The organism is Pseudomonas sp. S30 (assembly GCF_016518545.1).
Lineage (GTDB): Bacteria > Pseudomonadota > Gammaproteobacteria > Pseudomonadales > Pseudomonadaceae > Aquipseudomonas.
In genome coordinates this window covers 563,364-609,298 of the sequence record NZ_JACVTO010000001.1, presented here as the reverse complement: position 1 = coordinate 609,298, position 45,935 = coordinate 563,364, and the positions used below count along the sequence as shown (strand labels likewise).

39 protein-coding genes, 2 rRNA genes and 1 pseudogene (1 of these 42 only partly in view) are annotated in these 45,935 nt (G+C 62.5%); 16 read left to right on the top strand and 26 right to left on the bottom strand.

The window, feature by feature from the left end:
* Positions 1 to 213 precede the first annotated feature (213 nt).
* Together IAE34_RS02825 and rrf are read left to right on the top strand one after the other, a co-directional pair.
* Positions 214 to 3,105 (top strand): 23S ribosomal RNA (locus tag IAE34_RS02825).
* 147 nt (positions 3,106 to 3,252) lie between these two features.
* Positions 3,253 to 3,368 (top strand): 5S ribosomal RNA (gene rrf, locus IAE34_RS02820).
* 96 nt (positions 3,369 to 3,464) lie between these two features.
* Here rrf and IAE34_RS02815 read toward each other — a convergent pair.
* Positions 3,465 to 4,328, bottom strand: coding sequence for a universal stress protein (locus IAE34_RS02815; RefSeq protein WP_200137317.1), 864 nt, complete (start codon positions 4,326 to 4,328; stop codon positions 3,465 to 3,467).
* Between the two features lie 151 nt (positions 4,329 to 4,479).
* Here IAE34_RS02815 and IAE34_RS02810 point away from each other — a divergent pair, with 151 nt between their 5' ends.
* A complete protein-coding gene (locus IAE34_RS02810) occupies positions 4,480 to 5,097 on the top strand; it encodes a tRNA-(ms[2]io[6]A)-hydroxylase (RefSeq protein WP_200137316.1) in 618 nt (205 codons plus the stop codon).
* A gap of 32 nt (positions 5,098 to 5,129) precedes the next feature.
* On the opposite strand, the gene IAE34_RS02805 is transcribed toward IAE34_RS02810, so the two are convergent.
* Complete coding sequence (locus IAE34_RS02805) at positions 5,130 to 5,450, bottom strand: DUF883 family protein (protein ID WP_200137315.1); 321 nt, start codon at positions 5,448 to 5,450, stop codon at positions 5,130 to 5,132.
* Positions 5,451 to 5,577: 127 nt separating this feature from the next.
* Here IAE34_RS02805 and IAE34_RS02800 point away from each other — a divergent pair, with 127 nt between their 5' ends.
* Positions 5,578 to 5,841, top strand: a complete 264-nt coding sequence (locus IAE34_RS02800) for a hypothetical protein (RefSeq protein ID WP_200137314.1) — start codon at positions 5,578 to 5,580, stop codon at positions 5,839 to 5,841.
* 2 nt (positions 5,842 to 5,843) lie between these two features.
* On the opposite strand, the gene IAE34_RS02795 is transcribed toward IAE34_RS02800, so the two are convergent.
* Complete coding sequence (locus IAE34_RS02795) at positions 5,844 to 6,332, bottom strand: LEA type 2 family protein (RefSeq protein ID WP_200137313.1); 489 nt, start codon at positions 6,330 to 6,332, stop codon at positions 5,844 to 5,846.
* Between the two features lie 399 nt (positions 6,333 to 6,731).
* On the opposite strand from IAE34_RS02795, the gene IAE34_RS24280 reads away from it, so the two are divergent.
* Genes IAE34_RS24280 through zapE form a run of 3 tightly spaced genes read left to right on the top strand, consistent with a single transcriptional unit; the run spans position 6,732 to position 9,382 of the window.
* Entirely contained in the window at positions 6,732 to 7,052 is a 321-nt protein-coding gene (locus IAE34_RS24280; RefSeq protein ID WP_200604664.1) for a hypothetical protein, read from the top strand.
* Between the two features lie 21 nt (positions 7,053 to 7,073).
* Positions 7,074 to 8,222, top strand: coding sequence for a PQQ-dependent sugar dehydrogenase (locus IAE34_RS02790; protein WP_200137312.1), 1,149 nt, complete (start codon positions 7,074 to 7,076; stop codon positions 8,220 to 8,222).
* A 59-nt stretch (positions 8,223 to 8,281) separates the two neighbouring features.
* A complete protein-coding gene (zapE, locus tag IAE34_RS02785) occupies positions 8,282 to 9,382 on the top strand; it encodes a cell division protein ZapE (protein ID WP_200137311.1) in 1,101 nt (366 codons plus the stop codon).
* A 6-nt stretch (positions 9,383 to 9,388) separates the two neighbouring features.
* On the opposite strand, the gene IAE34_RS02780 is transcribed toward zapE, so the two are convergent.
* The 4 genes from IAE34_RS02780 to trhP form a co-directional block, all read right to left on the bottom strand.
* On the bottom strand, positions 9,389 to 10,384 hold the full coding sequence (locus IAE34_RS02780; protein WP_200137310.1) for an alpha/beta fold hydrolase: 996 nt from the start codon (positions 10,382 to 10,384) through the stop codon (positions 9,389 to 9,391).
* A gap of 81 nt (positions 10,385 to 10,465) precedes the next feature.
* Positions 10,466 to 10,903 carry a YqaA family protein gene (locus IAE34_RS02775; RefSeq protein ID WP_200137309.1) on the bottom strand — a complete coding sequence of 146 codons (438 nt, stop codon included), beginning with the start codon at positions 10,901 to 10,903 and terminating at the stop codon, positions 10,466 to 10,468.
* Positions 10,903 to 11,331: a DUF411 domain-containing protein gene (locus IAE34_RS02770; RefSeq protein ID WP_200137308.1), complete on the bottom strand. Its 429-nt coding sequence runs from the start codon at positions 11,329 to 11,331 to the stop codon at positions 10,903 to 10,905. The genes IAE34_RS02775 and IAE34_RS02770 overlap by 1 nt, the downstream gene beginning before the upstream one ends.
* Before the next feature lie 111 nt (positions 11,332 to 11,442).
* Positions 11,443 to 12,777, bottom strand: coding sequence for a prephenate-dependent tRNA uridine(34) hydroxylase TrhP (gene trhP, locus IAE34_RS02765; protein ID WP_200137307.1), 1,335 nt, complete (start codon positions 12,775 to 12,777; stop codon positions 11,443 to 11,445).
* Positions 12,778 to 12,909: 132 nt separating this feature from the next.
* Here trhP and IAE34_RS02760 point away from each other — a divergent pair, with 132 nt between their 5' ends.
* Positions 12,910 to 13,971, top strand: coding sequence for an AI-2E family transporter (locus IAE34_RS02760; RefSeq protein WP_200137306.1), 1,062 nt, complete (start codon positions 12,910 to 12,912; stop codon positions 13,969 to 13,971).
* A 6-nt stretch (positions 13,972 to 13,977) separates the two neighbouring features.
* Here IAE34_RS02760 and IAE34_RS02755 read toward each other — a convergent pair whose 3' ends face one another.
* The 4 genes from IAE34_RS02755 to IAE34_RS02740 form a co-directional block, all read right to left on the bottom strand.
* Complete coding sequence (locus IAE34_RS02755) at positions 13,978 to 14,919, bottom strand: class I SAM-dependent methyltransferase (RefSeq protein ID WP_200137305.1); 942 nt, start codon at positions 14,917 to 14,919, stop codon at positions 13,978 to 13,980.
* The gene (locus tag IAE34_RS02750; RefSeq protein ID WP_200137304.1) at positions 14,916 to 16,139 is read right to left on the bottom strand and encodes a YcaO-like family protein; all 1,224 of its coding nucleotides are present in this window, start codon (positions 16,137 to 16,139) and stop codon (positions 14,916 to 14,918) included. Before IAE34_RS02750 ends, IAE34_RS02755 begins: the two co-directional genes overlap by 4 nt.
* A gap of 47 nt (positions 16,140 to 16,186) precedes the next feature.
* Positions 16,187 to 16,330 (bottom strand): hypothetical protein, encoded by a 144-nt coding sequence (locus tag IAE34_RS02745; protein ID WP_200137303.1) that lies wholly within the window; start codon positions 16,328 to 16,330, stop codon positions 16,187 to 16,189.
* 367 nt (positions 16,331 to 16,697) lie between these two features.
* Positions 16,698 to 18,737, bottom strand: coding sequence for a TonB-dependent receptor family protein (locus IAE34_RS02740; protein WP_200137302.1), 2,040 nt, complete (start codon positions 18,735 to 18,737; stop codon positions 16,698 to 16,700).
* Positions 18,738 to 18,871: 134 nt separating this feature from the next.
* On the opposite strand from IAE34_RS02740, the gene IAE34_RS02735 reads away from it, so the two are divergent.
* Positions 18,872 to 19,492 carry a TetR/AcrR family transcriptional regulator gene (locus IAE34_RS02735; RefSeq protein WP_200137301.1) on the top strand — a complete coding sequence of 207 codons (621 nt, stop codon included), beginning with the start codon at positions 18,872 to 18,874 and terminating at the stop codon, positions 19,490 to 19,492.
* Between the two features lie 39 nt (positions 19,493 to 19,531).
* Here the strand turns inward: IAE34_RS02735 and preA are convergent, their stop codons facing one another.
* From preA to hydA, 3 genes are all read right to left on the bottom strand, one after another.
* Complete coding sequence (preA, locus tag IAE34_RS02730; protein WP_200137338.1) at positions 19,532 to 20,809, bottom strand: NAD-dependent dihydropyrimidine dehydrogenase subunit PreA; 1,278 nt, start codon at positions 20,807 to 20,809, stop codon at positions 19,532 to 19,534.
* Positions 20,806 to 22,173: an NAD(P)-dependent oxidoreductase gene (locus IAE34_RS02725; protein WP_200137300.1), complete on the bottom strand. Its 1,368-nt coding sequence runs from the start codon at positions 22,171 to 22,173 to the stop codon at positions 20,806 to 20,808. The genes preA and IAE34_RS02725 overlap by 4 nt, the downstream gene beginning before the upstream one ends.
* A 122-nt stretch (positions 22,174 to 22,295) precedes the next feature.
* The gene (hydA, locus tag IAE34_RS02720; RefSeq protein ID WP_200137299.1) at positions 22,296 to 23,735 is read right to left on the bottom strand and encodes a dihydropyrimidinase; all 1,440 of its coding nucleotides are present in this window, start codon (positions 23,733 to 23,735) and stop codon (positions 22,296 to 22,298) included.
* Positions 23,736 to 24,353: 618 nt separating this feature from the next.
* Here hydA and IAE34_RS02715 point away from each other — a divergent pair.
* A complete protein-coding gene (locus IAE34_RS02715) occupies positions 24,354 to 25,844 on the top strand; it encodes an NCS1 family nucleobase:cation symporter-1 (RefSeq protein WP_200137298.1) in 1,491 nt (496 codons plus the stop codon).
* Positions 25,845 to 25,881: 37 nt separating this feature from the next.
* The gene (locus tag IAE34_RS02710; RefSeq protein WP_200137297.1) at positions 25,882 to 27,165 is read left to right on the top strand and encodes a Zn-dependent hydrolase; all 1,284 of its coding nucleotides are present in this window, start codon (positions 25,882 to 25,884) and stop codon (positions 27,163 to 27,165) included.
* Positions 27,166 to 27,351: 186 nt separating this feature from the next.
* Here IAE34_RS02710 and sodC read toward each other — a convergent pair whose 3' ends face one another.
* The 5 genes and pseudogenes from sodC to IAE34_RS02685 form a co-directional block, all read right to left on the bottom strand.
* Positions 27,352 to 27,870, bottom strand: coding sequence for a superoxide dismutase family protein (gene sodC, locus IAE34_RS02705; protein WP_200137296.1), 519 nt, complete (start codon positions 27,868 to 27,870; stop codon positions 27,352 to 27,354).
* 240 nt (positions 27,871 to 28,110) lie between these two features.
* Positions 28,111 to 29,451: a glycerol-3-phosphate transporter gene (glpT, locus tag IAE34_RS02700; RefSeq protein WP_200137295.1), complete on the bottom strand. Its 1,341-nt coding sequence runs from the start codon at positions 29,449 to 29,451 to the stop codon at positions 28,111 to 28,113.
* Between the two features lie 168 nt (positions 29,452 to 29,619).
* Complete coding sequence (locus IAE34_RS02695) at positions 29,620 to 30,912, bottom strand: PQQ-dependent sugar dehydrogenase (RefSeq protein ID WP_200137294.1); 1,293 nt, start codon at positions 30,910 to 30,912, stop codon at positions 29,620 to 29,622.
* On the bottom strand, positions 30,909 to 31,337 hold the full coding sequence (locus IAE34_RS02690; RefSeq protein WP_200137293.1) for a DUF2231 domain-containing protein: 429 nt from the start codon (positions 31,335 to 31,337) through the stop codon (positions 30,909 to 30,911). Before IAE34_RS02690 ends, IAE34_RS02695 begins: the two co-directional genes overlap by 4 nt.
* Before the next feature lie 103 nt (positions 31,338 to 31,440).
* Positions 31,441 to 32,407: pseudogene (locus tag IAE34_RS02685) on the bottom strand (MBL fold metallo-hydrolase).
* Positions 32,408 to 32,553: 146 nt separating this feature from the next.
* On the opposite strand from IAE34_RS02685, the gene IAE34_RS02680 reads away from it, so the two are divergent.
* Positions 32,554 to 33,366 carry a crotonase/enoyl-CoA hydratase family protein gene (locus tag IAE34_RS02680; protein WP_200137292.1) on the top strand — a complete coding sequence of 271 codons (813 nt, stop codon included), beginning with the start codon at positions 32,554 to 32,556 and terminating at the stop codon, positions 33,364 to 33,366.
* 34 nt (positions 33,367 to 33,400) lie between these two features.
* Positions 33,401 to 34,231, top strand: coding sequence for an NAD(+) diphosphatase (gene nudC / locus IAE34_RS02675; RefSeq protein ID WP_200137291.1), 831 nt, complete (start codon positions 33,401 to 33,403; stop codon positions 34,229 to 34,231).
* Between the two features lie 9 nt (positions 34,232 to 34,240).
* Here the strand turns inward: nudC and IAE34_RS02670 are convergent, their stop codons facing one another.
* The 4 genes from IAE34_RS02670 to IAE34_RS02655 all read right to left on the bottom strand — a co-directional run bounded on the left by IAE34_RS02670 (position 34,241) and on the right by IAE34_RS02655 (position 38,825).
* A complete protein-coding gene (locus tag IAE34_RS02670; protein WP_200137290.1) occupies positions 34,241 to 35,020 on the bottom strand; it encodes a TSUP family transporter in 780 nt (259 codons plus the stop codon).
* 100 nt (positions 35,021 to 35,120) lie between these two features.
* Complete coding sequence (locus IAE34_RS02665; RefSeq protein ID WP_200137289.1) at positions 35,121 to 35,744, bottom strand: glutathione S-transferase family protein; 624 nt, start codon at positions 35,742 to 35,744, stop codon at positions 35,121 to 35,123.
* Positions 35,745 to 35,780: 36 nt separating this feature from the next.
* A complete protein-coding gene (gene glsB / locus IAE34_RS02660) occupies positions 35,781 to 36,716 on the bottom strand; it encodes a glutaminase B (protein ID WP_200137288.1) in 936 nt (311 codons plus the stop codon).
* 108 nt (positions 36,717 to 36,824) lie between these two features.
* A complete protein-coding gene (locus IAE34_RS02655) occupies positions 36,825 to 38,825 on the bottom strand; it encodes a DNA topoisomerase III (RefSeq protein ID WP_200137287.1) in 2,001 nt (666 codons plus the stop codon).
* Between the two features lie 245 nt (positions 38,826 to 39,070).
* Here IAE34_RS02655 and IAE34_RS02650 point away from each other — a divergent pair, with 245 nt between their 5' ends.
* Complete coding sequence (locus tag IAE34_RS02650) at positions 39,071 to 40,921, top strand: polyurethane esterase (protein ID WP_200137286.1); 1,851 nt, start codon at positions 39,071 to 39,073, stop codon at positions 40,919 to 40,921.
* Between the two features lie 39 nt (positions 40,922 to 40,960).
* On the opposite strand, the gene IAE34_RS02645 is transcribed toward IAE34_RS02650, so the two are convergent.
* The 3 genes from IAE34_RS02645 to IAE34_RS02635 all read right to left on the bottom strand — a co-directional run bounded on the left by IAE34_RS02645 (position 40,961) and on the right by IAE34_RS02635 (position 43,521).
* Positions 40,961 to 41,932: an endonuclease gene (locus IAE34_RS02645; RefSeq protein ID WP_200137285.1), complete on the bottom strand. Its 972-nt coding sequence runs from the start codon at positions 41,930 to 41,932 to the stop codon at positions 40,961 to 40,963.
* 50 nt (positions 41,933 to 41,982) lie between these two features.
* A complete protein-coding gene (locus IAE34_RS02640; RefSeq protein ID WP_200137284.1) occupies positions 41,983 to 42,222 on the bottom strand; it encodes a DUF1654 domain-containing protein in 240 nt (79 codons plus the stop codon).
* Between the two features lie 207 nt (positions 42,223 to 42,429).
* On the bottom strand, positions 42,430 to 43,521 hold the full coding sequence (locus IAE34_RS02635; RefSeq protein ID WP_200137283.1) for an asparaginase: 1,092 nt from the start codon (positions 43,519 to 43,521) through the stop codon (positions 42,430 to 42,432).
* Positions 43,522 to 43,841: 320 nt separating this feature from the next.
* Between IAE34_RS02635 and IAE34_RS02630 the strand changes: the two genes are divergently transcribed.
* Positions 43,842 to 44,795, top strand: a complete 954-nt coding sequence (locus IAE34_RS02630; protein ID WP_200137282.1) for a sugar ABC transporter substrate-binding protein — start codon at positions 43,842 to 43,844, stop codon at positions 44,793 to 44,795.
* 49 nt (positions 44,796 to 44,844) lie between these two features.
* A protein-coding gene (locus IAE34_RS02625) for a sugar ABC transporter ATP-binding protein (RefSeq protein WP_200137281.1) crosses the window boundary here: on the top strand, positions 44,845 to 45,935 show its 5' portion. It continues 463 nt past the right edge of the window; 1,091 of the gene's 1,554 nt are visible here — the first part of the coding sequence; it begins with the start codon at positions 44,845 to 44,847; its stop codon lies off the right edge, out of view.

Genomic DNA, 45,935 nt, shown 5'->3' with positions numbered 1-45,935 from the left:
CACGCCGCCTGGCGTCGTGTCGGAATGTTGATTTCTGGCTTTTGCCAGATCGTTCTTTAAAAATTCGGATATGTGATAGATACAGACTGATGGCCAGTTTCACTGCTGGGCATCAGGCTGAGGTAAAATTTGTGAGTTCTGCCCGCAAGGGCGACGTGCGAATTTTCGGCGAATGTCGTCTTCACAGTATAACCAGATTGCTTGGGGTTATATGGTCAAGTGAAGAAGCGCATACGGTGGATGCCTTGGCAGTCAGAGGCGATGAAAGACGTGGTAGCCTGCGATAAGCTTTGGGGAGTCGGCAAACAGACTGTGATCCAGAGATCTCTGAATGGGGGAACCCACCTAGGATAACCTAGGTATCTTGTACTGAATCCATAGGTGCAAGAGGCGAACCAGGGGAACTGAAACATCTAAGTACCCTGAGGAATAGAAATCAACCGAGATTCCCTTAGTAGTGGCGAGCGAACGGGGACCAGCCCTTAAGCGGGTTTGAGATTAGTGGAACGCTCTGGAAAGTGCGGCCATAGTGGGTGATAGCCCCGTACACGAAAATCTCTTGCACGTGAAATCGAGTAGGACGGAGCACGAGAAACTTTGTCTGAACATGGGGGGACCATCCTCCAAGGCTAAATACTACTGACTGACCGATAGTGAACCAGTACCGTGAGGGAAAGGCGAAAAGAACCCCGGAGAGGGGAGTGAAATAGAACCTGAAACCGTATGCGTACAAGCAGTGGGAGCCTACTTTGTTAGGTGACTGCGTACCTTTTGTATAATGGGTCAGCGACTTATATTCAGTGGCGAGCTTAACCGAATAGGGGAGGCGTAGCGAAAGCGAGTCTTAATAGGGCGTTTAGTCGCTGGGTATAGACCCGAAACCGGGCGATCTATCCATGGGCAGGTTGAAGGTTAGGTAACACTGACTGGAGGACCGAACCGACTACCGTTGAAAAGTTAGCGGATGACCTGTGGATCGGAGTGAAAGGCTAATCAAGCTCGGAGATAGCTGGTTCTCCTCGAAAGCTATTTAGGTAGCGCCTCATGTATCACTGCTGGGGGTAGAGCACTGTTTCGGCTAGGGGGTCATCCCGACTTACCAAACCGATGCAAACTCCGAATACCAGCAAGTGCCGAGCATGGGAGACACACGGCGGGTGCTAACGTCCGTCGTGAAAAGGGAAACAACCCAGACCGTCAGCTAAGGTCCCAAAGTCATGGTTAAGTGGGAAACGATGTGGGAAGGCTTAGACAGCTAGGAGGTTGGCTTAGAAGCAGCCACCCTTTAAAGAAAGCGTAATAGCTCACTAGTCGAGTCGGCCTGCGCGGAAGATGTAACGGGGCTCAAACCATGCACCGAAGCTACGGGTATCACCTTTGGTGATGCGGTAGAGGAGCGTTCTGTAAGCCTGTGAAGGTGAGTTGAGAAGCTTGCTGGAGGTATCAGAAGTGCGAATGCTGACATGAGTAACGACAATGCGAGTGAAAAACTCGCACGCCGAAAGACCAAGGTTTCCTGCGCAACGTTAATCGACGCAGGGTTAGTCGGTCCCTAAGGCGAGGCTGAAAAGCGTAGTCGATGGAAAACAGGTTAATATTCCTGTACTTGCAGTTATTGCGATGGAGGGACGGAGAAGGTTAGGCCAGCCTGGCGTTGGTTGTCCAGGTTTAAGGTGGTAGGCTGGAATCTTAGGCAAATCCGGGATTTCAAGGCCGAGAGCTGATGACGAGTTGCCTTCAGGCGACGAAGTGGTTGATACCATGCTTCCAAGAAAAGCTCCTAAGCTTCAGATAACTGGGAACCGTACCCCAAACCGACACAGGTGGTTAGGTAGAGAATACCAAGGCGCTTGAGAGAACTCGGGTGAAGGAACTAGGCAAAATGGCACCGTAACTTCGGGAGAAGGTGCGCCGGCGAGGGTGAAGCATTTACTGCGTAAGCTCATGCCGGTCGAAGATACCAGGCCGCTGCGACTGTTTATTAAAAACACAGCACTCTGCAAACACGAAAGTGGACGTATAGGGTGTGACGCCTGCCCGGTGCCGGAAGGTTAATTGATGGGGTTAGCGCAAGCGAAGCTCTTGATCGAAGCCCCGGTAAACGGCGGCCGTAACTATAACGGTCCTAAGGTAGCGAAATTCCTTGTCGGGTAAGTTCCGACCTGCACGAATGGCGTAACGATGGCGGCGCTGTCTCCACCCGAGACTCAGTGAAATTGAAATCGCTGTGAAGATGCAGTGTATCCGCGGCTAGACGGAAAGACCCCGTGAACCTTTACTATAGCTTTGCACTGGACTTTGAGCTTGCTTGTGTAGGATAGGTGGGAGGCTTTGAAGTGGGGACGCCAGTTCTCATGGAGCCATCCTTGAAATACCACCCTGGCAACCTTGAGGTTCTAACTCAGGTCCGTGATCCGGATCGAGGACAGTGTATGGTGGGTAGTTTGACTGGGGCGGTCTCCTCCCAAAGAGTAACGGAGGAGTACGAAGGTGCGCTCAGACCGGTCGGAAATCGGTCGTAGAGTATAAAGGCAAAAGCGCGCTTGACTGCGAGACAGACACGTCGAGCAGGTACGAAAGTAGGTCTTAGTGATCCGGTGGTTCTGTATGGAAGGGCCATCGCTCAACGGATAAAAGGTACTCCGGGGATAACAGGCTGATACCGCCCAAGAGTTCATATCGACGGCGGTGTTTGGCACCTCGATGTCGGCTCATCACATCCTGGGGCTGAAGCCGGTCCCAAGGGTATGGCTGTTCGCCATTTAAAGTGGTACGCGAGCTGGGTTTAGAACGTCGTGAGACAGTTCGGTCCCTATCTGCCGTGGACGTTTGAGATTTGAGAGGGGCTGCTCCTAGTACGAGAGGACCGGAGTGGACGAACCTCTGGTGTTCCGGTTGTCACGCCAGTGGCATTGCCGGGTAGCTATGTTCGGAAGAGATAACCGCTGAAAGCATCTAAGCGGGAAACTTGCCTCAAGATGAGATCTCACTGGGATCTTGAATCCCCTGAAGGGCCGTCGAAGACTACGACGTTGATAGGTGGGGTGTGTAAGCGCTGTGAGGCGTTGAGCTAACCCATACTAATTGCCCGTGAGGCTTGACCATATAACACCCAAGCAATCTGAGCGGCTCGTGCAGCGGCACAGATTGAGGTGGTGAAGACGACACGAACCGAAAGTTCGCGACGAACCACAGACATCACATATCCGAATAGGCCGAAGGCGCTGCAAGGCGACTCTGGCAACCAGATTTCTTGACGACCATAGAGCATTGGAACCACCTGATCCCATCCCGAACTCAGCAGTGAAACGATGCATCGCCGATGGTAGTGTGGGGTTTCCCCATGTGAGAGTAGGTCATCGTCAAGATTCATCCCGCAAAACCCCTATCTGCTCGCGCAGGTAGGGGTTTTGTCTTTTTGGCGATTGACGGCCGTCGCATCTTTGAACGTCTTAGCGCATGAGTCAGTCCGTTGGCGATGGCTCCAGGTGCGCGATGCAGGCGTCGCTCTTGAGCACCAGCACGTCCCCTTCCAGCGAATCGAGCACCACCTCGGCGGTATTGCCAATCAAGGCACCCGAGAGATCGGTACGCGCCACGGTTCCGATGATGGTCACCACGGCATCGATCTGTTTCTCGACATGGGGAATCAAGACATCGGCAGGGCCTTCGGCAATATGCATGCGCCGTTCGTCGATCCCGAATTCCGTCTGGAAAGCCGAGCATGCTTCACGATAGTGGCGCTCGATGCTCTCACTTAGCTGGTAAACCGGGTCGGACGCGGCCAGCATGGGTGAAGGATAGGCATTGACCACGTGGAATTCGCCTTTGACCAGATTGGCGATGGTATAGCCATGATCGATGATGCTGGCATGCAGACGCTGATGATCCTGGTCCTTGTTGCCCACATCCACTGCCGCCAGTATCGATCCACCGCTCCAGGGCCGCTCGCTCTTCACCATCAGCACCGCGCAGGGACAATGACGCAGCAGTTTCCAGTCGTTGGGTGTCAGAAGGGCCTTGCGCAATGGGTTGTCCGGGCGGTGTTCCTTGATGACCAGTTCACACCCTTCGGCTTGCTGAACGGTGATGATCGACTCGTGCAAGGTGTCGTGCCAGGCTTGCTCGTGGCTCACCTGATCGTAACCGTCATCGTGCAACTGGCTGACCAGAAGGCTCAGCAGAGCGTCGTGGTCACGCCTGCGATCGCACATCAGCAAATGCAGACGTGCACCGGTCACGCCTGCTATCAGCTTGGCACGTGCCAGCGCGCGGCTATGGGCGTGCTCGGGGTCGAGAACGACAAGAATGCTACGCACCGCTTGCATGGCTCATACTCCTGTGGTGGAAGAGAGTGCATGCTTGACTATAGTTGCCGTGCTGGAGGGTGGCGCCTGACGTGCATCAATCACAAAGGCTGGAGATCAGCATAAGCGCCGGTATAATCCGCGCTCCCGCGTTGCTGACCATCACGAGCTTATGTCCTTGATCCCTGAAATCGATGCCTTCCTGGGGTGCCCGACACCCGACGCCTGGATCACAGCTGCATTGGCCGATGAGCACACTCTGCTGATCGACCACAAGAACTGCGAGTTCAAAGCGGCCAGTACTGCGCTCAGCCTGATCGCCAAATACAACACTCATCTCGACCTGATCAACATGATGTCGCGCCTGGCACGCGAGGAACTGGTGCACCATGAGCAAGTGCTGCGTTTGATGAAGCGCCGCGGCGTGCCGTTGCGGCCCGTGTCGGCAGGGCGCTATGCCTCGGGCCTGCGCCGCGTGGTACGGGCCCACGAGCCGGTCAAGTTGGTCGACACCCTTGTAGTGGGCGCATTCATCGAAGCCCGCAGTTGTGAGCGCTTCGCAGCCCTGGTGCCGCATCTGGACGATGAGCTGGGCACCTTCTACTACGGACTGCTAAAAAGTGAGGCCAGGCATTATCAGGGCTATCTGAAGCTGGCACACCAGTATGGTGAAGGAGCCGACATCGCTCGAGTCGTGGAGAGGGTGCGGGAAGTGGAAGCGGAGCTGATCAGCTCCGCAGACGTAGAGATGCGCTTCCATAGCGGCATTCCGATGGCCCGGCCCGCCTGAGACGATTCCGGACCTTGAAGCGAGGGTGGGTACTACTGGCGACGGCCCAGGAGCAGGCCAACGACCAGTCCGATCCCCGCAGAGATTGCGACGGTCTGCCAGGGATGGATGCCGATCAGCTCTTCGGTGGCCTCCACCACCGGCTGAGCCTTCTGGCCCAGACGGCTGGTCGCCTGGCGCGCCTGATTCAACTTCTGACCCAGCTGGGCGCGTAGGGTGTCAGCCTCTTCGCCGACCAGGGAAGCGCTATTGTCCAGAAGCTTTTCCGATTCTTCGATCAGCGACTGCAGTTCGCTGAAGACCTGGTCCTTGATCTGCTCCACGTCGGTATTGGCGTTGGATTTCCTGGCCATAAGTGCCTCCTTGGGATGGGTTGATGTTAATAATGGAAAGCGCCGCGCCGCGAAAGTTGCACGGGTTTGGCGGGGCAGTCTCCTGAGGGTGTAAGATACCGCGCAATTTCAAGCGGCAGGAAAGACCATGAGTTTCAATCTCGCCAACAGAGACTTCACCGAGCGTGCGCAGATCGAGGCTGAAAAGGCTCGGCTGTTCGAACTGTGGCAGAATAACCTCGGCAAGGCCAAAGCCGAGGCGGGCAGGCTGATTGCCGAGAAGTCGCGACGCAAGGGCAAATGGGCCGAGTGGGTTCGCGCCGAACTGGGCGGCATGTCGCCACCGGAGTTCGCCAACATGGTGCGCAGCGAGGTCAACAAGATGATGGCCGCTGCCAGCACCAGCCGTTGACCTTACCAACCGGTGCTGCCTGGCTGAGGCAGGTCGAGCTTGCCTTTGTCGACGAAGCGCACCGTGCCCAGCGGGCCACCGGCCAGCTTGCCCCGGAGCACGTAGGGCAGGCCCTGCAGCGATTGGGTGCGGCCTAGCCCGTACGCCTGGCGCAGGACCGAGAATGCGCTGATGCTCACCGGCACGACGATCACCGTTTCCTCGTACCGACCGATATGTCCCCGCTGGTCGCTGACGCCGGCAGCCAAGGGCTGGTCGTTCACTTCCAGATTGAGCGCGATGCCATCGAAGTCCACAGGCGTTTCGTTCGGATTCTGCACTCGGATCTTGACCGCCATGCGCAGCTCCAGGTCCTGGCCAGGGAGCGGGTCGATACCGATGACGTTGACGTTCAGCGGATCGCGTTGCTGGAGCAGCGCGCAGGATACGAACGACAGCGCCAGTGTAGCGGCCAGGCACAGGCGAAGGGTGGAGCGAAGTAGGGCAGTCATCGAGGCGCACCTTGGCAGTGGAACGAGCACCAGTTTGGCAAAAGCACCGCAGCGTTTAAAGCATGGGCGCCCTTGGCGCTGTCATCCAGACCGTTTTGCAAGGCCGCACGGCACACCATGGCCTGCGATACCCGGCCTTCTACTCGCCGACCCAGGGAAGGGTGTGCCTCCACGACTCTCAGAGCAGTGGTGGCAGGTCTGTGACCTGAACTGCAGCCTTGAGTCTCGAATGGTTACCGACACCCAAGCGGAGCAGGCGGAGACCACGCCGCTTGTCTCGGTGACCGGTCCCCGAAACATCACGAATCAACTCATCCCGGCCTCACGCTTTTGTGGCGAACCTGTCGGGGCTTAGGCTATCCAATGCTTAGTCCCGACATTTCGTACTGAAGGTGACTCATGAAACCTACACAGTTGCTCATGGTTATCAGCCTGCTCCTGGGGATGCCGGTCTACGCTGCCGATGGACAGGTCCCGAGGTTGGCGGCCATTGACCCTGCCAATCCCTACAATAGCCCGATCAAGCGAGCCAATCCCAACAGTCGACAAGGCACTATTCCGGCCACGCCTCCAGTGCGCGGACCTTCCACGGCGCCTGTCGAGCGTCCTGCTACGCTCGACAACAGAGGGGTCGGCAACGGAGACAACCTGCGTCGCGCCCCCGAGCGTCCGAATCTGGAGCCCACTCGTCCACCGCGCGATTCGCTGCGCACACCTTGACCCCCAATGGAAGGACCCTTTATGACACCACGTACCTGGATGGCAACATTGGCAGCCGCTGCGCTGTTCCCACTATTGGCGTCTGCTGCGCAAGAGCGACAGTTGCCCAGTGAGGAGGGCCAGTTGACCGTCAGCACCGTGGCCGATGGCCTCGATCACCCCTGGGCGCTAGCCTTCCTGCCAGGCGGCAAGGACATGCTGGTCACCGAAAAGCCCGGCAATCTTCGCATCGTCAATGCCGAAGGCAAGGTAGGGGCGCCTTTGTCCGGCGTGCCCGTTGTCTGGGCGCAAGGGCAGGGCGGCTTGCTCGACGTGGCGCTTTCACCAGATTTCGCCAAGGACCGCACCGTTTACCTCTCCTTTGCCGAGGAAGGCAAGGACGGCAAGGCGGGTACGGCAGTCGGTCGTGGACAGCTGTCAGAGGACCGCACGCGGCTGGAGAATTTCAACGTGATCTTCCGCCAGCAGCCCAAGCTGTCGGTTGGCAACCATTTTGGATCGAGACTGGTATTCGACCGCGAGGGTCACCTGTTCATTGCCCTGGGCGAGAACAACCAGCGCTCTACCGCTCAGGATCTCGACAAGTTGCAGGGCAAACTGGTGCGTATCCTGCCGGATGGTGAAGTGCCCAAGGACAACCCTTTCGTGGGTCAAGCCAATGTCCGGCCGGAAATCTGGTCATTCGGGCATCGCAATCAGCAGGGCGCAGCACTCAACCCATGGACTGGCAAGCTCTGGACCCATGAGCACGGACCGCGTGGCGGCGATGAAATCAACATTCCAAAAGCGGGCAGGAACTATGGCTGGCCGATCGCCACTCACGGCATCGACTACTCGATGCAGCCCATTCCCGAGGCCAAGGGCAAGCACGTCGATGGCATGGAAGATCCGCACCATGTCTGGGAGAAATCGCCAGGTATCAGCGGCATGGCGTTCTACGACAGCCCGACTTTCAAAGCCTGGGATCACAACCTGTTCATCGGAGCGCTAGCCACCGAAGAACTGATCCGCCTGCAGCTCGATGGCGACAAGATCGTTCATGAGGAGCGTCTGCTGGGCGAGCTCAAGGCGCGTATCCGCGACGTGCGCGTCGGCCCGGATGGCTACCTGTACCTGCTGACCGATGCCAAGGACGGCGCGCTATTGAAGGTCGGCCTGGACAAGCGCTGACGCATCACCCCTGAGGGGCCGACTGGTCTATCATGGCGGCTTTGTCCAGGCTCGCCGCCATGACGCCGCACGACCTCTATCAGCAAGCCCTGCAACGCCAGGACTTCGTACCAGACCCCGCCCAGGCCACGGCCGTATCGGCGTTGCAGAGCTGCTTCGATGCGGTGCAGCGTGGGCATCGCACTGGTGGTGTCTATTTGTGGGGGCCGGTCGGTCGTGGCAAGACCTGGCTGATGGACCTGTTCCATCGTTGCCTGCAGGTGCCTTCACGTCGACTGCATTTCCACCACTTCATGGCCTGGGTACATCGCCGCCTGTTCCAGCTCAGTGGAACGGCCGATCCTCTCCAGGCGCTGGCTCAGGCACTGGCTGGCGAAATCCGTGTACTGTGTTTCGACGAGCTGTTCGTCAACGACATCGGCGATGCGATCATTCTCGGTCGTCTGTTCAGTGCGCTCTTCGACCTGGGCGTAGTGGTCGTGGCCACCTCGAATCAGCCCGCGGATCAACTCTATCAGGATGGCTTCAACCGCGAGCGCTTCCTTCCGGCCATCGCGGCCATCGAACAGCATATGCAACAGGTGGCCGTCGCAGGAAGACAGGATCACCGGTTGCATCCAGGCACCCCCAAGCAACGCTACTGGGTAGCGCAGGCGAATGAGGCATGTGCGCTGGAGGCTGTCTTCCGGCAGCTGGCCTGCGAGCCGCACGCGAGTCAGCAGCCCTTGCAGATCGGTTCGCGCCAGCTCCAGGTCATCCGGCGCAGCGATCGGGTGCTGTGGTGCGACTATGCCCACCTTTGTGAGCGACCGCTTGCCGCGCTCGACTTCATGGCGCTGTGCGACCGTTACGACGCTATTCTTGTAAGCGGCGTACCGGCACTGGGCGGCGAGCAGCGCCCCGGTCGTATCGCGCGTGGCACCGAGGATGGCGCCCGTCGAGTGGTTGCAGGTGACCGCGAGCTGCCGGCGCTGTCGCCCAGAGACGACAGCGTTCGGCGTTTCATCGCGCTGGTGGACGAGTGCTACGACCGCCGCGTCGTGCTCTACCTCGAAGCGCAGGTGCCCCTGGAACAGCTCTATGCCCAAGGGTATCTGTCCTTCGCCTTTCGCCGGACCTACAGCCGGTTGCAGGAAATGCAGCTGCAGCGTTTCGCCTGACGCTCGTCACTTCAGCCAACCGAGCAGGGCCTGGTGGAACTGTTCCGGCTGCTCGATCTGCGGCGCATGGCCCAGGCCCTGGAAAGTGATCAGCGTGCCTTGGGGGATGCGCCTGGCGACCTCGGGCCCCAGGGCCGCGTAGTTGCCCAGCTTCGCCTTGACCTCGGCCGGCGCGATGTCGCTGCCGATCGCGGTGGTGTCCTTGTCGCCGATCAACAACAGGGTGGGCATTTTCAGGTTCTGGAATTCGTGGACCACCGGCTGGGTGAAGATCATGTCGTAGATCAGAGCGGAATTCCACGCCACCGCCTCGTGTCCCGGACCCTGGTTCAAGCCCGCCAGCATCTGCACCCAACGCTCGTATTCGGGCTTCCAGCGCCCTACGTAATAGGTATTGCGCTCGTAGGTGCGTACGCTGTCGGAGGTGAGTCGAAGCTCGCGGGCGTACCACTGGTCGATCCTACGATAGGGCACTCCGAGCGCCTTCCAGTCTTCCAGGCCGATGGGGTTGACGAGGGCCAGACGCTCCACCTGCTGCGGGTACATAAGCGCGTAGCGGGTGGCGAGCATGCCACCGGTGGAGTGACCCAGGACGCTGACCTTGTCGACGCCCAGCCGCTGGAGCAGCGCATGGGTATTGTCGGCCAGTTGCTGGAAGCTGTACTGGTAATGGTCGGGTTTACTGGATGTGCAGAAGCCGACCTGGTCCGGCACGATCACGCGATACCCCGCCTTGCTCAATGCCCCGATGGTGGTCTCCCAGGTCGCCCCGCAGAAGTTCTTGCCATGCATCAGCACCACACTGCGGCCATTGGCGGTGCCCTGGGCGGGCACATCCATATAGCCCATCTGCAAGGATTGACGCTGGGACTGGAACTCGAAATGCTGCAGAGGGTGAGGGTAGGCGAAACCTTCGAGTTGTCTGCCGTACGAAGGGGACGGCTCGGCAATGGCCGGGGCGGTGGCCCAGCAGGCCAGCGCCACTACGGTTGCTCGCAACATGGGAGGGACTCCGTTCTGTTCGAATTCAGGTAGGAAAGGGCGACTCTAGCAGGGCGCGGGCCTGCATCGTGCGAGAAGGTGTCAGTTGGCCTGGAGTCCGCCGAGTGTGATCAGTACCAGCACCAGATAGCGTCCGGCCTTGGCCAGGGTGACCAGCAGCAGGAAACGCCACAACGGCTCGCGCATGATGCCGGCGACCAGGGTCAGAGGATCGCCTATCACCGGTAACCAGCTCAGCAGCAGGGACCACTGTCCCCAGCGCTGGTAGCGTCGCTGCGCGCGTTGCAGCAGACCCGGGCTGAAGGGGAACCAGCGTCGGTCGCGCAGACGCTCTACCGCGCGCCCCAACAGCCAGTTGATCAGGGAACCGAGCACGTTGCCCAAGGTCGCCACCAGCAGCAGGATGAGCCAGTCGCCGGGCTCGCGAAGCAGCAGGCCGACCAGTACGGCCTCCGACTGCAATGGCAAGAGCGTCGCGGCACCAAGGGCACTGAGAAAGAGTACCAGCAGGCTGAGCATCAGTATTGGGCGACTACGCTGTCCTGCCCATCACGGCTCACGCCTATCACCTGGTAGCGGTCCTTGCGCCCGCCCATTTCCATGCCAGGCGAGCCCAGGGGCATGCCCGGCACCGCGATACCGGCCAGGTCGTCGCGTTGGGCGAGTTGCCGAACCTGTTCGACCGGTACGTGTCCCTCGACGAACTTGCCATCGATGACTCCGGTATGACAGGACGCCAATCGCGGCGCTACGCCAAGACGCTGCTTCACTGCACTCATGTTCGACTCGACATGGTCGTTGATGCTGAAGCCCTGATCGCGCAGGTGGCTGATCCACTGCTTGCAGCAGCCGCAATTGGGGTCGCGGTAGACGTCGATCGTCTGGCTGGCGTGAGCCAGGCCACCGAAGGCCAGCAGGGCATAGGTCAAGAGGGTGTAACGGGGCATGAACGGACTCCTCGATCAATAGGCCGCACGGCGGCCTCGGCGGCAGGATAGCAAACACCTAGCCTGCACCACTCAGGCTGACAGCTAGCTGAAGCGAAGGTGACAGTGTCGTCAGTCGGCGTCCTTCACGGGTGCCAGTTCGCGCATCAACAGGCCATACGCCAGCGCAACCTGCTCAGGCACTGGCAGGTACACCACATGCCCATCGCCCGGAGCGACCTCGATGGCGCGGCCGCGGTCATCGCCCAGGCGGTCGAGGGTAAAGACGTAGTTGCCCTGCGGCGTCATCAGTTCGAGCGTATCGCCGACCGCGAACCGATTCTTGACCCTGACCTCGGCCAGGCCGTCGATGCGCTGTCCGGTCAGCTCGCCGACGAATTGATGACGCTGCGAAACCGAGTGGCCGCGCTGGTAGTTCTGGTATTCATCATGCACGTGGCGACGCAGGAAGCCTTCGGTGTAGCCACGCTGGGCAAGCGATTCGAGGTCGTCCATCAAGCCACGATCGAACGGTCGTCCGGCTACTGCGTCATCGATGGCGCGACGGTACGCCTGTACGGCTCGGGCGCAGTAGAAATGCGACTTGGTGCGGCCTTCGATCTTCAGCGAATGCACGCCCATGTGCGTCAGGCGCTCCACGTGCTGCACGGCACGCAGGTCCTTGGCATTCATGATGTAGGTGCCGTGCTCGTCCTCGAAAGCGGGCATCTGCTCGTCGGGGCGGTTCTGTTCCTGGAGCAGGAACACCTGCTCGGTTGGCTCACCTAGGCCCAGGGTTGGCTCGAACTCGCGCACGATGTCACCTGCGGCATCCTCGCGCGCCGGGCTGGCCTGGTACTTCCAGCGACAGGCATTGGTACAGCTACCTTGATTGGCATCGCGCCGGTTCAGGTAGCCCGACAGCAGACAGCGGCCGGAGTAGGCCATGCACAGCGCACCGTGCACGAACACTTCGAGTTCCATTTCGGGCACCTCCCGGCGGATTTCCTCGATTTCCTCCAACGATAGCTCCCGCGACAGAATCACCCGACTCAGCCCCAACTGCTGCCAGAACTTCACGCTGGCCCAGTTCACGCTGTTGGCCTGCACCGAGAGATGCACCGGCATGTTCGGGAAGTGCTGACGCACCAGCATGATCAAGCCAGGATCGGACATGATCAGCGCATCCGGTGCCATCTGGATCACTGGCTCAAGGTCCTTGAGGAAGGTCTTGAGCTTGGCGTTGTGGGGCGCGATGTTCACCACCACGTAGAAGCGTTTTCCCAGCAGGTGAGCTTCCTGGATCCCCAGCGCAAGCTTGGCATGGTCGAATTCGTTGTTGCGCACCCTCAGGCTGTAGCGCGGCTGGCCGGCGTAGACGGCATCGGCGCCATAGGCGAAGGCGTAGCGCAGGGTCTTCAGCGAGCCGGCAGGGGCCAGCAATTCGGGCATGGCGAGGGACTTCATGGATGCACCTGGGCAAAAGGCGCGCATGCTACGGCGAGCCCGTAGGGACGGCATTGACCTGGGTCAAACGTCGTTGATGGCACTTTTGTCTGGAGCCTGCGCACTAAGGTCCAGGACAACCGAGGAATCTCCATGAACCAAACCGCTTTACAGAACCGGGCACTGGCCGTACTGCTGGCACTGGTGACCATCGCCTTCGTGTGGATTCTGCTGCCTTACTATGGCGCGATCTTCTGGGGCGTGATCCTGGGCATCCTGTTCGCGCCACTTCAGCGCAACCTGCTGATGCGCTTCAACCGTCGACGCAACCTGGCGGCCTGCGCTACCCTGGCCATCTGCCTGCTGATCGCGGTGCTGCCGGTGATCGTCATCAGTGCCCTGCTGGTGCAGGAGGGCGCTACGCTGTATCAGCGCATCGAGAGCGGGCAGCTGGACATCGCCGGCTACATAGAGCGCGGACGGGACATGCTGCCGCACTTCGCGCAGAATGCGCTGGATCGGCTGGGCGTCGGCAACCTGGACGGTTTGCGCGAGAAGATCACCGTGTGGGCGACCCAAGGCAGTCGCTTCCTCGCCAGTCAGGCGTTCAGCTTCGGCCAGGGCACCTTCGATTTCCTGGTCAGCTTCGGCATCATGCTCTACCTGCTGTTCTTCTTCCTGCGCGAGGGGCCCGAGCTGGCGCGCAAGGTGCGCCAGGCGGTGCCCCTGCCGGAGCAGCAGAAGCGGCGCCTGCAACTGAAGTTCAACCGGGTGGTGCGCGCAACGGTCAAGGGCAACCTGCTGGTGGCGATCACCCAGGGTGCCCTGGGTGGATTCATCTTCTGGGTGCTGGGTATCCCCAGTGCGCTGGTCTGGGCGGTGCTGATGGCCTTCCTTTCGCTGTTGCCAGCGGTGGGGGCGGGTATCGTTTGGGGGCCGGTCGCCGTGTACTTCCTGCTGACCGGCGCCATCTGGCAAGGTGTCGTACTCGCCGCCTTCGGTACCTTGGTGATCGGATTGGTGGACAATGTGCTGCGCCCGATCCTGGTCGGCAAGGACACGCGCATGCCCGACTACCTGATCCTCGTCTCGACCCTGGGCGGGCTGGCGGTGTTCGGGCTCAACGGTTTCGTCATCGGCCCGCTGATCGCCGCGCTGTTCATCGCCAGTTGGACGATCTTCACCGAAACCACGCCCCAGGTGCAGTTGCCCTGAGGTGGCTCAGGCGCGTTCCAGTATGAAAAACTGGAACAAGGCCTGAGTTTCTGGACACTGGGCCAAGCATCCGACCACACTCAAGCCGAGGCGCTGCGCTTCCAGCTCCACGGGAAAAAGCACCGGTGTGTGCCCGAACAGAATCAGTAGCCCGCCACGACGCACCAGCCTCGCCAAATGGTGGAACAGATCGATCGCTTGCTGGCGGGGCATGACTTCGGCGTTGAGGAATCGAAGAATCAAGACGTCGCAACCTGTTGCTGCCAGACACGACGAGGCAGCGTCCATAGCTGCGAAGTGCAGATTATCGAGGGGGTGGCGGTTGCGTGCGTGCTCGATCATCGCCGGGCAGATATCGCTTCCAATGCAGTGCATCGCTGGCATGCCTCTGGCCAGGTGGGCGATGAACGTACCGGTGGAGCATGCTGGATCATAGATGACATCACCTGGTTTCAGGCGATGTTTCAGCAGAGCCAGGCTATGCTGACGAAAATGCTGCTCCTGATGATCCAGGGCCTCTGCCAAGCGCTCGGTATCCTGCCAAAATGGCAGAGGCGCGATCTGCTCGGATCCGGTGGAGTCCATGACCGGAAATGGAAAATGTATCGTCGCACCTGACGCACTCGTCGCCTGAAAGAACAACTCTGATTTTTCGGACGGAGCGAGCGTGCCGTGCTGCAGGCGAATCACGCCCTCAGAGAAGCGCGTCTTATGCAGCGGGCCGAGTAGCGTAGCGGGGGAGAGGCGGCTCCACAGCGAGTTCGATTCGTCTGCCAGCTTGCGGCCAAGATACGCCTGCCGGTGCATGCTCAATACGTAAAGCTCATTCAGGCAAGGGCCTATGGGCAGCCGCAACTCCTGGATGTCATCTTTGAGACCTGCATGAGAACCCTGTAGCAACATCGGACTGTTCTCAGGCGAGATGCGTAGTGGTGGGTAGGTGTTCATGGCTGGCGAGGTCCCATGGCTCGTCCCCTGGGGCCAGGGCAGACGACGTTGCCGGTGCAAACCAGATGGAAGCGCTCCAGGCCTGGGACCACGACGTTAACCAGGCTGATGCCCTCCATACCACGAAAGACCTCGCAGATGCCCGGTTGCAGCCCATGTCGGCGCAGGTCTGCCCAAAGCCTATCCACTTGCTCGGCAACCGAAGCTCGGGCCACAGGTGGCGGCAGTCCGACATCGCGAGCAGGCACCTGCTTCAATGTCTCTATGTCCAGCTGCAGGCAGGCATGCAACCTTGGATAGGGTCGCAGGAGGGAGTCAGCCAGATTCAGATCGTCCATGGCACCTGGTGCTCGAGCATTAAACTGCACTTGAACCAATTCGGTGACGGCGCGGCGCACACCATGCCAGGGATCAAGGGAACTGCCTGCGCCAAACAAAGCGCCGTGCAGCGTGGAGTCGGGCGACACGCGTAGTGCCAGGTAAGAGCGACTGATGAACTCACTACTGATGTCCAGTACCTTGACCTCCCCTTCAAGGCACTCCTCGGCTGTGCGCCATATTCGTCCCAATTCGGTCTGTGAGTCTGGCTTGCAGACCCATGAAAGATTAGGCTGCTGCTGATAGTAATAAGTACGCAGGAAGAACAATGACAGCGCATCGCGCTCGATGCTCTGGTTCAGGGCATGCAGCACGGCTTCATGGAATGTTGCACCGATAGCGGAGCTGTCGTTGCTGCTATAGCGCCGCAAGCCGCGATAGTCGAATGTTTCGTCAGTGAAGGGCTGATCGGCATGCCCGGGTTTACTCAGCGCCAGTGGATAGTCGAACAGCCAATCTCCGTTCAGGCCGAGATAGCTTTGACAGGCAAGCGTCTTGTCAGGTTGCGCCTCCAGCCAGGGCTGCAGAAAGTCATCTCGCAACGCCGGTAAATCCGCCAGACGGCTGGCCAGACTGAAGTGCACCCGGCGGGGATGAAAATGGTCCAAATGATGTTCGAGAGCTTCGTAGTGCGCGCCTACCCGCGCTTCGTGTTCCAAGCCTTTGCCCCAACCCTGGCTAACCGCGGCGACGGCGTCGCTCAGGGTGACCTCAGCCGAGCCGACCGCAGTGCCGACCCAGCGCTCAGTGACGCTCAGCGATAGATCGCTCAGTTGTTTGTCTATGCGTTGGCGGGCGTGCCCCAAGGTCAATTCACGTTCTGCAACGGGTGTCGTGTGCATGGCAAGTCCTCGGACAGGGCGACCAGAAGGTCGCCCCGCAGGCTGGATCAGTCTTGGAGCAGTTCTGCCTGCTCGTATTCGGCCAATTGCAGCGCGTCTTGCTGCGTGCTGGCCTGATCGGCGGGTTGCTCGATGACGGTCTCGTTATCCAACTCGTTCAGCTTGCTGCTATAGACACGGAGGTAACCCATGTTGAACTCCTTTTGACTCGAAGGTTTGAGCGGGATCAGATGGCCCGCGTCATCAGTCTTGTGCAGGCACGGTGAACACACAAATGACCTTGTTCACCGACGCCAAAGAGTGAAACCCGCGCTTATGATTTCCCGGCTTGACAGCGAGTCTTATGCCTCAGGCGCCGGTGGGCGCGGGAGATGGGAGTCGAGCTAGGTGAATGTGTTGGGCTAGAGCGGAAAGTGCAGGTAGGTAATGGGGCGGCGGATGCGTAGGGAGCTTCTGGTGGATGAGGTGAAATTGGGTTATCTCCAATTATTCATGCAGCTTTTGAAGCCGATTCCCTGGCCTCTAAGGCTCCAAGCAACAAGATCGAGGCCACATGTATTATTTCAAGGTGTAAGAGATCCCCACATAGGCCGCCCTGCCTTCACCCGGGGTCGAGCGCGCCGCATCGCTACCCTGGTCGTCATAGCCGGGTGTCACCGTCGCGGCGTAGCGCCGTCCCGTGAGGTTGCGCAGCTCCAGCCAGGTCTGCCAGTCCCGCTTGGGCGAATCCCAGCCAAGACGTGCGCCCAGTAGCGCATAGGCGTCGGCGTGGTAGCTATTGGCATAGTCCACCTGCACTTTCGAGGCGAGCTGGGTGTTGACTCCCAGGTTGAATCCATTGGGCCAGTCGTGGCGCAGCTCAGCCTGGTAGTAGTGCATGGGGATGCCCGGCAGGCGGCTGTCGCCGAAGCGAGGGTCGTTGCGGTAGTGGAAATCGCTGAAGGTATAGGCCTGGCGCAGGGACAGCCTGCCGCCATCTGGAGATTGCCACAGCAGGCTGTCCAAGCCGGCTTCGACACCCTGATGCACCGTGGGGCTGGCGTTGAATTCCTTGAAGGGCTGGCCGGGCACCAGCTCTACCGCCAGCAGTTCGTGGCGCACCTGCGAGTAGTACCAGGCCAGGTCCCAGCGTCCGAGCGCATTCTCGCCTCGGGCACCAAGCTCCAGGGTGGTCGCGGTCTGGTTCTGCATCTCGATGGGCTGCGTAGCCACCGTCGAACTCCAGATCAGCGACCAAGGGTGGGGCGGTTCCACGGAGCGGCTGAGGTTTCCGTAGACCTGGGTGCGCGCATCGAGGTCGTAGCGCAGGCCGAGGCGCGGTGCGTAGTCCCAGTCGTGCTGGCTGACCTTGCCGCCGTCGGCCGGGTAGCTCACGGCGCTTTCACGGCGCGTGTAGATCATCGCCAGGCCGGTGGTCAGCCACAGATCCGGCAGCAACTGCAGATCGTTGCCCACGTGCAGCACAGTGTCCGAGCCCTGATAGCTGAAGTCGCGTGTGCGCGGGCCGAACACGTCGCCGCTGCGCACGAACTGTGACGCGCCGCTGTTGGGCAGATGCTGGGTGGTTCGCCAGCCGACAGTGGTCTTGCTCTCGTGGCCGAACCATTCGTCACGGCGCTTGTAGTCCAGGGTGGCGCTGACGTCGGTGTAGGCGACCTTCAGGCGCATGGGGCCTTCGCGCAGATCCATCGGGTAATCGTGGTAGACCAGGCCGGTTTCGAGGCGCGAGTCGTCGTCGAGGAAGAAGGTGGTCTTGTTGCCGAGCCAGGTACTGCCCGGTTGCGGGCGGCTGTCGTCGCGTGACAGGTAACCAGGATTGGCCGCGCGTGGATGGTGCTCGATCTGCGCCTTGGTCAGGCGCCCGGCCAATTCGTTGTCGGTTTCCCGGTAGCGCAGGTAGAAGCGGGTCTGCAGGTTGGGGCTGAAGCGATAGCCCAGGTTGGCGGCGATTCCTTTTGCGCTGCCGCTGGCATGGCGCTGATAGCCGTCGTAGTGGGCGTCGGTCAGCGCCACATAGTAGTCCAGGTCGCCCAGCACCTGGCCAGAGCTGATGTGTCGGCGTTCATAGCCGCGGCTGCCAGTCTCGTAACGGACCTGCAAGGGCGCGGCGTCGTGTCCGGTATGGGTGACGTAGTCGATGGCTCCGCCCAGGGCCAACGCACCTCGGTCGAAGCCGTTGGCGCCGCGCAGCACCTCGGCGCGGCTCAGCCACAGCGGCTCGAACAGTTCGTAGGGTGTGCCGCCCGGGCCGGTCAGCGGCAGACCGTCGAACATCGTGTAGACGCCGGAGCCGTGCGCCCCCGGCGCGCGATTGATTCCCGAACCGCGGATCGACAGCTTGATGCCGTCATTGCCGGCCGATTGGGCGAACACCCCGGGCTGGTAGGCCAGCACATCCTGATTGCTGGCCACCCGGCCCTGGTCGACGCGGCTCATGTCCACCAAATTGCTGGCGCCGGGCGTCTCGTGCAGCCGGTCGGCGGCGTCTTCCAGGTCAGAGCGTTGCTGTTCCTGGATCTGCACGGGGTCGAGCTCGACCGCGTGCGCGGCGGCGCTGACCCACAGGGCCAGCAAGGAAAAGGGAAGGGCGTGACGCATGGGCGAGGGGTTTCCAGAGCGAAGGCGAAGGTGTGACGCTGCAACTGGAGAACGAAGCACAGTGCTCGATCTGCAGCACGCATCGCGCGAACCCGCGTGGTAGCCTTGTCCGGATATTCCGCTGCGGACGCCCCATGGCCAACCACAAGATCCAGATACGCCGGCGCAACATCGAGAAGATTCTTCAGGCCGCCGAACAGGTGTTCGCCGAGCAGGGCTATGGCGTGACCTCCATGGCCGACATCGCCGAGCGCGCCCAGTTGCCGCGCTCGAACCTGCACTACTACTTCAGTACCAAGGACGAACTGTATCGTGCGGTATTGCAGGACCTGCTAGAGGTGTGGAAGCAGGATGCGTTGTGCTTCGAGCGCTTCGACGATCCGCGGGTGGTCCTGACCAGCTACATCCGCGCCAAGATGGGTCATTCGCGCTCGCGCCCGCTGGGCTCGAAGGTGTGGGCCGAGGAAATCCTCCATGGTGCGCCGTTGCTCGGCGACAGTCTGCGAGACTCGTTGGTGCCCTGGGCTCAGCTCAAGCAAGCCAAGATCCGCCGTTGGGTGGAGCAGGGACGCATCCTGCCAGTGGAGCCCTCGGCGCTGCTGTACATGATCTGGGCAGCGACCCAGCACTACGCCGACTTCGACTACCAGGTCGCCCTGCTCAATGACGGTGATGCGCTGTCGGACCTGGCCTTCGAACGGGCGTTGCAGACGGTGACCGAGGTGATATTGCGTGGGATCGGGCTGGAGCCGTAGGACCCCAGAGGCTGTCTGCCCCCGGGGCCGGCGACTCGTTCAACTCGCTTCGCGGTAGGGGTTGCGTGGGTCCTGGGTCCAGTTCAGGTAAGGCTTGCCCGTGTCCTGAGTCACCATTTCGATGCAGTTCTCCACGGGGCAGGTGATCTGGCACAGGTTGCAGCCCACGCATTCCTCCTCGATGACGCTGTAGGCATGGGTACCGTCAGCCAGGACGCTACTGGCGATGGCCTGGTGCGAAGTGTCTTCGCAGGCGATGTGGCAGCGTCCGCAACCGATGCAGGCCGCCGGGTCGATGTGGGCTACCGACTTGTAGTTGATGTCCAGGTACTTCCAGTCGGTGGTATGTGCCACGGCCTGGCCGCGGAAGGCGTCGAGGCTGCGATGGCCCTGCTGGTCCATCCACCTGGACAGGCCATCGCACATGTCTTCGACGATGCGAAACCCATGCAGCATCGCGGCCGTGCACACCTGTACGGCACCGCTGCCCAGGGCGATGAACTCCGCTGCGTCGCGCCAGTTGCCGATGCCGCCGATGCCGCAGATCGGCAGGCCATGGGTCGCTGGATCGCGAGCGATCTCGGCGACCATGTTCAGGGCGATCGGCTTGACCGCCGAGCCGCAGTAGCCGCCGTGGGTGCTCTGGTCGCCGACGATCGGGTGAGCGACCATGCGCTCCAGGTCGACGCTGGTGATCGAGTTGATGGTGTTGATCAGCGACACGGCATCCGCGCCACCGCGATGGGCAGCGCGGGCCGATTGGCGGATGTCGGTGATGTTCGGGGTAAGTTTGACGATCACCGGCAGGGCGCTGTAGGTCTTGCACCAACGCGTGACCATTTCCACGTATTCCGGGACCTGGCCGACCGCAGCGCCCATGCCGCGCTCAGGCATGCCGTGGGGGCAGCCGAAATTGAGTTCGATGCCGTCGGCGCCTGTGGCCTCGACCAGCGGCAGAATGAACTTCCAGCTCTCTTCCTCGCACGGCACCATCAGCGAGACGATCAGCGCGCGATCCGGCCAGTCCTTTTTCACCTGGGTGATTTCACGCAGGTTGATCTCCAGCGAGCGGTCGGTGATCAACTCGATGTTGTTGATGCCCTGTACCAGGCGGTTGGCGCCGAAATGGGCGGAGTAGCGCGAAGAGACGTTGACCGCGGCAGGGTCTTCGCCAAGGGTTTTCCACACTACGCCACCCCAGCCGGCCTCGTAGGCGCGCACGACATTGTAGGCCTTGTCGGTAGGCGGTGCGGAGGCCAGCCAGAAAGGATTGGGCGCCTTGATGCCGGCGAATTCGATGGACAAGTCGGCCATTATGCAGCCTCCACGTTGAGCATGAGTTGGGCATGGATGGCTTCGGCCGCCAGCTTGCCATGTTGCACGGCCTGGACGGTGAGATCCTGGCCCAGCGTCGTGCAATCGCCCCCGGCGTACACGCCCGGCAAGCTGGTGCGCAGCTGTGCATCGACGCGGATACGCTCGCCATCACGGGCCAGTTGGGCGGCCGTGGGGTCGCCGAGGCTGGCAGCGTCGAAACCCTGGCCGATGGCCTTGAAGATGGCGTCGGCGGCCAGCTCGAAGCTTTCGCCGGTATCCACCAGCCGACCTTCGCGCAGGGTGGTGCGGGCCAGGCGCATGCCTCGCACCTGGCCACGTTCGTCGAGCAGGACGGTCTCGGGGCGCGCCCACGTGTGCAGGCGCACCTGGTCGGCCTTGGCGATGGCCTGCTCGTGGTCGGTGGCACCCATGTCGGCGGCGCCGCGTCGGTATACCAGGTTGACGTCATGGGCGCCCAGGCGGCTCATCTGCACCGCCATGTCGATGGCCGTGTTGCCGGCACCGATCACCAGGCAACGGGGCGCCAGCGGCAACTGGCTCAGATCGTCGCTCTGGCGCAGCTCACGGATGTAATCGGTGGCCGCCAGCAGGCCTGGAGCGTGCTCGTCGGCCAGACCAAGCTGGCGCACGGCATTCAGGCCCAGGCCGAGGAATACGGCGTCGAATTGCTCGCGCAGCTCGCCAAGGGCCAGGTTCGCGCCCAGGCGCTGGCCGTGACGGATTTCGATGCCGCCCACGCTCAGCAGGAACTGCACTTCACGTTGGGCATAGTCATCGGCCAGCTTGTAGCGGGCGATGCCGTACTCATTCAGACCGCCAGCCTTGTCCTGCGCTTCGAAGATGACCACCTCATGCCCGTGCAGGGCCAGTCGGTGAGCGCAGGATAGCCCTGCAGGGCCGGCGCCGACCACGGCGATGCGTTTACCCGTGCCAGGGGAGCGCGTGAAGGGGTGTTCGGTGAAACCTGCGTTGTCCAGCGCATAGCGCTGCAATTGGCCGATCAGCACCGGTGCGCATTCCTGCGCGTTGTTTCGCACGCACGCCTGCTGGCAGAGGATCTCGGTCGGGCAGACTCGGGCGCAGCTGCCGCCCAGGATGTTGGCCGAGAGAATGCGTTCGGCGGCGCCCTGCAGGTTTTCGTCGCTGATGCGGTGAATGAAGGAAGGGATGTCGATTTCGCTCGGACAGGCGTTGATGCACGGCGCGTCGTAGCAGTACAGGCAGCGGGCACTTTCCACGGCAGCCTGGCGCGCCGTGAGCGCAGGGGCCAAGTCGCTAAAAGCTTCGGCAAGCTGGTCGGTGCTGGCGCTAGGGCGCGGCAAATGGTTCAGAGTCTCGATCACGGTTCTAGCCTCTCTCTCTTTTATAGGGACAGGCGGCGGTCAGTCGCCCGTCCATTCTGGGGATGGCAGTCAACGATGGAAGATGTCTGGGGATGCGGGCACCCCTGGCCTCTGCGGGCCTCTCAGCGACTGACGGGGGTCGGTCGACTGTGCTCGGCGCGCCGCTTCAGCACTTCATATACCGAAGGGTAGGCGGGCCGGTGCACGTAACGCCCGGCGCCAGGTTCGGCGCGCAGGTCGCCATCGGCCCAGAGCACTCGGCCCTGGCTGATGGTGTGGCTGGGGATGCCGCGTACTGTGCGGCCTTCGAAGATGTTGAAGTCGACCTTCTGGTGGTGGGTACTGGCCGAGATCGTGCGAGTGCCCTGGGGATCCCACAGGACAAGGTCGGCGTCGGCGCCGACGCGGATCGCCCCCTTGCGCGGGAACAGATTGAAGATCTTGGCGGTGTTGGTGGAGGTCAGCGCCACGAACTCCTGCATCGACAGGCGCCCGCTGTTGACCCCGGCATCCCAGAGCACCGCCATACGGTCCTCTATGCCGGCCGTGCCGTTGGGGATGCGACTGAAATCGTCCCGCCCCATCGCTTTCTGGTCGGCACAGAAGCAGCAGTGGTCGGTGGCGGTGGTGTGCAGGTTGCCCGATTGCAGCCCGCGCCACAGAGCTTCCTGGTGCGCCCGAGGGCGGAACGGCGGGCTCATCACGTAGCCAGCTGCCGTGTGCCAGTCCGGGTTGCGGTAGACGCTGTCGTCGATCAGCAGATGACCCGGCAGCACCTCGCCGTAGACGGGCTGGCCCTTGGCGCGGGCGTAGGCGATCTCGTCAAGCGCTTCCTGGCTGGAAATGTGTACCAGGTACAGTGGCGTACCCAAGGTCTCGGCGATGCGGATGGCGCGACTGGCGGCCTCGCCTTCGACCTGGGACGGCCGCGACAGGGGATGAGCCTCGGGGCCGGTGATGCCCTGGGCCAGCAGTTTGTTCTGCAAGTGGAACACCAGCTCGCCGTTTTCCGCATGCACGGTGGGTACGGCGCCCAGTTGCAGGCAGCGTTCGAAGCTGGCCACCAGGGTGTCGTCGGCGGCCATGATCGCGTTCTTGTAGGCCATGAAGTGCTTGAAGCTGTTTACCCCGTGATGGGCGACCAGTTCACCCATTTCCTCGGCGACCTGCTCGCTCCACCAGGTGACGGCGACATGGAACCCATAGTCGCTGGCCGACTTCTGCGCCCAGCCGCGCCAAGTGTGGAAAGCCTCGAGCAACGATTGCTGTGGACTGGGAATGACGAAGTCGATGATCGAGGTGGTTCCGCCGGCAAGGCCCGCAGCGGTGCCGGTGAAAAAGTCCTCGCTGGCCACGGTGCCCATGAACGGTAGTTGCATGTGAGTGTGCGGATCGATGCCGCCTGGCATCAGGTACTGCCCGTCACCGTCGAGTACCTGGCAACCCGCAGGGGCCTCCAGGTCCTGTCCGATGGCACGGATCAGACCGTCTGCGCACAGGACATCGGCGCGATAGCGTTCTTCATGGGTAATCACGGTGGCGCCACGGATCAACAGGGACATGGCCGTTTTTCCTCGCAGGCTGACCGGTCGTTTAGCCGGTTCTTGAAATTGTGTGTGTCTGGGTGGCGAGGGTGCGGCTGCAATCCTGTCACACATGACAAGATTGGAATCTAGTTGTTGATTGGCGATTGATCAAGAAAATATTTTCGAAGATTTATAATTTATAAATTATTGAAATTAAAAGAAAAAATATCAATTTCACCATTCTGGAGCATCCGCTCACCATTTTGACGCACTTGACAAGATGAGGATTTGGTCAAGATTTTCCATGGGAAATCAGTCGTTTGAAACCTGGCTTGGCGGCATTGACCCTGCCGCAAGAAAACCAGGCTGCACCAGCGTGATCCGGTGCAGGGGCCAGGGCCGGCCCATGGCGCCGCTCGAGCAACCCGGCAAGCCGTCTTCGGGCCGCTCGGCGACGTCGATCAATGCCTTGCAGATCAGCGTATTACCTCCAGTCGGCGGTAGCCGGCCGGTGTGGCCCACGCCAACCCGGCACGCATTTTGACTGCGGCCTACCCGCCAGGCCGGACCGGAGGTGCAGTGCTGGTGATGTATGTACTCCGGCCATCGATTCAGCCGATGAGCGAATAACTAGAACAATTCTGGAGAGGCCCCATGCAACCGAGCAGATCACAGGTGATCGAGCACAACGGGCTGTACGAACTGGCAGCCGGCAGCGACGTACTCGACAGCCCCCGCTACAACCCTGACATCGCACCCACCCAGGTGCATCAACGAACCTGGAACACGTGGCACATCACCGCCTTGTGGGTCGGCATGTCCATCTGCGTACCCACCTACACCCTTGGCGGAGTACTCACCGCCTATTTCGGCCTGAGCGTCGGTGAGGCATTGCTGGCGATCCTGCTGGCCAACCTCATCGTGCTGATTCCGCTGACCCTCAATGCCTTCCCCGGCACCAAGTACGGCATTCCTTTTCCGGTGCTGCTGCGCGCCTCGTTCGGCATCCTGGGGTCGAACGTCCCGTGCCTGATTCGCGCGGTGGTGGCCTGCGGCTGGTTCGGTATCCAGACCCTGTTCGGCGGGCTGGCCATCCACTTGCTACTCGGCTCGCTGTTCGACGGCTGGAAAAGCCTGGGCGGTACCGGCGAGGTGATCGGCTTCATGCTGTTCTGGTCGCTGAACCTGTGGGTGGTGCTGCGGGGGGCCGAATCGATCAAGCTGCTCGAGACCCTGGCTGCGCCGCTGCTGGTGGCGGTGGGGCTGGGGCTGCTGGTGTGGGCCTTGCCGCACATGTCGATCAGTGAGTTGCTGGCCCAGCCGCCCAAGCGACCCGAGGGGGCCAGCGTGGTGGGCTACTTCTGCGCAGGACTCACTGCCATGGTCGGCTTCTGGGCCACGCTGTCGCTGAATATCCCGGATTTCAGCCGCTACGCACGCAGCCAGAAGGACCAAGTGCTGGGGCAGATCTTCGGTCTGCCGCTGACGATGTTCCTGTTCGCCGCCCTGGGCGTGATCATGACAGCCGCTTCGGCCTCGCTGGTGGGTGAAACGGTGTCCGATCCGGTGACGCTGATCGGCAAGATCCAGAGTCCTGGCTGGGTGGCGGTGGCCATGACACTGATCGTCGTGGCCACACTGGCCACCAATACGGCTGCGAACGTGGTGTCGCCCACCAACGATTTCCAGAACATCGCGCCGCGGCTGATCGGCCGCACCCGCGCGGTATGGCTGACGGGGCTTATCGGCCTGGCGCTGATGGCCCATGAGCTGTTCAAGAAGCTGGGCTGGATCGTCTCGGACGTCAGCCTGGAGACGGTCTACTCGAACTGGCTACTGGGTTATTCCAGCCTGTTGGGGCCTATCGCCGGAATCATGGTGGTGGACTACTTCCTGGTCCGCCGCCAGCGCCTGGACCTGGCCGGGCTGTATCGCGACGACGTATACCCGGCCTGGAACCGAGCGGGTTTCCTGGCCTTCGCGGTGCCCGTCGCGCTGACCTTGATGTCGATCGGCAACAGCCGGTTCAGCTGGTTCTACGACTATGGCTGGTTCACCGGCTCATTGCTCGGTGCCGGCCTGTACTACGCCCTGGGCCGTGTCGCGGTGCGCGGCCCTGCGCCACTGGCCAAGCCGCTGCCATGACCATCGAAAACAAGAAGAACGCCTGAGGAGATCGCTGATGAAACAGATCGAGCATGTATTGCAGTCCACGGACCATCACGTCGACAGCGGCCGGCTGTGGCAGTCGTTGATGGACCTTGCGCGCCTGGGCGCCACTGCCAAGGGTGGGGTGTGCCGGTTGGCGCTCACCGACCTGGATCGCCAGGCCCGCGACCTGTTCGTGCAGTGGTGCGAGGCCGCAGGGTGCAGTGTCAGCGTCGATGCGGTGGGCAATATCTTCGCCCGGCGTGCCGGGCGCAATCCCGACCTGCCCCCGGTGATGACCGGCAGTCATATCGACACCCAGCCTACCGGTGGCAAGTTCGACGGGTGCTTCGGGGTGATGGCGGGCCTGGAGGTCATCCGTACCTTGAACGATCTGGGCGTGGAAACCGAGGCGCCGCTGGAGGTGGTGGTCTGGACCAATGAAGAGGGATCACGATTTGCCCCCTGCATGATGGGGTCGGGGGTGTTCGCCGGCAAGTTCACCCTCGAAGAGACCCTGGCCAAGCGCGATGCCGAGGGCGTCAGCGTGGGCGAGGCCCTGGAGGCCATCGGCTATGCCGGTGCGCGAGGCGTGCTGGGGCATCCGGTGGGCGCCTATTTCGAGGCGCACATCGAGCAGGGACCGATCCTGGAGGATGAGCACAAGACCCTCGGAGTGGTACTGGGCGCGCTCGGACAGAAGTGGTTCGACCTGAGCTTGCGGGGTGTCGAGGCCCATGCCGGACCGACTCCGATGCACCTGCGCAAGGATGCGCTGGTCGGCGCTGCGGCGGTGGTCGAGGCGGTCAATCGTACGGCCCTGGCGCACCAGCCCCACGCCTGCGGTACGGTGGGTTGCCTGCAAGCGTATCCGGGATCGCGTAACGTCATTCCAGGTGAGGTGCGCATGACCCTGGACTTCCGTCATCTGGAGCGCGACCACCTCGACGCGATGATCGCCGAGGTGCGCGAGGTGATCGAGCGAACGTGTGAAAAGCACGGCCTGAGCTACGAACTGACACCGACTGCAGACTTCCCGGCGCTTTACTTCGAGCGCGGCTGTGTCGATGCGGTGCGTGAGTCGGCCAAGGCGTTGGGCCTCACGCACATGGACATCGTCAGCGGGGCAGGGCATGACGCGATCTTCCTGGCCGAATTGGGGCCTGCCGGGATGATCTTCGTGCCGTGCGAGAACGGTATCAGCCACAACGAGATCGAAAATGCCACGCCGCAAGACCTCGCCGCTGGCTGCGCAGTGCTGCTGCGGGCAATGCTGGCAGCGTCACAGGCCGTCGCTCTGGGGCGTAAGGCAGCGTGACACTGCGCAGTTCACCAACCAGGCCCGGGGCGCACTGCTTCCCTGGCCAACTCGGTGAACACTGCCTGAGGATCTTGGAGTCGTCAGCAGAGGGCCATGCCGATTCATCGCCGAGGCGGGGCATGCGCAGTGGCGTGCCGCCGCCTGGGCATTGGGTGTGATCGTCGATGATCACACCTCCTGGTATCAGATCACCCCACAGGCCATGCGATCACCGCCACCGCCCAGGGGCATGGGCATGTCGGCATGGTTATCGCCACCGGCATGGACCATCAGCGCCTTGCCCTTGATCTCGGAGAGCTTCTTCAGACGTGGCGCCAGCACCGGGTAGGTGGCATTGCCGTCGGCGGTCACGTACAGCGCCGGCAGATCACCCAGGTGGCCATCGGCATAAGGCCCCAGGTGCTTGCCGGTCTTGGCTGGGTCGAAATGGCCACCGGCGGCCAGGGCGGCGACTTTCTTGCCGTCCTTGGTGCCTGCATCGCAGCTGCCGTTCTCGTGCACGTGGAAACCATGGATGCCCGCCGGCAGCTTGCTCAACTGCGGCGTGAAAATCAGGCCATAGGGTGATTCGCTGATGGTCACCTGGCCGATCGCCTGGGGCGCACCGTCGGCGCTGACCAGATTGATCGGCACCTCCACCGAAGCGGCATGGGCACCGAGCGAGAGGCTGGCGAGAAGACCGAGGAGCAACTTGCGTTTCATGGCGTATGTCTCTTTTGGCACGTTGAGAAGAAATCACTCAGACTAGGACCGTATTCACGGTCCAGTCGTTTCAGGCGTGAGTCCAATGTGGACGAACTCGATGCCCGAGGCTTCACCCTAGATCAATCACGCACTGGCAGGTGAAAGATGTCCAGATGAACTGTGACCGCCTGTTGCAACGGGCCTGTGCCTGCACTCGATGGGCCGACTCGGCCGGTCGTTGCCATCCGAATGGGTTCTTCAACGGCTGCTGCTCGCCACCCGGGTATGGCGCAAGGTCGGCAGCAGGAAGGCGATGGCCAGGAGGCAGGCGCCCACCAGCAACACGAAACCGCCGTCCCAGCCAAAGTGGTCCACCGTGTAGCCCATGGCCGCGCTGGCTGCCACCGATCCGCCCAGGTAGCCGAACAACCCGGTGAAACCCGCGGCGGTGCCGGCGGCCTTCTTCGGCGCAAGCTCCAGCGCCTGCAGACCGATCAGCATCACCGGGCCGTAGATCAGGAAGCCGATGGAGATCAGCGCGAGCATGTCGACCGTGGGATTGCCTGGCGGGTTGAGCCAGTACACCAGGGTGGCCACGGTGACCAGGGCCATGAAGACGATCCCGGTCAGGCCGCGATTGCCTCGGAAGATCTTGTCCGACATCCAGCCGCACAGCAGCGTGCCGGGAATGCCGGCCCATTCGTAGAAGAAGTACGCCCAGGAGGTCTTGTCCACGGTGAAGTGCTTGGCTTCCTTGAGGTAGGTGGGTGCCCAGTCGAGCACGCCGTAGCGCAGCAGGTAGACGAATACGTTGGCCAGTGCGATGTACCAGAGCATCTTGTTGCGCAGCACGTACTTGACGAAGATTTCCTTGGCGCTGAATTCCTGCTCGTGGCTGGCATCGTAGCCCTCGGGGAAGTCGTTCTTGTACGCCTCGATGGGCGGCAGGCCAACCGACTGCGGGGTGTCGCGCATGGTCACGAAGGCGAACACCGCCACCAGCACGGCGACGGCAGCGGGCACGTAGAATGCGGCGTGCCAGTCATTGGTCCAGCCCAGGCCGAGGATGAACAAGGGGCCGATCAGACCGCCGCCCACGTTGTGCGCCACGTTCCACACCGACACCACGCCGCCGCGCTCCTTCTGCGACCACCAATGCACCATGGTGCGTCCACTGGGCGGCCAGCCCATGCCCTGGGCCCAGCCGTTGATGAACAGCAGCACGAACATGATGGCCACGCTGGAGGTGGCCCAATGCGCGAAACCGAACACGAACATCACGCCAGCCGACACCAGAAGACCAAACGGCAGGAAATAGCGGGGGTTGGAGCGGTCGGACACCAGGCCCATGAGGAATTTGGAAAGGCCATAGGCGATGGCGATGGCCGAGATGGCCAGCCCCAGTTGACCGCGTGTATAGCCCTGCTCTTCGATCAGGTAGGGCATGGCCAGAGAGAAATTCTTGCGCAGCAGGTAGTAGCCCGCGTAGCCGATGAAGATGCCGGCGAAGATCTGCCAGCGCAGGCGGCGGTAGGTACGGTCGACTTGATCGGCGGGCAGGGGTGCCCGATGTGCGGCAGGGCGAAAGAAGGCAAGCATGACGAAGCTCCGGCATTGTTGTTTTATCTGCGAAAACGAATATTACATTTTCATTACAGAAAACAATACCGTGAGGATCGGGTCGGGGTGCATGGGAGGTCGGGCTTCAGATCCAGATACGGCAATGGGGCGGTCAAGGCCGCCCCATTGCCGTATCGCTTCCCATGATCAAGGGGTGCGGGTTACACGCCACACGGTGTTGGCCAGGTCGTCGGCGATGATCAGCGCACCTTTCGGGTCGACGGTCACGCCAACCGGCCGGCCGCGGGTCTTGCCGTCCTCGCCGCGGAATCCGGTGGCGAAGTCGATCGGCTCGCCGGCCGGCTTGCCGTCGCTGAAGGGCACGAAGATCACCTTGTAGCCCACAGGGTTGGGCCGGTTCCAGCTGCCGTGCTCGCCAACGAATACGCCATTGGCGAACTTGTCACCCATCGCAGGCAGCGAGAAACTGACGCCCAGGGCAGCCACGTGGGAACCCAGGCTGTAATCGGGCTTGATCGCGGCGGCGACCTTCTTCGGGTTCTGCGGCTGCGCCCGGGTGTCCACGTTCTGGCCCCAGTAGCTCCAAGGCCAACCATAGAAGGCCCCCTCGCGCACCGACGTCAGGTAATCCGGCACCAGGTCCGGGCCCAGTTCGTCACGCTCGTTGACCACCGCCCAGAGCTGTCCCGAGCCTGGCTGGATCGCCAGGGCGGTCGGGTTGCGCAGGCCGGTGGCATAGGGCTTGTGAGCGCCAGTCTGGGCGTCGATCTGCCAGACCATCGCGCGGTCCACTTCCACTTCCATGCCGCGCTCGGTGATGTTGCTGTTCGAGCCGATGCCCACATACAGGTAGCGCCCATCAGGGCTGATGGTCAGCGACTTGGTCCAGTGGTGGTTGATCGCCGAGGGCAGCTCGGTGAGGGTGGTGGGTGCGCCAGTGGCCTTGGTCTGGCCATCCTGGTAATCGAAGCTCACCAGCGCGTCCTGGTTGGCCACATAGAGTTTGTTGTTGGCATAGGCCAGGCCATAGGGTGCGTTGAGGTTCTCGGCGAACACCGTCTGCACTTCGTAGCGGCCGTCGCCGTCAGCGTCGCGCAGCAGGGTCAGTCGGTTACCGCCCTTGACCTGCGTGTTGCCCTTGGCCTTGATCTGGCTGGCGATCACATCCTTGGGCTTGAGCTTGGCCGCGTTGCCGCCGCGACCTTCGGCCACCAGGATGTCGCCGTTGGGCAGCACCAGGGTCTGGCGCGGAATCTTCAGATCGCTGGCGATCGCAGTGATGCTGTAGCCCTGGGGAACCGTGGGTTTTTGCTCGCCCCACTGGGTGGGCTCGGCGATTTTCATGCTCGGCAGCAAGCCGCGCTCGGGCGCAGGCAGCTTGGGGTCGGGGCCGCGTGCCTGAGTCGCGTCGCCGTCGCCGCCACAGGCGCTCAACAGCAGGCTGACGCTCAATGCAGAGAGGATCAGGGGCGTCTTCATGCGGCACCTCCCGAACGCAGGTTGGTCAGGCCGACCCAGGTCGCGATGCAGGCCAGTACACTGACGATCACCGACAGCACCAGGCCCGACGGCATGACCGCCCAGGCATCCTTGGCGTGCTCGAAGGCATTGATCAGGCCCAGCACCCAGGTCACCAGCAACAGCAGGGCATACAGCACCGGTCTACCGGACTTGCGTTCGGCACGTACCAGGTTGGCCAGGGCGAACAGGAATGCGAGGCCGCAGAACAGCAGGCCGCCAGCGATCAGCCAGGCGGCGAAGTTGCTCCATTGGATCTGCATGCTCTGGTAGTAGGCGATGTCGCTGATCAATGCGCCAAGAAACAGAGGCACTGTGCCAGCGAGCAGGGTCGCATGCAGCGGTCCCGGTCGGCAGCGGTAGGGGTCGTGGACGATCGTGGTCATGGCGGCTCCTTGTCATGTCGGCGAGGCAGGCCAGCGCGTTTGCGCTGGCTGCGCTCAATCAAGGATCGCGCCGCAGGGGCGTTAGTTCAGCGCAATCGTGCGCTCAGGCACTGGCCAGAGGCATCAGCCGGCCTTCACGGTCCAGGTGGTAGCGTCGCAGGTCCTGCGCCAGGATCAGCCGACCGTCGTAGTGCGAGCGGGCCTCCAGGTGGATGTCGTCGATGCTGGGGGCTGCGTCGTGGATCGTTCTGATAGCGGGCACTGAAGTGGGTCAGCACCAGGTTGCGCACCCCAGCGGCCTGGGCGAATGCCGCGACCTTCTCGGCACTGCTGTGGCCGAAACTGGCGCCTGTGCGCTCGATCAAGGGCTGGGTGAACGTCGCTTCGTGGACCAGGACGTCAGCATTCCTGGCGACCTCCGCGAGCAGCGCTGGCTGGTCGTTGTCACCGCAGACGATCACTCGTCGTGTGGCTCGTGAGGCGCACAGATAGGGCTGTGGGTCGATGAGCCGGCCATCATGCTCGACCGCCACGCCGCGTGCCAACTGACCCCAGAGAGGCCCGCGAGGTACGCCGTCGGCGTCCAGTCGTGCAGTGTCCAGCCGCGGCTCTGGCTTGACTTCGCTGAACACATAGCCTCGGCTGGGCACCCGGTGCGACAGTTGCACGGCCTCGACCTGGATATCCGCGGTGCTCCAGCGTTGAAAGTCCTCCACAGCCATCAGACGCAGCTCGAAGGGCAGGTGGCTCTCGCTGACTGCCAGGCCCAGGCGTACCCACTCATGCAGCGCTGCGGGCAGGATCACATCGAGCGGTGCGCGACGCCCGCTCATGCCAGCGCTGGCCAGCAGGCCAGGCAGGCCGAAGCAGTGATCGCCGTGCACATGGGTGATGAAGATCGCGCGCAAGTCGCGTACCGAGAGCGAGGTGTGCAGCAACTGGTGTTGGGTGGCCTCGCCGCAGTCGACCAGATACCAGCCACTGCCCTGGCCATCGAGAACAGCGGTGGCGCTGACGTTGCGCGCCTTGGTGGGAGTGCCGGCGCTGGTGCCGAGAAACAGCAGGTCCATTACGGTCTTTCCTGACGATGTGCGGCCATTCTAGAACGCGGACCGGGCGCTGCACAGACGCCCGGCAGTCCTGCCTTTGGCACATGCACCGCTGTGGCGCTGCGCTATAGTCCGGCACCAGACCCTTATTCACAGGAGTGCCGCGCGTGACTCATTACACTGCGTTCAACGTCGAACTGACCGACAGCATCGCCCATGTGCAGATCAACCGGCCTGAAAAGGTCAATGCGATGAATGCGGCTTTCTGGGACGAGCTGCCGGCGATCTTCCAGTGGATCGACGACACCGAAGCGGCACGCGTCGTGGTCATCAGCGGCGCGGGCCAGCACTTTTCCTCGGGTATCGACCTGACGCTGCTGGCCTCACTGGCCAACCAGATGGGGCAGGACGTGGGCCGCAACGCGCGCCTGCTGCGCCGCACCATCCTGCGTCTGCAGGCCGCGTTCAATGCCGTCGACCGCTGCCGCAAGCCAGTGCTGGCCGCGATTCAAGGGTATTGCATCGGCGGCGCCATCGATCTGGTGTCGGCCTGCGACATGCGCTACTGCAGCGCCGATGCGCAGTTCTCGATCAAGGAAGTGGACATGGGCATGGCGGCCGACGTCGGCACACTGCAACGTTTGCCGCGCATCATCGGTGACGGCATGATGCGTGAACTGGCGTACACCGCACGCCTGTTCGACGCCGCCGAAGCACTGCGCATCGGCCTGGTGAATCGCGTGCACGATGAGGCTTCTTCGCTGCTCGAGGCGGTCTTCGCCATCGCTCGGGACATCGCCGGCAAGTCGCCCCTGGCGGTGGCCGGGACCAAGGAAATGATCAGCTACATGCGCGACCACAGCATCGACGATGGTCTGCAGTACATCGCCACCTGGAATGCCGCCATGTTGCAATCGCAGGACCTGCGGGTCGCCGTCGCGGCCCACATGAACAAACAGAAACCGTCGTTCGCCGACTGAGCCGGTCGGCGTGCGCGCCTGAAGGAAGGTGATCATGTCAGCACGCTGGACTACCGCAGTACTCGACCCGCAGATCGCTGGAGGCTGGGCTGTCGCCCGCAGTCCGGCGGGGTTTCTGGTGGATGACAATGGCGCCCTGTTTCCCCGCCAGTGGCTCAAGGACCAGCCTCTGGATGTGCTTGGCGAGCATGGCATCGGCCATTTCGATGGCCAGCCGGTGTTCCTGATCGAATTGCGAGCGGCCTGTGAGTTGCCTGGCCTGCACTGGCGCGGCTTGCGCCAGTTCATGCTCGAGGGCGATTTCGACACCTACAAGATGCTGGGCTACGCGGCGCAGATCGGCACCTGGGCCCGCGAGCACCGGTTCTGCGGCAGTTGCGGTCAGGCGATGACGCAGATTCGCTGGGAGCGGGCGATGCACTGCCAGGCCTGCGACCTGCGCAGCTATCCGCGCATTTCACCGAGCATGATCGTGCTGGTCACCCGTGGCGACGAGATCCTGCTGGCGCGCTCACCGCGTTTCGTCAGTGGGGTCTACAGCACCTTGGCCGGGTTCGCCGAACCGGGCGAATCGGCCGAAGACTGCCTGGTGCGTGAAGTGCGCGAGGAAGTGTCGGTCGAGGTGCGCAACATCCAGTATGTGGGCAGCCAATGCTGGCCGTTCCCTCACTCGATGATGCTGGGGTTCCATGCCGAGTACGCAGGCGGCGACATCGTCATGCAGCCGGACGAAATCGAAGATGCCCGCTGGTTCGACGTCCACGACCTGCCGCCGCTGCCGGCCGGCCGCTCCATCGCCCGTCATCTGATCGACCTGTACGTGGCGCGCCGGCTCGGGCTGCCGGAGCCGGTCTTGCCGAGTTGAGCCGTACCTTCAGGCCTGGCCGAACCAGTGCTGCCAGGCCAGGCGTACGGTCAAGGCCAGGACCACGGTGATGAACACCGGGCGGATGAACTTGCTGCCGCCGCTGATCGCCGTGCGTGCGCCGAAGAAGGCGCCCCCCATCACCGACAGGCCCATGGTCAGGCCGACGATATAGTCCACCTGGCCGGAAACCACGAACACCGTGAGCGCTGCGATGTTGCTGACGAAATTCATGCTGCGCGCCACGCCGCTGGCGCGCACCAGGTCGATGGGGTAGAGCAGCAATGTGCTCACGGTCCAGAAAGCACCGGTGCCTGGCCCGGCCACGCCATCGTAGAAGCCCAGGCCAAGCCCTTGGGGCAACTGCCATTTGCGCTTGATCGGCGCCTCGGCGTCCAGTGGCGCCTTGGGCGTGCCGCCGAACAGCAAGTACAGGCCGCAGGCGAAGACGATCACCGGCAGCATTCTGTTGAGCCACTCGGCAGGCATGTAGTGCGCCGCCACCGCGCCCAGCAGCGCCCCGACCAAGGTGCCCAGGGCCGCTCGTCGCCATTGCCGGGGATGGAACAGCTTGCGTCGATAGTAGGCGAAACTGGCAGTGGCCGAACCGAAGGTCGAGCTCAGTTTATTGGTGCCCAGGACCAGGTGCGGTGGCATGCCGGCTGTGAGCAATGCGGGAGTGGTGAGCAGCCCACCCCCGCCGGCGATGGCGTCGATGAAACCGGCGACGAAGGCGACTGCGGCGAGAATCAGCAGGGTGAGCGGTTCTACGGTGAGTTCGAAGGGCATGGGGCAGCTTTCAGACAGCGGGGCGGGGCGCGACAAATCGACGCGCACGAGCGGCCATGTTAATCGCCCACGAGCGACCTGGCCAGGTCCGGCGCAGCTTTCAGGGCAGCCCGTCGTCGCCGTACAGGCAAAAGCCTTCATGCGTCGTCAGGCGTGCGAAATAGTCGGCCACGGCGGGCAGGTCCGGACGCTCGAAGGGGGTGCGTAGCCACCGATTCACCGACAGACCGATGGGGATGTCCGCCAATGTGAAGACCTTTCCAGCGGCGTAAGCCCCCGTGGCCGCCAGTTGCCGATCGAGTATCTGCATGTAGCGTGACCACTCGGTGATGCTGGCGCCAAGGGCCTGTGGATCCTGGTGCGCGCTCGATTGTCGGACGCGTGCCATGAAGGTATAGCTCCAGGCGCGGTTGAGATCAGACGCTTGCCAGTCGATCCACTGATCGACACGTGCCCGCTCCACCGCGTCCCGTGGATACAACGACGCAGATGCGTAGCGGTTGGCCAGGTAACGGATGATGGTGTTCGACTCCCATAGCGTGAGGTCGCCGTCCTGAATCACCGGAACCATCGCGTTGGGGTTCAGCGCAACGAACGCGGGGGTCTGCGTGGACTGAAAGCCCGACCCCCAGTCTTCACGACAGAACGGCAAGCCGATCTCGGCGCAGGTCCACAGCACCTTGCGTACATTGATGGAGCTGGCCTTGCCCAGGATTCGCAACATGTGATCGTCCTTGATATGTAAGTGACAGTGACGCCGTCAGCGAGAGGGCTCCTGGGCGACGGCGGAGAATACCGAGCCGGTCATGCGCTCGCTGAGCAACTCCAGCACTCGCATGCCGGCCAGCGAGTTGCCCGAGGCATTGAGTGCCGGCGACCATACACAGATGCTGTAACGCCCCGGCATCACGGCGACGATGCCACCACCCACGCCACTTTTACCCGGCAGCCCCACGCGGTAGGCGAAATTGCCCGCTTCGTCGTAGAGCCCGCTGGTCGCCATGATCGCGTTGACCTGTTGCGCCTGGCGAGGGCTGAGCACCTGCTTTCGGCTATGGGGACAATACCCGCTGTTGGCCAGAAAGGCGAAGCCGCGGGCCACATCCACGCAGCTCATCGACAGTGCACAGTGGTGGAAATAACTGCGCAGTACCGCATCGACATCGTTATGGAAATTGCCGAACGCCTGCATCAGGTAGGCCATGGCGGCATTGCGGGCGCGGTGCTGGTACTCCGACTCAGCCACCACGGCGTCGCTGACCACGCGTGGGTTGGCTGAGAGACGCCTGACGAAATCGCGCATCGACAAATTCGGCGTGGCATAGCGTGACTGGTTGATGTCGCAGATCACCAGGGCGCCGGCGTTGATGAACGGGTTGCGCGGCCGGCCCTTTTCCACCTCCAGCTGAACCAGCGAATTGAAGGCTTGCCCAGACGGCTCGTAGCCCAGACGGGTCCACAGGCTTTCCCCGCTGTGGCTGATCGCCTGGACCAGGCTGAACACTTTGGAGATGCTCTGGATCGAAAAGGGCGTGCGCGCGTCACCTGCGCAGTGCAACTGACCGTCCAGGCTCTGCACGGCGATACCGAGCTGGTGCGGGTCGACCTGGGCCAGGGCGGGAATGTATTGGGCAACCTGGCCCTGATCCAACAGCGGGCGGACGTGATCGAGGATCTCTTGCAGGAGTGCTTGCATGGTGGCCTGACAGGATGGAGAAATGCTATGGGTCTGCTGTACGAGACGTACGCCGCCCACGTGGGGACACAGCCTCACGGGCGCTGGCAGAGGTGTAGCCATCCCTGCTCAGCGCGGCTTGACGGTGCGTGACGATGCCGTCTTGCGAGGTTTGCTGCCTTTTGCGGCGGCTGCGGTCTTGCGTTGCTTGCCGCTGCGGCGTTTCTGCTTCCATGGCGTGCCGTTGCCGGCTGCGGGCGGGCCGCTGATGCTCAGGCGCAAACCCGTGCAGCGCTGCACGAGCTTGCCCATCCAGGTCGACTGACGCGTGAGAAATTCCTCGAGGGTCATTTCTCCACTCTGCACCATGTCCAGCGCCTGCTCCCAGATGGCGGTAGTGCCAGGGTCGGCGATGGCTCGGGGGACAGCGTCGATCAGGCTGAAGGCTGCCGCGGTGGCCGCCAGGGCCTTGCCCGACTTGGTCAGGTAGCCCCGATCGATCAGACCCTGGATGATGCTGGCGCGAGTCGCTTCGGTGCCGATGCCGGTGGTCTCCTTGAGCTTCTGCTTGAGCTTGGGATCGTCCACCCATTTGGCGACGTTTTTCATCGCCTTGATCAGATCGCCTTCGGTGAATGGCTTGGGTGGCTGGGTCCACAGGTCCTTGAGGTGGACTTCGCGGACCTGGCAGTCGTCACCCTCCTGCAAGGCCGGAAGCACCTGAGCTGGCGGCGCCTCGCGCGTTCTGGTGGAGGAGGTGTTCGATGCACCGGCTTGGGCGGATGCGGTGAGCGCTTCGGGCAGTGCCCGGCGCCAGCCAGGCTCGACGATCCGTTTGCCGACCGCGCGCAACGCCTGCTCTGCGCATGCCAGGTCGGCCTGGGTGCGGTCGAATTCGTGGTTGGGCAGGAACTGCGCGAGGTACCGGGCACGGATGAGCGTATAGACCGCCTTGTGTTTGGCGGGCAGGCGCGCAGGGTCGCTGGCCGCGACGGTCGGAATGATTCCATGGTGGGCAGTGACCTTGCCATCGTTCCACGCACGCGAACGGCGCTGCGCTTGCAGATAGGGCTGCAAGGGCGTCAGGCTCGTATCGGCGCGCTGCAGCGCCGCGAGAATGGCCGGCGCCTCGGCATGCTGGCTCAGGGGCAGATAACCACAGTCGCTGCGCGGATAGGTGATCAGCTTGTAGGTCTCGTACAGCGCCTGGGCGACATCCAGAGTTTCCTGGGCGCCCAGACCGAACTTCTTCGAGCACAGTTCCTGCAGCGTGCCGAGGTCGAAGGGCAGCGGAGCCGCTTCGCGCACGCGCTCTGTCTTCACCTTCATCACCCTCGCGCTGCCGGCGGCGCGCATCTGCTCGGCAGCCCGTTGCGCCAGTTGCGGATCCAGGCAGCGGCCCTGGTCGTCGCAGACAGCCTCGGGCGCATGCCACTGCGCCATGAAGTTCTGGTCTGAATGGCACAGTTGCACCTCGATAGCCCAATAGGCCACCGGCACGAAGTTGGCAATGCTGCGGTCACGATCGACCACCAGACGCAGGGTCGGCGTTTGCACACGGCCGACTGGCAGTACCCCTTGATAACCGGACTGACGCCCGAGCAGGGTGAACAAGCGGCTCATGTTCATGCCGATGAGCCAGTCCGCCCGTGAGCGACCCAGCGCACAGTGGTAAAGGCTGTAGGTCTCGTTGCCCGGACGCAACTGGCCCAGTGCCTTGCGGATGGATGCATCGTCCAGCGCCGACAGCCACAGGCGCTGGATGGGGCCGCGATAGCGACAGTGCTCCACCAGCTCGCGGGCGATCATTTCGCCCTCGCGGTCGGCGTCGGTGGCGATCACCAGCTCCCGGGCTTCTCCCAGCAAGCGCTTGACTGCCTTGAACTGGCTGGCGGTCTTGGGCTTGACCAGCATCTTCCAGCGCTCGGGGACGATGGGCAGGTCGTCCAGGGACCAACGCTTGTAGCGGGCGTCGTAGCTGTCTGGCGGTGCGGTCTCGAGCAGATGGCCGATGCACCAGGTCACGCACACGTCAGTGCCCTGCCAGCAGCCATCCCCCTTGCGGGTGGCACCCAGCACCTTGGCGATATCCTTGGCCTGAGAGGGTTTTTCACACAGAAAGAGACGCATGGCGGCAACTGCTTGAGCGGTGGCGATGGGTACAGGATGCGCAAGCCTGGCCGTGCAGGCAAGCTTTATCTGTATGGATGTACAGGGTTGTGCGAGAAGATATGTCCTGAAGATTGGCTTGTTCGCCTTCCTGTCGGATCTGGCTGAGCGCTCGATCCCGTGCCAGCGTTATCCAACGGCCCCCGGACGCGTCGTTCGGCGATGTCGTCAGGGATCGATATTCACTCAGCACAAGGATGTTCTGCATGCCACTGTTCTCCTATCGCTCGCTCGACCCGGCCGCCTCGGCCGCGCTCTTCAGGGACGCGCTGGCATTGTCCAGCTACGCCTACCACGCCATCGACGATGGTTTCATCAAGGGCTACCAGCAGCACGGCTTCGGCCTCGGACTGCCCGCCACCTTGGTCAAGGCCTTGATCGGCGGCACCGACAGTCAGGGAGTGGTCCCCGGAATCCCCTGGAATCCCGACGCCGAGGTACAGGCCCTTGAGCGGATCCAGTCGGCCGGCTGGACACCCATCAGCGCGGCGCAGCTAGGTTATCGGGGCCACACCGATGCGCGCGGTACCTTCCACGGAGAAGTGCCGGGCTACACCACCGCACAGGTCGAGGTGCTCGCGCGTCACGGCGACGATGGTCGACTCACCGGTATCGGCATCGCCTTTCGCGGCACCAGCGGTCCCCGCGAAAACCTGATCGGCGATACCCTCGGCGATGCCATCCACGACCTGCTCGCGGCCATCGGTCCTGCGGACTATTCGCGAAACTACGCCGGCAACGCGTTCGATCGGCTGCTGGGTGACGTCGCCACCTTCGCCACGGCGCACGGCCTGACCGGCGCCGATGTCACGGTCAGCGGCCACAGCCTGGGCGGACTGGCCGTCAATAGCCTGGCCGACCTGAGCGACAGTCGCTGGGGCGGGTTCTACCAGCAGGCGCGCTACGTGGCCTTCGCCTCGCCGACCCAGGCAGCAGATCCGGACACGGTCCTCAATATCGGCTACGAGAACGACCCGGTGTTCCGCGTACTCGACGGCACCTCCACCACCTGGGCGACGCTGGGCGTGCACGATGCGGCCAAGCCCTCGACCACCGACAACATCGTCAATTTCAACGATCACTACGCCTCCGATGCCTGGAACCTGCTGCCGTTCTCCATTGGCAACATCGCCACCTGGCTTTCCCACCTGCCGGCAGCCTACACCAATGGCCTGACCCGCGTGGTCGACTCGCCGTTCTACCCCTGGACCAGCCGCGACTCGACGGTGCTGGTCAGCAATCTGTCGGACGCTACCCGTGCAACGACCTGGGTACAGGACCTCAACCGCAACGCCGAGCCCCACGTCGGCAGCACCTTCATCGTCGGGTCCGACCAGGACGACCTGATCCAGGGCGGGCGCGGCAACGATTACCTCTATGGCGGTGCCGGCAGCGACACCTTCCGTGACGCCGGTGGCTTCAACTTGATCGATGGCGGCAGCGGTCATGACACCCTGCAGCTGCAGGAGGCCCTGGCGCGTGTCTCTATCGCCCGCGACGGCGAGGGTACGTTGTATGTGCGCGATGCAGCGGGCGGTATCAGCCTGGTGCGCAATGTCGAGACCGTCGTCAGCAAGGAGGCCAGCCTGATGGTCCTGAGCAAGGACGTCGCCCACGCGCTGACGTCTGAAGGGCTGCTGAGCAGCGGCAAACTCGCCCCTTACGCGTTGTCGCTGCAAGGCGGTCAGGGTGCCGATCATTTGCAGGCTTCGGCGCAGGGCAGTTGGCTGTTCGGCCTGGCTGGCGATGATCGGTTGATGGGGGGAGCCGGCGACGACGTGCTGGTCGGTGGCGAGGGCGATGACCTGCTCAGTGGCGGAGCGGGGCGCGATACCTTCATGTTCAGTGGCCACTTCGGACACGACCGGGTGTTGGACTTCGCAGCCGAGGATCGGCTGGTGTTCATCGGCGTGGAGGGAGGGACCACCCTGCCCGACTGGCGGGACCACCTGAGTCGGGAGGGCGACGATTTACGGCTCAGTTTCGGCACCGACAGCGTCACCCTGGTCGGCGTGGCCGGCCAGGGTCTGCTCGATGGGCAGATCGTCATCGCCTGATTCGCCTGGCCGCGCGGCGGCGGCATGACCCTTGCGTGCTCAGCGGCAGTTGCCGGCCTTGCGATAACCCGCCGATCTGGCCTGAGCTTCGGACTCGAAGGTGACGAGATTCTTCGCCGAGACCTGGCCATAGCTCGGGCAGCCGTTGGGCAGGTGATACACACGGCTGTTCTGGTTGCCGACGATTCGCCCCGTGGCGCCGCTGTCGGCCTTGGCCTGCGGCGAGACGGCTGCCGGCTTGGCCGGGGCGCCCGGAAGCTGGCTGACCAGACCGTCACCCGTGGCCTTGTAACCCGCGCTCCACTGCCGTTCACCGCTGACGAACGGGTTGCCGTGGCCCATGACCCCGGCGATGCGGCGGTCGCGCTCACGCTCCCAGGCCGACACTGGATACTGCCTGTCCCAAGCCATCAGCAGTTGCTGCTGCTGACGCGACATGTTCAGCCCATAGCGGTCGAACATGTAGAACGTGGTGCGTGCCACCAGACCCTTGACCTCGTCGCGGGGTTCGGCGGCGCGCTGGTTGAAGTCCACGCGGGTCTTGCACTGGCCGTACTGCGGCGCGACGCCGGAGGCCATGCCATAGTTGAAATTGCTGCGATCGCCGTTCACTTCGCCCACGGCCGGATAGAGGTTGAACAGGTCCGCTTCCATGGCGCGAAACACCGGATCGTCGTCCACGCAGTGCTCGCGGCCGCCATTTTTCCAGCACTGGCGCTGATGGCCGAAAGTCCAGGCCGGGACGATGTGTTCCCACTCGGTGCGGTCTGCGCGGTTGGCCTGCTTGCGCGGTTGCAGGCCACAGGAGGCGGGATCGATGCGCCCGCCGGACTTGCCGACCCAGGTCCACTGACAGCCGCAATACAGGTCGCCCATGGCACTGTTGGCCTGGTCGAGATAGATCTTCTGCTTGGCGACTACCTTGGCTTCGGCGAAGGTGGCGGGAGGGGCGGCGAATGCAGGGAGGGTGGAGCACAGCAGCAATGCCAGGATGGACAACGGTTTTTTCATGGATCAACGCACAATCAGGGGTCGGTGGAAAGAGAAGGTGAGGCGTGAAGTCAATCGTCCTTGGGAACCGTCCAGAAGATCTGGATACCGCCATCGTCTCGGTGAGCGAGGGTGACGTTGTCGTTCTCGGCAATTTCCTCGAGCAGGGTTTCCCAGTCGCCGATCGACTCGTGGGCGAGGCGGAAGATCAAGGCGGCGCGACTGCGCTGAGCGGCTGGAGCATTGATGATCTTCTGGATGCGCGCACCCAGTTGCGCATAGCTGCTGGGCGCAGCGGCAGGACTGGCCATGGGGATTTCCTTGTTTTAGCTGTATGCGCGTACAGTATTTGAACATCAGGATTTTCGCAACAGGCGAGGGGCGACTGCGCACTGGAGAGTACGAATCGGCTGGAGAGATCGGATCGCGGTGGGCTGTCGAGTGAACCGAAGGCCCGGCATCCGTTATTCGAGCGGAGGCCGGGCAGGGCGTTGCGTTCAGACAGTGACGAGTGCCTGTCAGTATTCCCAGAAGATGCGCTGCAGCTCCTTGCTGTCCTGGGTCTTGGTCATCGCCACCATCGCCAGGATGCGCGCTTTCTGCGGGTTCAGGTCATGGGCCACGACCCAGTCGTTCTTGTCATCCGGCTGCTCGGCGTTACGCAGTACGAAACCTCCCTGGTTGACGTGGGAGGAGCGAATGATCTGCACGCCATTCTTGCGCAGTTCCTGAAGTGCCGGCACCACGCGCGAGGACACCGAACCGTTGCCGGTTCCCGCATGGATCAAGGCCTTCGCGCCGTTTTGCGCCAGGGCTTTGTAGGCAGTGTCGGTCACGTTGCCATAGCCGTAGGCGATGTCGACCTGGGGCAGGCTGCTGATCTGCTTGATGTCGAACTCGGAGTTGATGGTGTGACGCTTGGCCGGCAGGCGGAACCAGTAGGATTTGCCCTCCACCACCATGCCCATCGGGCCCCAGGCGCTCTTGAAGGCTTCGGTCTTGATATTGACGGACTTGCTGACGTCGCGACCGGACTGGATCTCGTCGTTCATGGTCACCAGCACGCCCTTGCCGCGCGACTGCTGGTCGCTGGCCACGGCCACCGCGTTGTACAGGTTGAGCATGCCGTCGGCCGACATCGCGGTGCCTGGGCGCATCGAACCGACGACCACGATGGGCTTGTCGGTCTTTTCCACCAGGTTGAGGAAGTAGGCGGTTTCTTCCAGCGTGTCGGTACCGTGGGTGATGACGATGCCGTCGACGTCCTGGCGGTCGGCCAGTTCGGCGACGCGCTTGGCCAGCTTGAGCAGGTCATCGTTGCCGATGCTTTCCGAGGCGATCTGCATGACCTGCTCGCCACGGACCTTGGCGATGTCGGCCAGCTCCGGCACACCGGCGATCAGCTTGTCGACGCCTACCTTGGCGGCCTGGTAGGTGGCGCTGTTGGCCGCGCTGGCGCCCGCGCCGGCGATGGTTCCGCCCGTGGCGAGGATGACGACGTTGGCGAGTTTCTTCTGCTGTTCGGCTTCTTCGGCGCTCACTGTCATGGGCAGGGCGAGGAGCAGGGCGAGGGCGGTTGGAGCAAATGTCTTGAGTGTCGCGGCGTGCATTTTTCTTCTCTCTTCCAAGTGAGATGGCTGTTTTATTCGCACTGCAGTGTAGGCAGGTTCCGTACCAACAGCGGACAATTCAAGCCTCGCACGCTGGGATCGGTATCGCCGCACGTTTGCGAACACGAACGTGTTCGGAGCCCCGAACAGACCTTCGAAACCTGGTCGGTAATCCGACTCCTAGGGCAGGTTACACTTGCTGAGAGGCCTGCCCGCGTCGGCGGTGAGATGTTATTTGACAAAAGCCGGCGCGGTTCGCATAGTTAGTCAACGCAAACGTTTGCGATCCGATAAAAAACACAAGATTCGGAGTTGATATTATGAAACTGCCATTCCCCGGCCGTCTGCTGGCCGTCGCTGTACTCTCCACCCTGTCCCTCGCCATGTCCCTGCCTGCCGCTCATGCCGAGGACAAGCCCAAGGTCGCACTGGTGATGAAGTCCCTGGCCAACGAATTCTTCCGCACCATGGAGGACGGCGCCAAGGACTATCAGAAAAGCCATCCCGACGAATTCGACCTGATCGCCAATGGCATCAAGAACGAGACCGACACGGGCGAGCAGATCCGTATCGTCGAGCAGATGGTCAACGCCGGTGCCAAGGCGCTGGTCATCGCGCCTGCCGACTCCAAGGCGCTGGTGTCCGCGGTGAAGAAGGCGATGGATCGCGGCGTGGTGGTGATCAACATCGACAACCGACTCGACCCCGAACTGCTCAAGAGCAAAGGCATCAGTGTGCCGTTCGTCGGCCCCGACAACCGCAAGGGCGCACGCATGGTGGGCGACTACCTGGCCAAGGAGAAGCTCAAGGCCGGTGATCAGGTCGGCATCATCGAAGGCGTGTCGACCACCACCAATGCCCAGCAGCGCACCGCCGGCTTCGAAGATGCAATGAAGGCCGCGCAGATGAACATCGTCTCCGTGCAGTCCGGCAACTGGGAGATCGACAAGGGCAACGCGGTCGCCGCTTCGATGCTCAACGAGTACCCCGACCTCAAGGCGTTGCTGGCGGGTAACGACAGCATGGCGCTGGGTGCGGTCTCGGCGGTGCGCGCGGCGGGCAAGACCGGCCAGGTGCAGGTGGTGGGCTATGACAACATCAATGCCATCAAGCCGATGCTCAAGGATGGCCGTGTCCTGGCCACGCTCGACCAGGCTGCCAGCCAGCAAGCTGTCTTCGGCATTCAGGCGGCGCTGAAGATGGTCAAGGGGGAAAAAGCCGATGTGGATGCCGACAACGTCATCCAGACCCCCGTGAAGCTGATCACCCAGTGATGTGACCCGCCTCGGCCCTTGGTCGAGGCGACCTAGGAGAGAAAGGGCCATGTCCGTACCGGCCAATGAAGTGGTGCTCGCCGTCAGCGGGCTGGGCAAGACCTATGCCCAGCCGGTGCTCAGCGATGTCAACCTGGCGCTGCACGCCGGCCAGGTGCTTGCCCTGACCGGTGAGAACGGGGCTGGCAAAAGTACCTTGTCCAAGCTCATCAGCGGACTGGAAACCCCTACTCAGGGGCAGATGAGCTACCGCGGTCAGCCTTATAGCCCATCCAGTCGCAGCGATGCCGAGCGCCTCGGCGTACGCATGGTGATGCAGGAACTCAACCTTCTGCCGACCCTGACGGTCGCCGAAAACCTGTTCCTCGACAACCTGCCCAGCCGTGCCGGCTGGATCGACCACAAGCGCCTGCGTCAACTGGCCAGGGCGGCCATGGCCCAGGTCGGCCTCGACGCCATCGACCCGGACACGCCGGTCGGTGAGCTGGGCATCGGTCATCAGCAGATGGTCGAAATCGCCCGCAACCTCATCGGCGACTGCCATGTGCTGATCTTCGACGAGCCCACCGCCATGCTCACGGCGCGGGAGGTCGAGCTGTTGTTCACCCAGATCGAACGTCTGCGCCAGCGGGGCGTGGCCATCGTCTACATCTCCCACCGGCTCGAAGAGCTGCAGCGGGTGTCGCAGCGCATCGCTGTGCTGCGCGACGGCAGGCTGGTGTGCGCCGAGCCGATCGCTCGCTATGGCAGCAACGAGCTGGTCAACCTGATGGTCGGCCGCGAGGTGGGCGAGCACATTGATCTGGGGCGCCGCGAGATCGGTGCGCCACTGCTCAAGGTTCGGAACATGAGCCGTGGCGACAAGGTGCGCGATGTGTCCTTCGAGGTAAGGGCCGGGGAGATCTTCGGCATCTCCGGGCTGATCGGGGCGGGGCGCACGGAGCTGCTGCGGCTGATCTACGGCGCCGACCGCGCCGACGGTGGCAGTGTGCAGTTGGGTCAGCCGCTGCGCCCGGTGACCATCGACTCACCGAAGGCCGCCGTACGAGCGGGCATCGCACTGATCACCGAGGACCGCAAAGGCGAGGGCCTGCTGCTGCCGCAGTCGATCAGCGCCAACGTTGCGCTTGGCAATCTGGG

What these genes read in the sequence shown, in the direction of transcription:
- IAE34_RS02815 (WP_200137317.1), bottom strand. Translation starts at nt 4,328, where the DNA reads ATGCAAGCGGTGCGTAGCATTCTTGTCGTTCTCGACCCCGAGCACGCC.
- IAE34_RS02810 (WP_200137316.1), top strand. Translation starts at nt 4,480, where the DNA reads ATGTCCTTGATCCCTGAAATCGATGCCTTCCTGGGGTGCCCGACACCC.
- IAE34_RS02805 (WP_200137315.1), bottom strand. Translation starts at nt 5,450, where the DNA reads ATGGCCAGGAAATCCAACGCCAATACCGACGTGGAGCAGATCAAGGAC.
- IAE34_RS02800 (WP_200137314.1), top strand. Translation starts at nt 5,578, where the DNA reads ATGAGTTTCAATCTCGCCAACAGAGACTTCACCGAGCGTGCGCAGATC.
- IAE34_RS02795 (WP_200137313.1), bottom strand. Translation starts at nt 6,332, where the DNA reads ATGACTGCCCTACTTCGCTCCACCCTTCGCCTGTGCCTGGCCGCTACA.
- IAE34_RS24280 (WP_200604664.1), top strand. Translation starts at nt 6,732, where the DNA reads ATGAAACCTACACAGTTGCTCATGGTTATCAGCCTGCTCCTGGGGATG.
- IAE34_RS02790 (WP_200137312.1), top strand. Translation starts at nt 7,074, where the DNA reads ATGACACCACGTACCTGGATGGCAACATTGGCAGCCGCTGCGCTGTTC.
- zapE (WP_200137311.1), top strand. Translation starts at nt 8,282, where the DNA reads ATGACGCCGCACGACCTCTATCAGCAAGCCCTGCAACGCCAGGACTTC.
- IAE34_RS02780 (WP_200137310.1), bottom strand. Translation starts at nt 10,384, where the DNA reads ATGTTGCGAGCAACCGTAGTGGCGCTGGCCTGCTGGGCCACCGCCCCG.
- IAE34_RS02775 (WP_200137309.1), bottom strand. Translation starts at nt 10,903, where the DNA reads ATGCTCAGCCTGCTGGTACTCTTTCTCAGTGCCCTTGGTGCCGCGACG.
- IAE34_RS02770 (WP_200137308.1), bottom strand. Translation starts at nt 11,331, where the DNA reads ATGCCCCGTTACACCCTCTTGACCTATGCCCTGCTGGCCTTCGGTGGC.
- trhP (WP_200137307.1), bottom strand. Translation starts at nt 12,777, where the DNA reads ATGAAGTCCCTCGCCATGCCCGAATTGCTGGCCCCTGCCGGCTCGCTG.
- IAE34_RS02760 (WP_200137306.1), top strand. Translation starts at nt 12,910, where the DNA reads ATGAACCAAACCGCTTTACAGAACCGGGCACTGGCCGTACTGCTGGCA.
- IAE34_RS02755 (WP_200137305.1), bottom strand. Translation starts at nt 14,919, where the DNA reads ATGAACACCTACCCACCACTACGCATCTCGCCTGAGAACAGTCCGATG.
- IAE34_RS02750 (WP_200137304.1), bottom strand. Translation starts at nt 16,139, where the DNA reads ATGCACACGACACCCGTTGCAGAACGTGAATTGACCTTGGGGCACGCC.
- IAE34_RS02745 (WP_200137303.1), bottom strand. Translation starts at nt 16,330, where the DNA reads ATGGGTTACCTCCGTGTCTATAGCAGCAAGCTGAACGAGTTGGATAAC.
- IAE34_RS02740 (WP_200137302.1), bottom strand. Translation starts at nt 18,737, where the DNA reads ATGCGTCACGCCCTTCCCTTTTCCTTGCTGGCCCTGTGGGTCAGCGCC.
- IAE34_RS02735 (WP_200137301.1), top strand. Translation starts at nt 18,872, where the DNA reads ATGGCCAACCACAAGATCCAGATACGCCGGCGCAACATCGAGAAGATT.
- hydA (WP_200137299.1), bottom strand. Translation starts at nt 23,735, where the DNA reads ATGTCCCTGTTGATCCGTGGCGCCACCGTGATTACCCATGAAGAACGC.
- IAE34_RS02715 (WP_200137298.1), top strand. Translation starts at nt 24,354, where the DNA reads ATGCAACCGAGCAGATCACAGGTGATCGAGCACAACGGGCTGTACGAA.
- IAE34_RS02710 (WP_200137297.1), top strand. Translation starts at nt 25,882, where the DNA reads ATGAAACAGATCGAGCATGTATTGCAGTCCACGGACCATCACGTCGAC.
- sodC (WP_200137296.1), bottom strand. Translation starts at nt 27,870, where the DNA reads ATGAAACGCAAGTTGCTCCTCGGTCTTCTCGCCAGCCTCTCGCTCGGT.
- glpT (WP_200137295.1), bottom strand. Translation starts at nt 29,451, where the DNA reads ATGCTTGCCTTCTTTCGCCCTGCCGCACATCGGGCACCCCTGCCCGCC.
- IAE34_RS02695 (WP_200137294.1), bottom strand. Translation starts at nt 30,912, where the DNA reads ATGAAGACGCCCCTGATCCTCTCTGCATTGAGCGTCAGCCTGCTGTTG.
- IAE34_RS02690 (WP_200137293.1), bottom strand. Translation starts at nt 31,337, where the DNA reads ATGACCACGATCGTCCACGACCCCTACCGCTGCCGACCGGGACCGCTG.
- nudC (WP_200137291.1), top strand. Translation starts at nt 33,401, where the DNA reads ATGTCAGCACGCTGGACTACCGCAGTACTCGACCCGCAGATCGCTGGA.
- IAE34_RS02670 (WP_200137290.1), bottom strand. Translation starts at nt 35,020, where the DNA reads ATGCCCTTCGAACTCACCGTAGAACCGCTCACCCTGCTGATTCTCGCC.
- IAE34_RS02665 (WP_200137289.1), bottom strand. Translation starts at nt 35,744, where the DNA reads ATGTTGCGAATCCTGGGCAAGGCCAGCTCCATCAATGTACGCAAGGTG.
- glsB (WP_200137288.1), bottom strand. Translation starts at nt 36,716, where the DNA reads ATGCAAGCACTCCTGCAAGAGATCCTCGATCACGTCCGCCCGCTGTTG.
- IAE34_RS02655 (WP_200137287.1), bottom strand. Translation starts at nt 38,825, where the DNA reads ATGCGTCTCTTTCTGTGTGAAAAACCCTCTCAGGCCAAGGATATCGCC.
- IAE34_RS02650 (WP_200137286.1), top strand. Translation starts at nt 39,071, where the DNA reads ATGCCACTGTTCTCCTATCGCTCGCTCGACCCGGCCGCCTCGGCCGCG.
- IAE34_RS02645 (WP_200137285.1), bottom strand. Translation starts at nt 41,932, where the DNA reads ATGAAAAAACCGTTGTCCATCCTGGCATTGCTGCTGTGCTCCACCCTC.
- IAE34_RS02640 (WP_200137284.1), bottom strand. Translation starts at nt 42,222, where the DNA reads ATGGCCAGTCCTGCCGCTGCGCCCAGCAGCTATGCGCAACTGGGTGCG.
- IAE34_RS02635 (WP_200137283.1), bottom strand. Translation starts at nt 43,521, where the DNA reads ATGCACGCCGCGACACTCAAGACATTTGCTCCAACCGCCCTCGCCCTG.
- IAE34_RS02630 (WP_200137282.1), top strand. Translation starts at nt 43,842, where the DNA reads ATGAAACTGCCATTCCCCGGCCGTCTGCTGGCCGTCGCTGTACTCTCC.